This window comes from Sporosarcina sp. ACRSM (assembly GCF_022346545.1).
Lineage (GTDB): Bacteria > Bacillota > Bacilli > Bacillales_A > Planococcaceae > Sporosarcina.
Genome location: NZ_JAKRNU010000013.1, coordinates 1 through 57671 on the forward strand (window position 1 = coordinate 1; position 57671 = coordinate 57671).

Annotated in this window: 46 protein-coding genes, 1 pseudogene and 4 riboswitches (1 of these 51 running past the window's edge); of the genes and pseudogenes, 16 read left to right on the top strand and 31 right to left on the bottom strand. The window is 43.7% G+C overall.

Translation table 11 applies throughout. The features are described 5' to 3' along the window. The first annotated feature begins 251 nt into the window (after positions 1 to 251). The gene (locus tag MHZ95_RS17610) at positions 252 to 2261 is read left to right on the top strand and encodes a methyl-accepting chemotaxis protein (protein WP_370643100.1); all 2010 of its coding nucleotides are present in this window, start codon (positions 252 to 254) and stop codon (positions 2259 to 2261) included. A 191-nt stretch (positions 2262 to 2452) separates the two neighbouring features. Here MHZ95_RS17610 and MHZ95_RS17615 read toward each other — a convergent pair whose 3' ends face one another. Continuing rightward, the gene (locus MHZ95_RS17615) at positions 2453 to 3415 is read right to left on the bottom strand and encodes a sensor domain-containing diguanylate cyclase (protein ID WP_239392107.1); all 963 of its coding nucleotides are present in this window, start codon (positions 3413 to 3415) and stop codon (positions 2453 to 2455) included. 72 nt (positions 3416 to 3487) lie between these two features. Continuing rightward, a riboswitch (cyclic di-GMP riboswitch) is annotated at positions 3488 to 3572 on the bottom strand. Positions 3573 to 4118: 546 nt separating this feature from the next. On the opposite strand from MHZ95_RS17615, the gene MHZ95_RS17620 reads away from it, so the two are divergent. Continuing rightward, entirely contained in the window at positions 4119 to 4700 is a 582-nt protein-coding gene (locus MHZ95_RS17620) for a hypothetical protein (RefSeq protein ID WP_239392108.1), read from the top strand. A 531-nt stretch (positions 4701 to 5231) separates the two neighbouring features. Here the strand turns inward: MHZ95_RS17620 and MHZ95_RS17625 are convergent. The 3 genes and pseudogenes from MHZ95_RS17625 to MHZ95_RS17635 all read right to left on the bottom strand — a co-directional run. Further along, positions 5232 to 5480, bottom strand: a pseudogene (locus MHZ95_RS17625) (alpha-ketoglutarate transporter); the annotation flags it as partial. A 316-nt stretch (positions 5481 to 5796) separates the two neighbouring features. Further along, on the bottom strand, positions 5797 to 7431 hold the full coding sequence (locus MHZ95_RS17630; RefSeq protein ID WP_239392109.1) for a flavin-containing monooxygenase: 1635 nt from the start codon (positions 7429 to 7431) through the stop codon (positions 5797 to 5799). Between the two features lie 21 nt (positions 7432 to 7452). After that, the gene (locus tag MHZ95_RS17635) at positions 7453 to 8385 is read right to left on the bottom strand and encodes an alpha/beta hydrolase (RefSeq protein WP_239392110.1); all 933 of its coding nucleotides are present in this window, start codon (positions 8383 to 8385) and stop codon (positions 7453 to 7455) included. 185 nt (positions 8386 to 8570) lie between these two features. Here MHZ95_RS17635 and MHZ95_RS17640 point away from each other — a divergent pair, with 185 nt between their 5' ends. Then, positions 8571 to 9254, top strand: coding sequence for a response regulator transcription factor (locus MHZ95_RS17640; RefSeq protein ID WP_239392111.1), 684 nt, complete (start codon positions 8571 to 8573; stop codon positions 9252 to 9254). 220 nt (positions 9255 to 9474) lie between these two features. Here the strand turns inward: MHZ95_RS17640 and MHZ95_RS17645 are convergent, their stop codons facing one another. From MHZ95_RS17645 to MHZ95_RS17660, 4 genes are all read right to left on the bottom strand, one after another. Beyond that, positions 9475 to 10773 carry an amidohydrolase gene (locus MHZ95_RS17645; RefSeq protein WP_239392112.1) on the bottom strand — a complete coding sequence of 433 codons (1299 nt, stop codon included), beginning with the start codon at positions 10771 to 10773 and terminating at the stop codon, positions 9475 to 9477. A 74-nt stretch (positions 10774 to 10847) separates the two neighbouring features. Further along, complete coding sequence (locus tag MHZ95_RS17650) at positions 10848 to 12365, bottom strand: AbgT family transporter (RefSeq protein ID WP_239392113.1); 1518 nt, start codon at positions 12363 to 12365, stop codon at positions 10848 to 10850. 87 nt (positions 12366 to 12452) lie between these two features. Then, positions 12453 to 13886 (bottom strand): M20 family metallopeptidase, encoded by a 1434-nt coding sequence (locus tag MHZ95_RS17655; RefSeq protein ID WP_239392114.1) that lies wholly within the window; start codon positions 13884 to 13886, stop codon positions 12453 to 12455. A 25-nt stretch (positions 13887 to 13911) separates the two neighbouring features. Continuing rightward, positions 13912 to 15153, bottom strand: coding sequence for a M20 family metallo-hydrolase (locus MHZ95_RS17660; RefSeq protein WP_255726832.1), 1242 nt, complete (start codon positions 15151 to 15153; stop codon positions 13912 to 13914). A gap of 222 nt (positions 15154 to 15375) precedes the next feature. On the opposite strand from MHZ95_RS17660, the gene MHZ95_RS17665 reads away from it, so the two are divergent. The 4 genes from MHZ95_RS17665 (at position 15376) to MHZ95_RS17680 (ending at position 20653) form a co-directional block, all read left to right on the top strand. Beyond that, positions 15376 to 16680 (top strand): helix-turn-helix domain-containing protein, encoded by a 1305-nt coding sequence (locus MHZ95_RS17665; protein ID WP_239392115.1) that lies wholly within the window; start codon positions 15376 to 15378, stop codon positions 16678 to 16680. A 657-nt stretch (positions 16681 to 17337) separates the two neighbouring features. Continuing rightward, on the top strand, positions 17338 to 18747 hold the full coding sequence (gene nhaC / locus MHZ95_RS17670; protein WP_239392116.1) for a Na+/H+ antiporter NhaC: 1410 nt from the start codon (positions 17338 to 17340) through the stop codon (positions 18745 to 18747). Beyond that, positions 18744 to 19610 (top strand): MBL fold metallo-hydrolase, encoded by an 867-nt coding sequence (locus MHZ95_RS17675; RefSeq protein ID WP_239392117.1) that lies wholly within the window; start codon positions 18744 to 18746, stop codon positions 19608 to 19610. The genes nhaC and MHZ95_RS17675 overlap by 4 nt, the downstream gene beginning before the upstream one ends. A gap of 200 nt (positions 19611 to 19810) precedes the next feature. Further along, complete coding sequence (locus MHZ95_RS17680; protein ID WP_239392118.1) at positions 19811 to 20653, top strand: 5'-methylthioadenosine/adenosylhomocysteine nucleosidase; 843 nt, start codon at positions 19811 to 19813, stop codon at positions 20651 to 20653. A gap of 113 nt (positions 20654 to 20766) precedes the next feature. Here MHZ95_RS17680 and MHZ95_RS17685 read toward each other — a convergent pair whose 3' ends face one another. From MHZ95_RS17685 to MHZ95_RS17725, 9 genes are all read right to left on the bottom strand, one after another. Next, positions 20767 to 21309, bottom strand: coding sequence for a chromate transporter (locus tag MHZ95_RS17685; RefSeq protein ID WP_239392119.1), 543 nt, complete (start codon positions 21307 to 21309; stop codon positions 20767 to 20769). Positions 21310 to 21345: 36 nt separating this feature from the next. Then, positions 21346 to 21966, bottom strand: a complete 621-nt coding sequence (locus MHZ95_RS17690) for a chromate transporter (RefSeq protein WP_239392120.1) — start codon at positions 21964 to 21966, stop codon at positions 21346 to 21348. Between the two features lie 346 nt (positions 21967 to 22312). Then, positions 22313 to 22984 carry a deoxyribose-phosphate aldolase gene (deoC, locus tag MHZ95_RS17695; RefSeq protein ID WP_239392121.1) on the bottom strand — a complete coding sequence of 224 codons (672 nt, stop codon included), beginning with the start codon at positions 22982 to 22984 and terminating at the stop codon, positions 22313 to 22315. A 14-nt stretch (positions 22985 to 22998) separates the two neighbouring features. Continuing rightward, entirely contained in the window at positions 22999 to 23991 is a 993-nt protein-coding gene (locus tag MHZ95_RS17700; RefSeq protein ID WP_239392122.1) for a substrate-binding domain-containing protein, read from the bottom strand. 13 nt (positions 23992 to 24004) lie between these two features. After that, positions 24005 to 24982 carry an ABC transporter permease gene (locus MHZ95_RS17705; protein WP_239392123.1) on the bottom strand — a complete coding sequence of 326 codons (978 nt, stop codon included), beginning with the start codon at positions 24980 to 24982 and terminating at the stop codon, positions 24005 to 24007. Positions 24983 to 25001: 19 nt separating this feature from the next. Then, a complete protein-coding gene (locus MHZ95_RS17710) occupies positions 25002 to 26483 on the bottom strand; it encodes a sugar ABC transporter ATP-binding protein (protein ID WP_239392124.1) in 1482 nt (493 codons plus the stop codon). Beyond that, complete coding sequence (locus MHZ95_RS17715) at positions 26467 to 28005, bottom strand: FGGY-family carbohydrate kinase (protein ID WP_239392125.1); 1539 nt, start codon at positions 28003 to 28005, stop codon at positions 26467 to 26469. The genes MHZ95_RS17710 and MHZ95_RS17715 overlap by 17 nt, the downstream gene beginning before the upstream one ends. 2 nt (positions 28006 to 28007) lie before the next feature. Continuing rightward, positions 28008 to 29045, bottom strand: coding sequence for a galactitol-1-phosphate 5-dehydrogenase (locus tag MHZ95_RS17720; protein ID WP_239392126.1), 1038 nt, complete (start codon positions 29043 to 29045; stop codon positions 28008 to 28010). Further along, positions 29020 to 29991: a sugar-binding transcriptional regulator gene (locus MHZ95_RS17725; protein WP_239392127.1), complete on the bottom strand. Its 972-nt coding sequence runs from the start codon at positions 29989 to 29991 to the stop codon at positions 29020 to 29022. The genes MHZ95_RS17720 and MHZ95_RS17725 overlap by 26 nt, the downstream gene beginning before the upstream one ends. A gap of 340 nt (positions 29992 to 30331) precedes the next feature. Here MHZ95_RS17725 and MHZ95_RS17730 point away from each other — a divergent pair, with 340 nt between their 5' ends. Further along, the gene (locus MHZ95_RS17730) at positions 30332 to 31387 is read left to right on the top strand and encodes an acyltransferase family protein (protein WP_239392128.1); all 1056 of its coding nucleotides are present in this window, start codon (positions 30332 to 30334) and stop codon (positions 31385 to 31387) included. A gap of 258 nt (positions 31388 to 31645) precedes the next feature. On the opposite strand, the gene MHZ95_RS17735 is transcribed toward MHZ95_RS17730, so the two are convergent. After that, a complete protein-coding gene (locus MHZ95_RS17735) occupies positions 31646 to 32140 on the bottom strand; it encodes a cupin domain-containing protein (protein ID WP_239392129.1) in 495 nt (164 codons plus the stop codon). Positions 32141 to 32339: 199 nt separating this feature from the next. Here MHZ95_RS17735 and MHZ95_RS17740 point away from each other — a divergent pair, with 199 nt between their 5' ends. Beyond that, positions 32340 to 32609, top strand: a complete 270-nt coding sequence (locus tag MHZ95_RS17740) for an excalibur calcium-binding domain-containing protein (protein WP_239392130.1) — start codon at positions 32340 to 32342, stop codon at positions 32607 to 32609. 85 nt (positions 32610 to 32694) lie between these two features. Here MHZ95_RS17740 and MHZ95_RS17745 read toward each other — a convergent pair whose 3' ends face one another. From MHZ95_RS17745 to MHZ95_RS17765, 5 genes are all read right to left on the bottom strand, one after another. Continuing rightward, positions 32695 to 33402, bottom strand: a complete 708-nt coding sequence (locus tag MHZ95_RS17745; protein WP_239392131.1) for a GDSL-type esterase/lipase family protein — start codon at positions 33400 to 33402, stop codon at positions 32695 to 32697. 211 nt (positions 33403 to 33613) lie between these two features. Next, positions 33614 to 34144 carry a peptide-methionine (S)-S-oxide reductase MsrA gene (msrA, locus tag MHZ95_RS17750; RefSeq protein WP_370643101.1) on the bottom strand — a complete coding sequence of 177 codons (531 nt, stop codon included), beginning with the start codon at positions 34142 to 34144 and terminating at the stop codon, positions 33614 to 33616. Positions 34145 to 34290: 146 nt separating this feature from the next. After that, a complete protein-coding gene (locus MHZ95_RS17755) occupies positions 34291 to 34803 on the bottom strand; it encodes a 1,2-dihydroxy-3-keto-5-methylthiopentene dioxygenase (protein ID WP_239392132.1) in 513 nt (170 codons plus the stop codon). A gap of 121 nt (positions 34804 to 34924) precedes the next feature. Next, on the bottom strand, positions 34925 to 35599 hold the full coding sequence (locus tag MHZ95_RS17760; protein WP_239392133.1) for a 2-hydroxy-3-keto-5-methylthiopentenyl-1-phosphate phosphatase: 675 nt from the start codon (positions 35597 to 35599) through the stop codon (positions 34925 to 34927). 106 nt (positions 35600 to 35705) lie between these two features. Further along, a riboswitch (SAM riboswitch) is annotated at positions 35706 to 35809 on the bottom strand. 72 nt (positions 35810 to 35881) lie between these two features. Further along, positions 35882 to 37126, bottom strand: coding sequence for an MFS transporter (locus MHZ95_RS17765; RefSeq protein WP_239392134.1), 1245 nt, complete (start codon positions 37124 to 37126; stop codon positions 35882 to 35884). 133 nt (positions 37127 to 37259) lie between these two features. Further along, positions 37260 to 37350: riboswitch (SAM riboswitch) on the bottom strand. A 265-nt stretch (positions 37351 to 37615) separates the two neighbouring features. On the opposite strand from MHZ95_RS17765, the gene MHZ95_RS17770 reads away from it, so the two are divergent. Next, on the top strand, positions 37616 to 39655 hold the full coding sequence (locus tag MHZ95_RS17770) for a molybdopterin-containing oxidoreductase family protein (protein WP_239392135.1): 2040 nt from the start codon (positions 37616 to 37618) through the stop codon (positions 39653 to 39655). Positions 39656 to 39871: 216 nt separating this feature from the next. Here the strand turns inward: MHZ95_RS17770 and MHZ95_RS17775 are convergent, their stop codons facing one another. Together MHZ95_RS17775 and mtnK are read right to left on the bottom strand one after the other, a co-directional pair. Then, positions 39872 to 41065 carry a 2,3-diketo-5-methylthiopentyl-1-phosphate enolase gene (locus MHZ95_RS17775; RefSeq protein WP_239392136.1) on the bottom strand — a complete coding sequence of 398 codons (1194 nt, stop codon included), beginning with the start codon at positions 41063 to 41065 and terminating at the stop codon, positions 39872 to 39874. Positions 41066 to 41100: 35 nt separating this feature from the next. Further along, positions 41101 to 42285: an S-methyl-5-thioribose kinase gene (mtnK, locus tag MHZ95_RS17780; protein ID WP_239392137.1), complete on the bottom strand. Its 1185-nt coding sequence runs from the start codon at positions 42283 to 42285 to the stop codon at positions 41101 to 41103. 73 nt (positions 42286 to 42358) lie between these two features. After that, a riboswitch (SAM riboswitch) is annotated at positions 42359 to 42461 on the bottom strand. 284 nt (positions 42462 to 42745) lie between these two features. On the opposite strand from mtnK, the gene MHZ95_RS17785 reads away from it, so the two are divergent. After that, entirely contained in the window at positions 42746 to 44365 is a 1620-nt protein-coding gene (locus MHZ95_RS17785; protein ID WP_239392138.1) for a glycerol-3-phosphate dehydrogenase/oxidase, read from the top strand. 261 nt (positions 44366 to 44626) lie between these two features. Here MHZ95_RS17785 and MHZ95_RS17790 read toward each other — a convergent pair whose 3' ends face one another. After that, a complete protein-coding gene (locus MHZ95_RS17790; RefSeq protein ID WP_370643102.1) occupies positions 44627 to 46156 on the bottom strand; it encodes a CoA-acylating methylmalonate-semialdehyde dehydrogenase in 1530 nt (509 codons plus the stop codon). Positions 46157 to 46799: 643 nt separating this feature from the next. Continuing rightward, the gene (locus tag MHZ95_RS17795; protein WP_239392140.1) at positions 46800 to 47582 is read right to left on the bottom strand and encodes an undecaprenyl pyrophosphate synthase; all 783 of its coding nucleotides are present in this window, start codon (positions 47580 to 47582) and stop codon (positions 46800 to 46802) included. A 153-nt stretch (positions 47583 to 47735) separates the two neighbouring features. Here MHZ95_RS17795 and MHZ95_RS17800 point away from each other — a divergent pair, with 153 nt between their 5' ends. The 5 genes from MHZ95_RS17800 (at position 47736) to MHZ95_RS17820 (ending at position 53778) form a co-directional block, all read left to right on the top strand. Further along, the gene (locus MHZ95_RS17800; protein WP_239392141.1) at positions 47736 to 49160 is read left to right on the top strand and encodes a sigma-54 interaction domain-containing protein; all 1425 of its coding nucleotides are present in this window, start codon (positions 47736 to 47738) and stop codon (positions 49158 to 49160) included. 276 nt (positions 49161 to 49436) lie between these two features. Beyond that, positions 49437 to 50735 (top strand): CitMHS family transporter, encoded by a 1299-nt coding sequence (locus tag MHZ95_RS17805; RefSeq protein ID WP_239392142.1) that lies wholly within the window; start codon positions 49437 to 49439, stop codon positions 50733 to 50735. Positions 50736 to 50745: 10 nt separating this feature from the next. After that, a complete protein-coding gene (locus MHZ95_RS17810; RefSeq protein ID WP_239392143.1) occupies positions 50746 to 52083 on the top strand; it encodes an acyclic terpene utilization AtuA family protein in 1338 nt (445 codons plus the stop codon). Then, positions 52064 to 52375 (top strand): AtuA-related protein, encoded by a 312-nt coding sequence (locus MHZ95_RS17815; RefSeq protein ID WP_239392144.1) that lies wholly within the window; start codon positions 52064 to 52066, stop codon positions 52373 to 52375. The genes MHZ95_RS17810 and MHZ95_RS17815 overlap by 20 nt, the downstream gene beginning before the upstream one ends. Before the next feature lie 194 nt (positions 52376 to 52569). Continuing rightward, positions 52570 to 53778: a hypothetical protein gene (locus MHZ95_RS17820; RefSeq protein ID WP_239392145.1), complete on the top strand. Its 1209-nt coding sequence runs from the start codon at positions 52570 to 52572 to the stop codon at positions 53776 to 53778. Between the two features lie 712 nt (positions 53779 to 54490). Here the strand turns inward: MHZ95_RS17820 and MHZ95_RS17825 are convergent. The 4 genes from MHZ95_RS17825 to MHZ95_RS17840 all read right to left on the bottom strand — a co-directional run. Next, positions 54491 to 55282: an ABC transporter permease gene (locus tag MHZ95_RS17825; RefSeq protein WP_239392146.1), complete on the bottom strand. Its 792-nt coding sequence runs from the start codon at positions 55280 to 55282 to the stop codon at positions 54491 to 54493. A gap of 6 nt (positions 55283 to 55288) precedes the next feature. Next, the gene (locus MHZ95_RS17830; RefSeq protein ID WP_239392147.1) at positions 55289 to 56059 is read right to left on the bottom strand and encodes an ABC transporter ATP-binding protein; all 771 of its coding nucleotides are present in this window, start codon (positions 56057 to 56059) and stop codon (positions 55289 to 55291) included. A gap of 14 nt (positions 56060 to 56073) precedes the next feature. Continuing rightward, entirely contained in the window at positions 56074 to 57123 is a 1050-nt protein-coding gene (locus MHZ95_RS17835; protein WP_239392148.1) for an ABC transporter substrate-binding protein, read from the bottom strand. Positions 57124 to 57483: 360 nt separating this feature from the next. Continuing rightward, positions 57484 to 57671 carry the 3' portion of a conserved phage C-terminal domain-containing protein gene (locus MHZ95_RS17840; protein WP_239392149.1) on the bottom strand. 601 nt of this gene lie beyond the right edge of the window, so the window shows 188 of its 789 coding nt (coding positions 602–789); the start codon falls outside the window, past its right edge — the gene reads right to left on this strand; its stop codon occupies positions 57484 to 57486.

Below are 57671 nucleotides of genomic sequence, written 5' to 3' on the forward strand. Positions count from 1 at the left end.
TGAGCTCGCGAAACAAAGTTTGAGCGCTGGCGGCGACGCTTTGAGCTCGCGAAACAAAGTTTGAGCGCTGGCGGCGACGCTTTGAGCTCGCGAAACAAAGTTTGAGCGCTGGCGGCGACGCCTTGAGCGCGAGAGCTTGCTTTATAGTGACGTAGCGACCTGTTATTCCCGAATGTTCCGTGATTAATTTAGATCATCTTTGTTATTGAAATCAAAAGATTTTTACCGAAGTATTAAAAGAGTACCGATGAATGAAAGGCATCTTAAACCCAATCGGAAAGGAAGAAACAACGATGAGGCATCGCTTCAATACGATTCGAGCAAAACTAATTTTGGCCTTTTCTCTTATTTTGATCATCCCGGCAGTCATTATTGGATTCACGTCCTATATGTCCGCAAAAGATGCGGTAAAAAAACAAATTACTGCTGCTGCCGATGAAAACACCCATATTTTGAATACGATTATTGATAACACAATCTCCACGAAAATCCATGATGTCGAACTTTTTAGCAATCAAGCATCGAAAAGTTTATATGATGGACATGAGAGTCCAGAAATACGGAGCAAGCTAGCCCAATATGCCGCTTTGCACCCGGAAATCTTGAGCATCTATGTCGGTACGGAGGAGGGCTTCTACATACAGGAGCCGGTCATCAACGACACTTCTATCTATGATCCGCGAACCCGCGATTGGTACAAACAAGCGATGGAACAGAAAGGCGAAATCCTCATATCGAAGCCGTATAAGGATGCGGCCGTAGATGATATAGTTGTCACCATTTCCAAGACAACGAAGGACCATTCAGGTGTGGTTAGCGTCGATATTACGTTGGATTATATTACTAAACTGGCGAAACAAGTATCAATTGGAAAAGAGGGGTATGCCTTTTTGCTAGATGGAGATATGAATTTCATTTCCCATCCGACTGGCGAAGGAGGAACTTCGGCACAAGAGGATTTCTATAAAAAGATGTATGAGCAAAAGCAAGGCACTTTTGAATATACAATTGAAGGTGATGAGCAGTTCATGACTTTCCTGACGAACGAACTGACCGGATGGAAGATCGGAGGCACGCTCATTACATCCGAAATAGAGGAAGCGGCCGCCCCGATCTTAAACAGGACAAGCGTCGTCATCGGGATTGCCTTATTGGTCGGCGCCCTGATCGTATTCTTCATTATCCAATCCTTCCTTAGACCGATAAGGGTTTTGAAGGAACAAGCCCATACCATCAGTAAAGGCGACCTGACTGAAGAAATCGAAATCAAGACGAACGACGAGATTGGCCAATTGGGCGGAGCATTCCGTGACATGCAGGAAAGCTTGAGAAACCTGGTCGGTAAAATCGAGCACAATACGGAACTTGTCGCAGCTTCCTCTGAAGAGTTGACGGCAAGCGCCGAACAGACGATGTATGCGACCGAACATGTAGCAGGAGCGGTTCAAGAAGTGGCGGGCAATGCCGAAAATCAGTTAAACAGCGTCGAGAATAACGTACGTCTGATCGACCAAGTCACGGAGGGGATTTCTGACATTGCCAATCGTTCCGTAAACGTAACAGAACTCGCCATTCATACGAGAGAACAAGCCGAAATCGGTGGACAGGCGGTTACCAATACCGTGAATCAGATGACTTCCATCCAATCTTCAGTGTCTGAATCAAACCGTATGATCAGCTCCCTCTCCGAACGTTCCAAAGAAGTCGGGTCCATTTTGAATGTCATTACCGGGATTGCGGAGCAAACAAACTTGCTCGCCTTGAACGCCGCCATCGAAGCAGCGCGAGCGGGCGAACATGGAAAAGGCTTTGCGGTCGTCGCCGACGAAGTGAGAAAGCTGGCCGAACAATCCCAGCAATCCGCCACAGAGATTTTCAACATCATTCAAGGTATTCAAAAAGATACCGAAAACTCCGTCGGCATGATGGCCAAAGTGACAGAAGACGTCAAAGAAGGAATGAACATCTCGAATGAAGCGATTGAAAAATTCGAGCAAATTCTGAAAAGCACCCAAGAGATCACACCGCAAATGGGTGACATTTCAAGAACTGCGCAAAACGTTCAAATCGCTATTAAAGAATTAAGCGCAACCGCCATTGAACTCGAAAACATGGCGAAAAGCAATGCATCTTCCTCCGAAGAAGTAGCCGCCTCAACTGAACAGCAGCTAGCTTCCATGGAAGAAATCACCGCCTCCGCCAAAACACTCTCCTCTATGGCAGAGGAACTGCAAGAATTAATTTCCAGCTTTAAGCATTAAGCGACAGCATCTATCCTGATGGAACGGGATAGATGCTGTTTTTTCTTTTATGAACGATGGTTGTTCCTTTTGATCACTAGTGCACCGCTTTGAGCGCGAGGCGGAGCCTTTGATCAATAACACAAACGCTTTGAGCGCGCCAAGTATTTTATGATCACTAGTGCACACCCTTCAACCAAGTTGCCCTTTCCTCAACTAAGCACAAGTTGCTTTTGCTTTTTATCATTTTTGTTCTGATACATTCTTTTGTCGGCTTGGGTTAGGAGGTTGTCCATGTTTCCGATTGAGCGCTCGGTAGATGCATGGCCAAGTGAAAGGCTTAATTTTCGCTCTTTTGTCTTTTCATTAAAGTCGGCTATTTGAGCTTCGAATTCTTGACATAGCATTTCGGCTTGTAAAGATGTGTGGTTGGGAAGGATGATGACGAATTCGTCTCCGCCTATTCTAGCTACAGTCGCATTTTTCGAGAAAAATTCACGGATCATTTTGGCAGATTGTTGTAAGATTTTATCACCTTCTACATGTCCAAATGTATCATTGATCCCTTTTAATTCATCCAAATCACAAAGGATAAGTGCTATGGGACAATTGATTTCGTTGTTATAACGCTCTATGATTTTCTCAAAGTAATTCCGGTTGTAAAGACCTGTCAAAATATCATGTGTGCTCAAGTATCGTAGCTCTTGCTGCATCTCCACTTTCTCCGTAATATCCCGGATATAGCCGACCATTGCAACCAACTCCCCCTTTTCATAAATAGGGGTGGCATATTCCTCACACCATTTATAGTTCCCGGTCTGGTCCTTCCAACGTTGCAAAATGGGCTTACTGAAATCGACCTTGCCCTCCATTTTCTTCACTAAAAGCTCACGATCCTCTGGATGAATATAGTTAAATGAGATTTGAGGATTTTGATAGCTCGCCTTCAAAAGCCCGGGGCCCAACAAATTCTCAATGGACGGGCTGACGTAAAAATATTTTGGGCGCGGCTTGAGTTGATAATGATAAATCACATCTTTAGAACTATCGACCAACTCCAGCATCCGGCTCATCCTATTTAACCGGTAACCAGATCCATTCTTCAAATATCGTTTGAAGAACTGTGGAATAAGCATTCCTGTCAGCATGCCTAGTGTAAAAAGTACCACCTTCACTGCCATCCCCCCAAGCCAATATAAATAGCAGACCAATCGAATGTCGTTTAGTCTGCTGTTCCATAAACACTATTCGATAGCTGGCTGACTTAGTCCATCGACTTTAGTCCCTCTAGCTTTGCGTCTCCACCTTTCGATGAATTTGCCATTATTGTTTTTATTTTGAAAGTAATTACTACCTACTCTACCGTTCTATGACAACTAGGTCAATAGGCTTTGTTGGAAAATTTTTCATCGAAATTTTAAAGTTACCTATTTCTTTGGACATCCCTTATCGAAACACTTTCAATGCCGTACAAATTGTATCACTTTCCAAAGTCATCACCGCAACAGTCCACGAAGCCTCTTATACAGATGTTAGTGCTTGGTATTTTTTATGTTATTTTGAGCGTGAGACAGTAGGTTTTGAGCGCGGGAGGGAGTTTTTGAGCATATGGAAGCGACTTTGAGCGCGGGAAGATATTTGTGAGCGCATGGTAAATGACTTTGAGCGCGAGGAGTGCCTAGTGCTGACTTAATTCAAGTCAGTTTCAATACAAATTCCTACCATTAATTTTATTGCAAAACGGGTTGTATCGTTTCATTTGATATTTATCCTATCCAATTGAAATTATAGAAAGCCAAAAGAGCTAGGTTCACTTCCTGCTTTCCCGGGTATTTATAATTTGTAATAGAGTCGGCAGTTATAAAGAAGGGGATTTACATGTTTGGACTCATGGATTTACTCTCGCTTATCATATCGGCATTTATTATCTTGCCCGTCGTCATCCTCTTGCGGGAAACGGGTTATTTGCTTGTGAGTGCGATTTTCGGCGTGAAAAACCCTCGACTGACCGTCGGATCCGGTCCTCGGATTATTAAAATAGGGATTTTCGATATTCGGAAATATTATCACCTGTATAGTTGGTTTTCTTATGATTCATTGAAACGGACAAGCAAATTCGCCTATATTAGCATTTATGCGGGGCCAATCCTCCTCAACGTTTCGCTAGCCCTCACCATTAACGCTCTTCTCGCGAATGGCATGCTGGAGGAATACCGGAGTTTTTGGGATCGATTTGTTTTCTATGCGATGTATTATGTGCTTCTTGATATCATCCCGATGATGACCTTAAACGGGAAGCCAAATAATGGAATGATCATCTACGAAATGATCCGCTACGGCAAACGGATCGATTATAATAATGAACCATTCATCCCTGCAACGAGTGACGTGGAAGAACAGTATCAGGAAGAAATGAAAGAATTGGCGAAGAAAGTGAAGGAGAAATGGGAGGAAGATTGAAGCAAATGTCCCTCTCCACTTGTTTTTCAGGCGGGCGTTGATTACTTTGTGCGTTTGTAAAAATGTAATTCTAGAACTTTTCATGAGACTACGATAATAGGGCTCTTTTCCTCTAACTTATCGTTAAGGGGAAGTAGATTGTCTTACTTCAGAAAAAATTTATCGAGATTGGGACATGTTCTACTTCGAGCTGCATATAGTTTTGTAGAGAATGTTTTAATAGTAGCATTTGACGAATAATCATTTTTAGCAATAAATAAAAAAGGGGTCATGAAAATGTTGAAAACAGTAAAAGGTAAAGTAATCGTAGGAACTGTTGCAGTTGGATTATTATCAGGTGCAGGCGTTGCTCTAGGTACGTCGGGTGCAGGATCCAATTTAAAAAATTGACTTGAAAAACGAACTGAACAAAAGTTAAAGTTCAAGAACCGGAAGCTGCAACCATTCGGCAAAGGCAAGATTTGATAGGTATCGGATCAAAATCAAAACAGAGCAAGGATGCCCTTTTCAAGGCACCCCTGCTCTGTTCTTTCATTTATCGGCTTTTCCTGATACTGGAGCAGCTAAGTCAAGTTCGGCTTTGATGTGCGAGGCTTTCGAAGACTCGTCCATACGCCAGTAGACCATAAAGCTTACAGCAATACAGGCAGCTACATAGAAATAGAACATGGATTCAAATCCAATTCCTTTTAACCATAGCGCAACGAACTCCGCCGTTCCACCGAAAACTGCGACGGTGACAGCATAAGGAAATCCAACGCCAAGGGCACGGATTGCAGTCTAGATTCGGCTGACTTTACGGTCTTCCCCGAGACGGAAACAGGCACGTAGAAAACAAAGAAAGTCATACATGGAAGAACAGAGATGAGACGAGATTGTCCATGCATATATTGCTGTCTCTTTTTTACGAAACATCCAAACGATGTAAAAAAGGGAATAAGGTTACCGTACTGTCTCATTCCCTGTTCGCTTGCCTCTTTAAATCATTATTCCAACTATACTAAACGGTTCTTTCAGTGCCAAGTCGTGAACGAAACAAATAGAAGAAACCAATCGAGACATCCTCCCGACTGATTTCTTCTATTTCGCTATACAACTATTGCATGCTTGACTTCACGATCCCTTGAAAAGCTTTTTCGAATGTAAATCCTTCATATTGACGTTCAGCGACTTGGTCACATATTTTACGATAACTATCTAGACCGCCAACGTAAATGACGAAGCCACGTTGGGTTCCATCGATGTTGGCGCCGGTGTACCAGGAGTTTGTCTGCGGGAATAATGTGCTATTGGCCAAGTCATCACATTGTTTTCCCCATGCGATTTCCGCGTTTTGTTGCGCTTCGATCGTTTGCAAGCCGTTGGATTCCACATAGCCGATGCATTGGTCGATCCAGTCTACATGCTGCTCAATGGCAGATGGCATATTCGTTAAAACGGATGGACTTTGCGGGCCTGTGATCATGAAAAAGTTCGGGAAGTTTTCCATCGTCAATCCAAGATAGGTGGAGACATTCCTCCCCTTTTCCCACTTTTCCTGAATCGTTTGTCCATTCCGCCCTTGTAAATTGATTTTCAACAGCGAACCCGTCATGGCTTCATAGCCCGTTGCATAGACGATGACATCGCATTCGATCGTTTCGTTACGTAGTTTTACACCGTTTTCAACAATTCGTTCAATCGGATTATCTTTTAAAGATACGATATGGACATGGTCCTCATTAAACATTTCGTAGAAGTTCGTTCCGATGATTAAACGTTTCGTCGTAATATAATAATCCGGATGCAATTGTTCAGCCGTTTCCGGTTGTTCCACGATTTCGTCAATCTTATCCCGCACATATTGGGCAACGACGTTGTTTGTTTCTTTATTGACACCGATATCCGGGAAAGCGGAGCCTAACGCTAATGCACCTGTTTTCCATACATAGTCCAGCGTTTCTTTTTGTTGTTCAGCGGAAAATTCTGTGGCAGACTTTCCAGTTGTAAACATCCGAATTCCACCGGGGGTCGTAAAAAATGCGTCACGAATTTCTTTATAATTCGCGATGGCTTCATCCTGTTGCTCCTTACTTAACAGATGATTGCGCGCTTCGCCTACGTAGTGGGGCGTTCGCATAAGCAACGTCAGTTCTTTCGCTTCCTTCGCAATTTCCGGCATCGCCTGGACACCACTTGAACCATTGCCAATCACAACTACCCGTTTTCCGGTGAAATCCACTTGTTCATGTGGCCATCGTCCGGTATGGTACTGCTCACCTTGAAAAAGACTGACCCCTTCAAACGGTGGAATATTAGTTGTTGATAAACAGCCCATTCCACTAATCAAATATTTCGCTTCAATGATTTCATTTGTATCGGTCGTAATTTTCCATGTTTTTTCTTCCTCTTGAAAACTTGCTTCCGTCACTCTTGTTTTGAATTGAATATCGGATCGCAACTCCAACTCATCCGCAACAAAATTAAGGTATTCCAAAATTTCCGGTTGAGAGGCGTATCGATCTTTCCAACGCCATTTTTTATAAAGTTCTTCTGAGAAGGTGAAATTATAAAAGATGGAATCCGAGTCACATTTCGCCCCCGGGTAACGGCTCCAATACCAAACACCGCCTACCCCATCCGCCGCCTCGATAACACGTACGGACAGGCCGCGCTCCCTTAACTTATGCAACATGTAGAGCCCCGAAAACCCAGCTCCGATGACAACCGCATCATATTGTTTTGCTCTCATTTTTACCCCCCATTTCATTTTTCATTTTGAAGGTACTAAGCTCAAAAATTTTGCGATTGCGTCTACGGTTGCTTTTGTTTCATCTGCGAAAACGGCCATATTGCTAAAATAACCGTGGACACTCCCATCTATTTGCACATAATCCACCGGTACGCCAGCTTCTTTTAATTTGTCACGGTACTGCATACCTTCATCCAACAGCACATCATTTTCGGCTGCCACTATAATGGCAGGAGGTAAAGCGCTTACATTTTTATGAAGCAAAGGGGACACGAGTGGATCTTTAAATTCTTTTTCATTATTGATATAATATTTGCCAAACCAGATCATCAACTCTTTGTCTAATCCGTATCCTTCAGCGAATTTTTCATAGGAGGAAGTGGTGAAATCCAAGTTGGTCACAGGATAGATCAGGGCTTGCGCAGTAATGGAAGGTCCTTTGTTCTCTTGACTGAGAATCGCCATGACGGTTGCCAAATTGCCACCAGCCGAATCACCGCCGACCACAATATCCTCACCGACCGCGTTCAACTCAGACGCATGCTCACGAGCCCAACAAAGCGCTGCATAACTATCTTCAACAGGCACTGGGAAACGATGCTCCGGTGCTAATCGATAGTCCACAGACATAACGATGCGACTCGTCTTCTCTGCCAATAAACGACAACCGGCATCGGAAGTTTCCAAATCACCAATTACCCAACCGCCCCCATGGTAATAGACAAAAAGCGGGAAAGGGCCTTGTCCCGATGGCGTATAAATGCGAATCGTTATTTCACCGTTATCCACAGCGATTTGGCGATCTTCTACCTTGGCGACAGGAGGTATTTCAATGCCTTCTGGAACAGGGACCAAACTCATCATTTCACGAACCTCTTCAGCCGTAAGCGATTGAAACTTCGGTCCACTATAAAACGCCTCTAAATATAGCTTTGCACTGTTGGTTAATCCCATCTTGTCAACATCCTTCCCCATTTAATTTCTGCATCCTGTTTGTCTGCATGTCTATCTTAACAAATATTAAACTATTCAGAATATTCCTTCTTTAGTGTATACTACTTCATACGAAGAGGTACTATTTGACGTTGCATTACTACTTTTAGGGGAATCAGATTCGTCTATATTAAGGGGGCGATCCTTTGCAAACCTGGACATTTGAAGAGAAATTGCAAGAGGCTGTGCATTACCAAACGCAAGAGGAGCAAATTTGCCATATCCTCTCAACCTTTGCAGAAATGTTTAAGAGTGAACGACTTTCATTCTATCGGTTCAGCCCAATCGGATATGTCGGAGAAGGAATCGCGCAACTAGAAAATGGCCAATTCCAATCGCTTTCATATGTTCGTGACGATATCCGATCATTGCCCGTTATTAAAAAAGCGATAGAAAAACGCAAGACGCACTTTTATGCCGGACAGGAAATCATCACCCTCATCTCAAGTCGCTACCATCGCGCTGAACCGCTACAAGCATTAATCGTCGTTCCGATTCATGTGAATAACTTGTCCATCGCCTATATATGTAGTGAATACATGCACAGCATCCCTCCACACGATGGACAAACAATCGAGCTACTCACCCAATTCGGCAGCATAGCCGGAAGACTGCTCGTCCGACCTCAAAAGATCGCACATCCCAAACTAAGTCCACGAGAAAACGAAATTGTACGCGCACTCGCCAATGGTTTATCTACAAAAGAACTCACCGACCTTTTATGCTTAAGCGAAGCAACCATCAAGCAATACATCAAATCCGCCTTTGTCAAATTAGGGGCCAAAAACCGCGCTCACGCAGTTTCGATTTATCTGGCTCCGAAAATATAATGCGAGATGTATCTTACTTGTGCGGAAACGTTGTTGACTTCCATGGGTACGTTGTTTCATTCGTGCTGAGCTTTGCCTACTTCGTGTAAAAGGACCTCCACCTTAAATAGAATAACCTTCGCGCGGAGAATGCAGCATCCCGCGCAAAGATCACAACGTTTTCATTGCATTTCACAAGAAAAAGGGAATCCACATGGACTCCCTTTTTCTAACAACTATCTTATAGCTCGCTTATTTTCAATACTGATCGATATAACACATCAACGGCTGTAAGCAACGTTTCCTCATTGATATCAAATTTTTCATTATGGTGTCCTGCAGCAAGGTCCGTACCGACAATACAATACGTGACGAGGCCACCATTCTGTTTCACCCGCTCCATGAAGTAAGTTGCATCTTCAGAGCCTGCCGGGTCATTGGATTCCAATATCGTTTCTTTCACAAGGTCCGACGCTTGTGCACATTCCTTGAGGATCAATGCCAACTCTTCCGAACCTTGACTGCTCAGTGCTTCACCCACTGTATCGATCTGATAATCGAGCTGGTACATTTGGGCTGCACCGGCAACAATCGATTCTAGCTGGGCTTTTACGTATTGATTCACCTCGGAATTTTCACCACGTGTTTCCGCCTTTAGAAATGCCTGATCTGCGATAATATTTCTTCCTGCACCGGCATGTAATTCACCGACATTCACTCTTGAAATCCCTTTTGAATGTCTAGCGATCGCATGCATATTCAATGCAGCTGTTGCCGCAGCTAACAATGCATTATTCCCTTCCTCAGGTTCGGCTCCTGCATGGGCGGCCTTCCCTTTGAAAGTAATATCCAGTTTGGATGTGGCAAGGAAACCGTTATTCGAGGCCACGAAATGTTGATGTGGAACACCTGTCCCAACATGCGTTGCAATGAAATAATCTACATCATCGACAACCCCTGCGCTCGCCATCGACTTTGCACCGCGCGTCCCCTCTTCGGCAGGTTGAAAGATCAATTTAATCGTCCCTTTTAACGCTTCTTTATTACTCATAAGGACTGTAGCCAAGCCTAGCCCAATCGCTGTGTGTGCATCATGGCCACACGCATGCATTTTATGAGGAAGTTTAGATCTGAACCCTTCTTGTTTCGGGAAATGACTGTCCAACTCCGATTCGTGAATATCGAGCGCATCCATATCGAATCGATAAGCGATTGTCGGTCCTGCTACTCCGGTATCCAGTGTGGCAACAATCCCCGTATACCCCTCTGAAAAGTTTTCGATATAGTCTTTGTTAGCCCCATTTTCTATCGCCCAGTGATAATGCTTTTTCGTCGCTTCATCATCCGGTTTTCCCATACAATCTTCGCTCGCCATCACCGATTTCCCCATTGCCAAGTCGAAACCTAACTCATCCAGAATAGATGCTACAATGGAAGCTGTTCGCATTTCAAGGAACCCTGTTTCAGGGTGTTGGTGAAAATCCCTTCTCCAACCAATTACCTTTTTCGACAAATCAGAATCAAGTTGTGTAACCATCATGTACCGATCTCCCTTATTGTTTTTAGAATACTAGCCCATCTCTTCCTTCCAACTGAAAGACGCGCTCGTTTTTCTTATAGAAATGGCGTGACGCCCGGACCAATTGGTAGATTAAACATGTAAAAGATTGCGATCAAAATGATCCAAACAGTTAAAAATATAAGTGAGTAAGGGATCATCAGTGACATCAATGTCCCAATACCAGCCTTCTTATCATATTTTTGCATAAACGATAGAATAACGACAAGATATGGATTTAACGGCGTCATAATATTAAAAGAAGAGTCAGCCACACGATAACCTAATTGTGTGAACGCAGGATGATACCCTAACTGCATAAACATCGGGACAAATATCGGTGCCTCAAGTGCCCATTTTGCCGAACCTGAAGTGATAAAGAACTCCAATATGGCCGTTAAAATAATATAACCGATGATGAGCCAGATTCCTGTAAAGTTAATATCTGTGAGTAGCTCAGCTCCATTGACCGCGATCCAAATCCCAATATTGGACCAGTTGAAATAAGCGATAAATTGGGAGATTGCAAATATTAACACGATATAACCCGATAATTCTTTAATTGATTCAGCCATATATTTACTGACATCTTTTGTCGTTTTAATATTCCCTAACGTCATTCCGTACGTAACCCCTATCGTTAGGAACCAGAATAAGATGATCGGAATGATTCCAGACAGGAATGGCGATGGGATTAACCCACCTGTTTCATTTGTCAAAGCACTGTTTGGTACCATAATCGCAACTACGAGAATAGCGATGTATAGCAAACCAGCAATGACCGCATTTCTAAACGCTTTTCCGGCTTTCGGATGTTCTTCGAGCTCTACAACTACTGCTTCTCCTGTATATTTACCAAGTCTTGGCTCAATTATTTTTTCCGTAACTAAAGCACCAACAACCGTCAATACAAAAACGGAAACAATATTAAAGTACCAGTTATCTACAGGTGTAACGACAAGCGCTTCATCCATAATTTTAGCAGCTTCCGTAGAAATACCCGCTAACAGCGCGTCTGTTCCAACAATTAGTAGATTGGCTGTAAACCCTGCACCCGCTGAACCAAAACCTGCGACCAAACCGGCAATTGGATTACGTCCCACTTTATAGAAAACCATTGCCGCTAATGGCGGGATTAAAATCATCGCCGCATCTGATGCAAGGTTCCCCATGATTCCTACAAATACAACAGCATACGTGACTAATGAAGGAGGTGCTTTTAAAATCGTTTTTCGGATAGCATAATCTAGCAATCCTACTTTTTCAGCTAGTCCAACCCCAAGCATCATGGATAATACTAGCCCCAATGGAGCAAATCCCGTGAAGTTAGAGAGCATAGATGTTAAGATATATTGGATCCCTTCACCAGAAGCCAAGTTTTTAATCGAAACTTCTTCACCACTTCCCGGGTGGACAACAGAAGCACCAAACAAACTCATAATATAAGATAAAACAATAACAGCGACCGCTAAAACTGCAAATAGCATAAATGGATCGGGTAGTCGATTCCCCATCACTTCAATTCCATTTAATACTTTACCAAAAACACCTTTTTTCTTCGCTTCTGTATTCATATTGTACCTCCCTCACGACTCATTCCTTTTAGGAATCGACGAAATCGGCAATGAAGCCGATTTCATCTTCTGTTGTCTGCTTTCTAGTTAGTTTAATTTTGACGGTTTGACGTCTGTTGGAATCGGACATGTATAAGGATTTTTCGCTTGAAATGCTTGGAATTCCTTTTTCACGTTTTCCATATCCTCTGGATGGTTGAACAGCTGAATGGCGGTTAAGGCCATCGCTTCTGCCGCACGGAACATCCCTTTATGTGCAAAACTGCTAATCCCTTGTGTTGTCATTTGCCATGTGTGTAAAGGTGTTCCAAGAGTAGATGTCGCTGCAGTCAATTGTGCAGTCGGCACGACCCAGCTCACGTCCGACACATCTGTCGAGCCCGGAAGCACACCTTCTTTATCACTATACGGTGCAATTGTATCTGCTAAATATTTTCCTTCAAATTCACTTCCATCCCCGGAATAACCGAATCCTCTCATAAGATCCAAATAATTCTCTTGCTCCCCTTGCGTTAAGGACTCCCAAATTTTCTCAGCATAAGCCATTTCTTCATCTGTAGGTGCTTCGGTGCCTGCCTCAAGTAAACTTTTATGCAATATTTTTTCTAAACTACGATTTGGGATGTAGTTGGAACAGGCTTTATCGAATTTGATCGTCACTTCTGTTTCTGTCATCATTGCCGCGCCTTCCGCAATTTTACATACCCTTTTATAAATATCATCTACTTCTTTAACTTTTGGGGAACGGATTAGATAAAGCACCTCTGCATTCGCTTGGACTACATTCGGAGAAATGCCCCCTGTGTTTGTGACTGCATAGTGCATCCTTGCTTCCGGTATGACATGTTCGCGTAGGTAATTCACACCTACGTTCATCAGCTCAACCGCATCCAATGCGCTTCTGCCTAAATGTGGAGAGTTTGCAGCATGGGATGAGATCCCTTTAAACTGAAAATACACTTGATAGTTTGCCAAGCTGGACAAGCCCATAATACTGTTACTTGGAGACGGGTGCCACGTGAGCGCTGCATCGACTCCTTCAAAAACACCTTCCCGCACCATAAACGTTTTCCCGGATCCACCTTCTTCACCTGGACAACCGAAAAATTTCACCGTACCGGATAACCCATTCTCTTCCAAGTATTTCTTCGCCGCGCATGCAGCCGCAAATGCACCCGTTCCAAGCAAATTATGTCCACATCCATGGCCATTACTTGTATCCCACGGTTCATAAGCTGTTTTGTTCGGTTCTTGGCTTAATCCGGAAAGCGCATCAAATTCACCTAAGAAACCAATGACCGGTTTCCCGCTTCCATAAGTAGCCACAAACGCCGTTTCAATACCAGCAACACCACGCTCTACCGAAAAACCTTCTCTTTCACATGCTTTCGCTAAATATTCAGCTGACGCATATTCTTCAAATCTTGTTTCCGGATGGTTGAAAATATATTCACTCACTTCTTCGAATCGTGCTTTATTTTCCATTAAATAATTCTTCGTAAATTCACTTACAGTTGACATGGTGATTCCCTCCTACTGAAATTTCTCAAGCCTCTGTACGTAAAAATTCAACGAGGACATGCGTGCCTTTTTCTAAATTCTCGATTGACGTAAATTCTTTCGGATGATGGCTAAGCCCGTCCCTACAAGGGATAAACAGCAATCCGGATGGCCATCTCTTTGCCATATTCATGACATCATGCCCCGCACCACTATCCATCCGCATCGTCTTATAACCGAGCCTCTCACTCACTTGAAGCAATTTCGTTTGCATCGCTTCATCCAATAACACCGAGTCATTATTAACGAGCGTCTGAACTTCAACCGTGACAGGATGCTTTTGTTCAACCTGTTGACAGAAGTCTATGATCTTCTCTTTCATTATTCGTTTCAGATCGTCGTCTACACTACGGATGTCGATGCCGAGCTCTACTTCACTTGGAATCACATTCATCGCATTTGGTTTCAAAGTCGCTTTACTAACCGTTGCAACAATGGTACTTCCGTTGTTCTCATTCATCTTTAGTGCTTCTTCATAGACGAAAGTCACGAGTGGTGCAATCGCGACAAATGCGTCCTTCCGTTCATCCATTGGTGTGGTCCCCGTATGATTCGCAGTCCCCTGTGCACGAATAATCAGTCGAATCGGACAAGCAATTCCTTTTACGACACCAATGTCATAATGATTCTTCTCCAAGATGCTTCCTTGCTCAATATGCAACTCGAGAAAAAATTCCAAATTTTCACGCGGAACTTCTGCCTGTTCTATACGATCCCAGTCAATGCCATAATCCTCCATCGCCTGCGTCACCGTGATTCCATCACTATCTTGGATGGGAGCAAGTTCTGCTTTATGGAGTTCCCCTATGATTGCTTTACTGCCAATCGTTGAAATCCCGAAGCGAGCTGATTCTTCCGATATAAAACTGATTACTGCAATGTTCTTTTTTGGTCGGAATGCACAATCCTTCAATTGTTTGACTGCAGCTAACGCACATAATACACCAGCAAGCCCATCATACCCACCCCCAGAATGGACAGTATCTAGATGCGAGCCCATTGCGATTGTCGGTGCCTGTTGATCCACTTCCCAAACAGCCCATCTATTCCCTGCCTCATCTTGATACGTGATGAGTCCAAGTTCTTCGGCAATTTCAGCAAACTGTGAATGCGCTTTCTTCTCTTCCAATGAAAAACCTAAACGTGTAAACCCATCCGGTCGATTCATCGTTGTTGTGCCATTCAGTGCCAGTAATTTTTCTTCTAACCATAATGTTATTAGATCCAAACCCCCACCCCTTTTGTATATGTGCGCAATATGAACAAGGTATTGTATCCGATTTCAATTTCTTATATATTGAATAAAGGAATAAGTCCTAAAGTGTTCCCTTAACAAGGAATATAAATCATTTAAAACATTAAATCAATACTTTTTTTTGTGAGAATACTTAAACGTGTTGAAAAACACCTCCTGCTCGTTTAAGTTTAAGATACATGGAGAGTGAAGTGTATGAACATAAAAGTTGGCGTCCTCGGTCCAAAAGACACAGTGGAATTAATTTTGGATGTCGCAAAATCGGATACGAACGATTTATCGTTTTTTCCTTTTACGTATACAAAGCATACGGATATTACAGAGGTAATTACAAAAAACCGTTCGATGATCGATGTATGGATATTTTCTGGCATAGCGCCCTATACCATCGCAAAGGAGGCTGGTTTGATAAACAAAAATGGATTCTATCCCGAGCTCAATGGTTCCAGCCTCTTCAAAACATTTTTAGAAATAACCTATCTGGATCATCTAAAACTGGAACGAATCAGCTTTGACACATTAGGTGAAAAGGAAATGGTCGATACATTTGCCGAAATGAATGTACCACATGAACACATTTACAACATTGGCTACCAATTCTACAAATCACCTGAAGAGTTAATTGACTTTCATTTTTCTTTATACCAACAAGGGATGGTACAGGCTTGCGTCACTTGTTATCGTGCCGTCTATGAGGAATTAAAAAAAAGAAAGGTCCCTGCCTATCGGATCACGCCAACGCGGACGGCCATTCGCCAAACAATCAAACGATCTCGTCAACAAGGCGAAACGCTGCATTTCAAAAAATCACAAATCGCTGTTCAAATCATCCAAGTCGAAGATATGAACACGATTATTAGTGAGGATACATTTTCCTATGAAGTTTATCGATTGGACTTAAAGCTTCAAGAAGCCATTCTAGACTATTCAGAAGCTATCTTCGGCTCTTTGCTTCCACTTGGAAGAGGGAATTTCATCATTTTCTCTACCCGCGGATTATTGGAAGATGCCACTGTTTATCACCCCAATACACTTTTAGACAATCTGCGTTTGATTACCGATCAGCCGGTAAACATTGGAATCGGATACGGGCAGAACGCCTTAGCGGCGGAGCAAAACGCTCGTCTCGGTCTGACGCATGCAAAAAATCAAGGCGGGAATCGAGTCGTTTTGGTAGATGAATCTGGTTATATAGAGGGGCCACTTCAACATCCTGAAAGCATAGGCTTCCGTTTTCGCACTGAAGATAAAGACATTAGTGAAAAGTTAACAAAAGCGGGCATTAACATTTCTACATTCAATAAGTTCTTAGCCATTCAGGACAAAGTCGGTCCGGTTAGTTCGGTTGATATTTCAGAATTATTAGGCATGACTCCGCGAAACGCAAGAAGAATCTTAAGCAGTCTTGAGCAGCACGGTATGGCAGAAATCGTGGGTGAAGAAGCCCCCACAGGGAAAGGCAGACCTCGAAAGATTTACAAAATCGGTATTTTCGCTTAAACCGAATATCGTAGCGGGAGTTGGAGCAACCCCTGTAATTGATTAAATGATCATGGAAAACTTTAAGTGATCAATATGAGGACTCCCGCGATCATAGTAGACTTCAAGTGATCAATGCAAAAGCTCTCGCGATCATAGTAAACTCCAAGGGATCAATGCAAGGACTCCCGCGATCATAGTGGAATCCAAGTGATCATAGCAAGGACTCCCGCGATCATAGTGGAATCCAAGTGATCATAGCAAGCGCCCCCGCGATCATAGTGGAATCCAAGTGATCATAGCAAGCGCCCCCGCGATCATAGTAAACTCCAAGGGATCATAGCAAGGGCTCTCGCGATCATAGTAAACTCCAAGTGATCATAATAAGAGAACCTACGATCAAAGAAGTTCAAAATTCAACGAGAGCCCAACTCCCCCTTTATTTCCACAAACACAAAATCGCCCCCACTTTCTATGGATGGGGGCGATTTTGGCGCTCACCTCTTTCATGACAAGAAATGATGCTAAAAAAGAGATAGCAAATCTTGCGAAAATGGCTTACTATAAAACTTAATTCTTTTTTTCGAATTAATCGAAAGGGATAAGAGTTTTAACCGAATTCTTAGTATTTACACTACTAACAATACGCAATTTGCATGACTAAAGGAGAAGTTTTACGTGAAAAAAGAACTTTCATTAGGTATGGCCATTATTCCAATTTTCGTCTTAATTGCCGCGGCGGCTTCGTCGATTTTCATTTGGAAAGCCGGCATGCATATTCCGTTAATGATCGGGGTACTTGCGGCCGCAGTGATCGCTATTCTTTGCGGTTGGAAATGGCAAGAAGTCGAAAATATGATGGTCAAAGGGGTAGCCCGAGCATTGCCCGCTGTTTTTATCCTCCTCATCATCGGCATCATTGTTGGTACATGGATTGCGAGTGGCGTTATTCCAACGATGATTTACTATGGATTGTCCATCATTGAACCTTCCTTGTTTGTACCGCTCGTTGCATTGATTACTGGAATTGTATCAATTACATTGGGGAGCTCATTCACTTCCATTGCGACAATCGGAATCGCTTTTATGGCGATTGGTGAAGGATTGGGTTTTGCTCCTGGACTAGTTGCGGGGGCAGTCATTTCGGGAGCTTATTTGGGCGATAAACTATCGCCGCTGTCCGATACGACGAATATCGCTCCAGCTATGGTCGACACAGATTTATTTAGTCATATTAAGCATATGCTTTGGGACACGATTCCCGCATTTGTCATTGCCATTATTTTGTATTGGTTTGTAGGGAATGCAGGCAGAGCCGGCAATGCGGTGGATACGGATGGAATCAATCTCATCAAAACAGGGTTGAAGAGCGTCTTTGTCATTCATCCGTTACTATTGCTGATGCCCATTTTCACAATTATTTTGATGATGAAGCGTGTACCTGCGATTCCAGCGTTAACAATTGTTGGCCTTTTAGGGGCCGTCCTTGCAGTACTCGTTCAAGGGGCTTCTGTTTCCTCAATTGTCCAAGTGATGACAAGTGGATTTACAGTCGAATCTGATGTAGCTGCGGTGGATAAGTTATTAAATAGTGGCGGTCTCATGTCCATGTTAGGGACAATTGGTCTGTTAATCCTCGCGACAGCACTTGGTGGGATTCTGGAGGAAACCGGATCTTTCGAGGCGCTCACTCGAAAAATGATGACCCGTGTTCGTTCAACAGGCACATTGATCAGCACGACCATTTTTTCCACTTTTGTTGTGGCATTTGCGAGTGGGGCTCAATTTTTAGCGATCATTTTACCAGCCAGAACCTTTGCCAAAACATATAAAGAGATGGGTATCGATACGAAAAATCTTTCGAGATGTGTCGAGGCAGCAGGCACTGTAGGCATTAACCTCGTACCGTGGAGTGTTCCTATCGTCTTTGCAGGGAGTGTGCTTGGCGTCAGCCCAGGTGAACTCATCCCTTATATTTTCTTTGCGTTTCTCGTTCCACTGATAAATCTCATTTTCGGGTTCACGGGTTGGACCATTACCAAAAAGAATTATCCTGAAACTACCATTAAAGGAGAAAGTCAATCATGAGTGAAGTGATTTTACATGTATTGGGAACGGCACAAGACGCCGGACTTCCCCACCCAAATTGCTATTGTGAAAACTGTACAGCGGCTATCAGTGATCCTCAATTGAAGCGTTTCGCGTCATCATTGGCGATTGTTCATCCGAAAGAAAAGAGTTGGCAGTTAATCGACGCAACGCCTGACTTAAAAGACCAACTGATCCGTGTTCAAATGAAATTCGATCTGCAAGGCCAGTTAATGGACCGCATCTTTTTAACACATGCGCATTTGGGCCATTACCCTGGATTATTATATTTGGGACGGGAAGCGATCGGGGCAACGGGTATACCTGTCATGGCAGGTACGAAAATGAAAGCCATGTTGGAAAACCAGGCGCCATGGAGCCAATTAACGAAGCTTCATAATATCGAATTGCAGGAAATAAATGATGGACAAACCATTGCGGTTTCACCTCAAGTGAAGATTACACCTGTGGATGTCCCACATCGAAATGAGTTTTCGGAGACGTTCGGTTTTTGGATCGAAGGGCCGAAGAAGAAGGTTTTATATATTCCCGATATCGATCGATGGGAACAGTGGGACACAGATATTTACCAAGCGTGCGAAGAAGCGGATATCTGTTTACTGGACGGCACTTTCCATTCCGCGGAAGATCTCGAAAAAATCGGTCGCGACTACCGTGAAATCCCTCATCCACTCATGACGGAAACAATGGATCGACTACAAGATTTAGTTAAAAAAACCGACATTTACTTTACCCATCTAAATCACTCGAATCCTGCTATCCGTTCTGATAAAAGCATTCGCAACCTAATTGAAGCAAAAGGGTTCCATATTGCTGAAGATGGCATGGACTTCCTACTATAAGGAAAGCACAAAAGCGCAAGGTGCCTAGTATTGACACATTTCTAATTGTTGTCAGTACTAGGCACCTTTTATTATTTTATCGCCAAAATGGGTTGCATCTTTTTATTCACCGTTATATACTAACGAAGTAAAAACGAACATTGACTAAAAAATTTAACTTATCGTTCGTATATTAAAACAATTAGAAGGAGTTTACATCTATGAAAATGCGAATAAGCCTTAAATTCTTTACAATCCTAATGATTGCAGCTTTCATGCTAATGGGCTGTTCTACGAAAAAAGAAGGCGCAACGGAACAACCGGAACAAAAAACAAATGCCGAACAATCGGAAAAACGGGTGATCGGCATTATTGGAGCAATGATCGAAGAAGTGGAAATCCTTCGCGAAAAAATGGAAATCGAAAGTACGGAAACAATTGCAGGTATGGAGTTTTATAAAGGGACATTGGATGGTGAAAACATCGTCTTGGTCCAATCAGGCGTTGGAAAAGTGAATGCGGCTGCTTGTACACAAGTTCTAGTGGATCATTTCGGCGTTGACTACCTCATCAACTCAGGCGTTGCAGGTGGCCTAAACCCTGACGTAAACATTGGCGATATTGTCATTTCGACAGACGCTGTCCAGCATGATGTGGATGTCACTGCATTTGGAGAAAAGCCGGGCGTGATCTCCCGTATGGACACCAGTTATTTTGAGGCGGATGAAAAATTGATTCAACTCGCACAATCGGCTACTGAAGGATTAACCGGAGATATCCAAGTGTTCCAAGGTAGAATCGCAAGCGGCGACCAATTCATCGCAGATGCGGAAAAACAGGCATGGATTACGGAAAACTTTTCCGCCTATGCTGTCGAAATGGAAGGCGCAGCGATAGCACATGTTGCACACTTGAATGAAGTGCCATTTGTGATTATTCGCGCCATCTCCGACGATGCCAGCGGCGAGGCGGATATAAAATATGAAGACTTCCTCAAAACGGCAGCTGTAAATGCCAGCAAAATGATTGAAGAAATGATCAAAGCGGCGGACGAAAACTTGTAAGCTTTTAGCATGAGCCCCAGTTCAGGATTTTTGAAGCAACAAATGCCTAGTATCGACACATGAGAGGTGTCGATACTAGGCATTTTTCATTTATTTTACGTAGAAGGACAATTTTATGAATAAAGGGTAACCCCAACCAATCCGGAAAGTAAAATGACATAGAGCGGATTCCAGCGCAATTTGAGAAGAGCAAATAATGATAATCCAAAAGTTAAGAGTAAGCTGATGGTTTTCCATGAAATTTCCAAGCTCATCAAGTGACTGGATATGGCAAAACTGATCGCCGCATAAATCACTAAACTTGTGACAATTGGTCTTAATCCATAAAACATCGATTCAACTACTGGATTATGATGCAATTTGATAAAGAAAGTCCCTACAACGATGACAAGTATAATGGCCGGTAGCAAGATTCCCAGCGCCGCGGTCACTGCTCCGGTGACACCAGCTGTTGAATAACCAACAAGGATCGCACTATTTGCGGCGATTGGACCTGGCGACATGCCTGCAATGGCAATGGTATCCGTAAATTGTTGCGCCGTCATCCACCCATGTTGGGAAACTTCATTTTCGATGACAGGAATCATCGCATAGCCTCCACCAAAAGAGACGAAGCCAATGACAAAGAAAGTGCTAAACAACTCCCACAGTACCACCCTGTTCACCTCTCCTTCCTTTGATAATATAAGCGGCTATATTCCTGCACCCATGAAGTATTCAAGCTTATCTTTATCGCCCTTCTCCGCTTTCCTTTCCCGCTCTATTTTGTACCCAAACTTCATTTTAATTGAAACGGTGATGACTCCTGTTAATGCACCCACTACAATGGCAATAATCGGATGAATGAAGAATAAGGCAGGAATCCCGATCACCATGATGCCAAATGTAGATTTGTCGACAATAGAATTTTTGGCAATTTTAATGGCCGCATAAACAATGATGGCCACGATGGTAACTCGGATCGATATGAAAGCTGCTTCCACCTTGGGATTATCCTGTAAGAAAAAGTACAACATCCCCAAAATGAGCACGATAAAAAAAGTAGGTAGTGACACACCGAGCATTGCTGCAATGGCGCCCCTTACCCCACCTATTCGTTGACCGATAAAAGTGGCGGAGTTAATCGCAACGGCTCCCGGTACAGATTGAGATAATGCGAACACATCCGTAATATCCTCACTTTTCAACCATCCCCTCTTCTCCACCACTTCTTTTTCTATAAGCGGTACCATCGCAAACCCACCACCGAACGTGACAGGACTGATCTTAAAAAAAGTCCAAAAAAGTTGGAATAGAATTTTCCATCCCTTCATGCTTTCTCCTTCTTTCATTTTATCTAAAGTTGGTTTGTTAATATAATAACTTCTCTTTAACGTTATCAAATAAATGAAGAAAGGTAAATTGCAACTAATGTATCGGGTATAACGAAAATGCATACCTGGTGGGTGGACTGGTTTCATAGATGTTTCTGGAAAATTAGTCGGCGTGTCTTCAGACGTAGAGTTGTTTACTTTCTCGAAAATGGTGATTACTTTCGGGCATAGGTTTGACAACTTCTGTTAGAACATTACCTTCTTCCATAATAACTCCTCCAATTATCAAAATGCCCCTTAAGTTTTAATCAACTTAAGGGGCATTTTATCAAATCCACTATTTTCATTAATACTCGTTTAAGGCTGCTTTGCCTTTGACAATCGTAACGCCATTACTTGTCCCAATTCTAGATGTGCCAAGGGCGATAAACTTTTCCGCATCCTCGATGGTACGGATGCCTCCCGATGCTTTTACTTTGACTGTTTCACCCGATACATCTTTCATGATTTGGACAGCTTCTTCCGTTGCACCGCCACTTCCAAATCCGGTGGATGTTTTTACAAAGTCGATATTGCATTCCCTTGCAATCATCGATACTTTCGATATTTCGGAATCCGTTAAATAACAGACTTCCAAAATCACTTTAATAATAAGCTCCGGGTTCTTGCTCTTCATTTTCAAGAAGTGATTCATTTCATCTTTTATCGCTTGAAAGTCGCCATTTTTCACATCGCTCACATTAATGACATAATCGATTTCTGTTGCGCCATCCTGTAGAGCCTGCTCCATTTCAAATATCTTAACCGCTGTTTTATTGGCACCTAACGGAAATCCGACAACTGTACAGACTTTTACTTGTGTATCATTCAACAATTCCTTGCAATACGCGACGTAATGCGGATTCACACAAACTGTTGCAAATCTATTCTCTGCTGCTTCTTTACATAGCTTTTCAATTTGTTCCGTTGTGGCATCAGCCTTTAACAATGTATGATCAATATAAGATGCAATTGACATCTTCAAGTCCTCCTTCATTTTACCTCAGCAAAGTTTTTCGAGTCATCTACATAATCCGCAACATTTGATTCGTCGATCAATCCAGTAGCTGCATTCATGACTTTTTCTACGTCTTCACCATTTCCTACTTTAATCGCTGTTTGGATAGCGAGTTGGCCAAGGGAAATTGGATCATTGATAACTGTCGCTTGAAAAGAACCATCCTCTATTTTCTTCACCGCTTCCATCAGTCCGTCGATCCCCACAACTTGTACATGATCGAGTTTCCCTTGTTGGCCGAGTACTTGAATTGCACCTAATGCCATATCGTCATTATGCGCGTAAACGAGGTTTACATCTGGATGGGCTTGCAGTAAATCCTGCATGGAGGAAACCGCTTTTGCCCGGATATAGTCGTTGTAAGGACCTTCGATAATTTTAATGCCAGCCGCTTTCCCTACGATTTCATGGAAACCATCGTGACGGGCTTTCATGACAGTGCCTCCTGCATCACCTTGCAACTCAATAATTTTCCCAGTCGCTGATGGACCACCTAGAAGCTCAAGTGCTTTTTCGCCGGCGATACGACCCATTTCTTCATTATCACGTCCGATATACGAAACAACTTCTTCTTTCGTTGCCCGGTCTACTGTGATGACAGGAATTCCGGCAGCTTCTGCTGCTTTTAAAGCGGGCGCTACCGCTGATGGATTCACAGGGTTAATTAGAAGAATATCGATCTTTTTAGTAATGAGTGATTGGACATCCGTGTTTTGTTTTTCAATGTTGTTTTGCGCGTCCACAACTATCAGTTCAATGCCTTGTGCTTCGGCTTCAGCCTTTGCCCCTTCAACTAATGATGTGTAAAATGGAGATTCAAGCGTGACTTGTGAAAAACCGATCACTAATGGCTTCTTCTCCCCATCAGCAGCAGTATCATCATTCCCCGTAGATTCTTCTCCCCCACAAGCCGTTAGCAAGATTGCTATAACGATTGTTAACAAGCCGATTAGCCATTTATTCTTCATGTCCTAAATCCCCCTATTTTTTGTGTGTAATATATTGGTTCATAATTAAAGCCAATACGATAATGAATCCCATAAAGATGGACTGATAGTAGGACGATAACCCGAGTAAGTTAAAGATGTTGATAATCATACTCATAATCAGCACCCCGATAAACGTTCCCCCAACGCCGCCTTTACCACCAGCGAGGCTTGTCCCACCTAAGACGACCGCTGCAATGACATCCAATTCGAGCCCACTCCCGGCTGTCGGTTGCCCAACAGTCAGCCAAGCACTCATCAAGATTCCTGCAACCCCGGCCAATGTTCCACAAATGACAAAACACCAAGTGACATATTTCTTTACTGGGATACCTGACAGTCTTGATGATTCTTCATTACCACCGACTGCGTAAATTTTTCTTCCGAAAGTCGTATATTTCAAAACGACGATGGCGATGATCGTCAAAACAATCCAAATGACCGCCGTGAGCGGAACCTTGCCGAAGATATTTCCGCCAAGAGCCGTAAAGCTATCGGGTAGATCATAGACCGGCTCACCGTTTGTCGTTAGCAATGCAAAGCCCCTTGCACTAACCATCATCGCTAATGTCGCGATGAAAGCCGGCACTTTAAATTTCGTGGAGATGAATCCGTTTACAAAACCTAGAAACGCTCCGACTAACAATGTCAGGACTACCGCTAAAATGGGATTCATCCCTGTGCTGAGTAAGATCGATACAAGCATGCCCGTTAATGCCAAAATCGCTCCGACAGATAGGTCAATCCCCGCTACCAGAATAACGAAAGTCATCCCGATACTCACAATGCCAACGAAAGAAGATTGTTGAAGAAGGTTAAGTATATTTTGTACAGATAGAAATTGATCTGATAGTAGGCTACCGATTAAAATAAACCCTAGAAAGATGAAAAATAGGTTATATTTCTTTAAAATAGATTTTACAGATGGAAAACTTTTTTCCGAGTCTTGATAGGTTTCTATTTTTGCGGTCATGATTTGCCCTCCTTACTGTTTATCCTGACACAGCGATGTTCATAATATCGTTTTTACTTTCCGCTGGTTGTGTGAACTCTTTGATAAGCTTCCCTTCGAACATGATCAAAACCCGGTCACAAACGGTCAGTAACTCTTCAATCTCGGATGTTGCCATAATAATACTGGTCCCTTGATGTGCGATTTCCTTCATGATGCTGTAAATCTCATCTTTTGCACCAATATCGATCCCTTGCGTCGGTTCATCGAATAGCAGAAGTTTCGAGTTATGGATCAGCCATTTTGCAATGATTACTTTTTGCTGATTTCCTCCGCTCAACGTGCCCATTTTTACATGCATGCTACTCGCTTTAATATTTAGTTTTCGAATGGCTTCCTGCATAGCTGCTTTCAGTTTTTTCGGCTTTACGAAACTCCGCTTAGAGTAAGAATGAAGAGAGGGTAACATGGCATTATCTAAAATGGATAATTCTAGATTCGCCCCTTCAGTCTTTCTATTTTCCGGCACGAGCCCCATTCCTAATTCCACCGCTTGACTCGGGGATGTGATATTTTTCTTCGTCCCGTCCAAGAATAGCTCTCCTGCTTTTCTAGCATCCGCGCCGTAAATGGCTCTTAACAATTCAGTTCGCCCAGATCCGACTAAGCCGTACAAGCCTACAATCTCACCTTTACCAACTGCAAAAGATACATTATGAATCTTGTCATTCGTGAAGCCCTCTACACGTAAAAACTCTTCTCTTGATGATACCTTGTAAACCTTTTCTTCCTTCTCAATTGAGCGACCTGTTATATGATGGATCAATTCAGGTTGTTTCAGATTTGCCAAGCTATCTGTAATAATCCATTGTCCGTTCCTTAAGACAGTCACCCGATCTCCGACAGCATAGAGTTCATCAAGCTTATGAGAAATGTAAACAATTGTATAACCTTGTTTTTTCAGTAAGTCGATCACTTTATACAATTTCGTGACTTCCTCACTTGATAGCGCCGTGGATGGCTCGTCCATCACAATGATCTTGCATTCGGATCGGATCGCCTTTGCAATTTCAACCATTTGTTTTACTCCCATACTTGCTTCGGAAGTTCGCATAGAGGGCGAGACAGAGAGTCCGAGCAACTCGAATAATTTCTTCGTTTCCTCATGGATCCGTCTCCAGTTGACAAATCCGCCTTGCGGTTTCAAATAATTACCGAGAAAGATATTTTCCGCGAGACTCAATTCTTCGACGAGCGACAGCTCCTGATGAATCGTGGAAATCCCTAACGCCATACTATCGAAAGGATTCTTTATTGTTACGGGCTGGCCTTCTAACAAAATCTCTCCTTCATCTTTTGCATAAACGCCTGCCAGAACTTTCATTAAAGTCGATTTACCAGCTCCATTTGCACCAATGAGACAATGCACTTCTCCTTTTTCAAGCGAAAAATCCACATTTTCAAGGGCCTTTACGCCTGGGAATGATTTAGAAATCCTTTTCATTTCAAGAATATGATTCACTGTAGGCTACCCCTTTCTTCAGCGTTTCCATAATTGGGAATAACGTTTGATTCAACTCCAAATAGATATCAAAAAGTGCGTCGTATTTCGCTTGCACTTCCTTATTCGGTGTATACGTTTTCTGCATTTCGACCATTGAGGAGGACGCTTCGATTAAACATGGATAGTTACCAAGGCCAAATGAAGCGACAATAGCGGCTCCCTTTGAACCTGTTTCCACATCTTTTGGTATTGAAATCGGGACACCGGTGACATCACTAATAATTTGCATCCAAGAATCATTGTTGGTCCCGCCTCCCCCTGCAATGATCCGCTTTACGGGTATAGAGGACTGTTTGAATGTACGTATGACATTTCGTGTACCGAATGCAATGGCTTCTAGTATCGCCCGATAGATATGGTATTTGTTATGAGATAGCGTCATTCCGACGAACGCACCTGTTGCATACGGCGTTTTAAAAGGAGTCCGATGCCCTTTCCAACTATCCAATACAAGTAACCCTTCACTTCCCGGCCCTATTTTCTGAATTTCGTTTTCCAGTTCCCGATAGACAGCTGCTTTGTCTTCACACTGTCCATAAAATTCATTGAGAAACCAAGAGATAATGGATCCGCACGATAGTTGACCGCCCTCAAGAAGCCAATGCTCTTCGACAAGTGGTGAATCATAAGGTCCCCATAACGCGTCATTAAAAATTGGCCGCTTATGATGCATTAAATGGACAAAACTCGTGCCCGTCATCATATTGAGATTTCCCGGCTCAAGTGCCCCCGCGCCAATCATCCCAATATGCGCATCGATCCCACCTTGGAAAACGGGTATGCCCGTTTTTAATCCTAAAGAACGAGCAGCATCCTGTGAGACGTATCCGACCAAATCGCCGACACGTAGCACTTTCAAAGGCCAATGTGTTGTAATGCCCTCAAGACCAATTTCTTTAAAAAACGGGTCGGAAAAACCGCCAAGCTGTTCTACATAGCCCCATTTACATGTAGCATTACACTTAGATGCCACCAGTTCGCCAGTCAATCGATAGTTCATCCAATCGATTTGCTCCACAATTCTCTTCCCTGTCAAGTCATGGTTCTTTTTCAGCCATAACGACTTTGTCAGCATCCATTCAATCGATGTTTTCTCGCCCGAGTAACGTAATCGTTCCTTGACAGCGCTATGCTCATTTCGATTGATTTCATCTTCCTCGTTAATGGAGCGTTGATCCATCCAACATTGCGCCAAACCAATTGGTTGCATCCATTCGTCTGTTAACAATACCGTCGAAGAAGTCGCACAAAAAGTGATGCCTTTAATCCGTCCCATATCGATCGAATCGGAAACGGATTGCATAGCGGTCTGTAATGCACTCCACCAGTCATTCGGATCTTGCTCAGAGTAACCGTCATTTCGGTTATAGGTAGGATAGGAAGCGCTCGCACGATCAAGACACTTACCATCCGTAGTGTAAACCCCTACCTTCAACGATTGAGTTCCCAAATCAATTCCGAGTACATAATCTGTCAGCATAGTTAATCACCTGGGTAGATCATAATTTTGTTGAAGAGCAATTCTTTATTTTTTATCTTTTCAAATGCCTGTGGCGTCTCTTCCAATGAAAATCGATGAGAGATAATTTCTTCGGTTTTGATTTTCCCTTGTGCCATGCATTCAATTGCATACGTCCATTCTTTCCCCGGAAATGGATCGGAAAATGAATTCCACGAACCGTGTATCCCAATCTCATATCTTAGTAGACGGTCCACTGTTTTGGCAGAAAGCGTGAGTGGCTGATTGGAAATACCAAGGAATACAACTCGTCCCATTTTCCCCGCAATTGAAACGGCTTGTTCTTGGGCAATGGCGGAACCTGAAGTATCCAGTACAATCGAGACATCCGTACCCGCCAATACTTCGCCAAGGTTTTCATTCATCGAATTGATCACACGGTTGGCGCCCAGTTTTTTAGCAACTTGAAGTTTTTCGTCAAAAATATCAACTGCGATCACTTCTTTCGCTCCCATCTCTCGGGCAAATTGAATTGCGAATAATCCAATCGCACCGAGTCCAATGACAACTGCCACGTCCCCTTTTTTCAAATCCCCCCGCCAAAGACCATGAATGGCATTTGCAGCCGGATCAATCATCGCTCCGGCATCGTATGAGATTGTATCATCTATTTTCAAAACATTTTCTTTTCCTACTTTTATATAGTTTGCCATCGCTCCGTCGGTTCTTGAGCCATAATAGTTGTAGGATTCGCACAGACCATATTTCCCTTGTTCGCAATATTGGCATTTCTTACAAGGAACTAATGGTGCTATGGTGACCCGATCACCTACAGTCCATTCCGTAGCATCGGTTCCACACTCCACAATTTGGCCTGCAAACTCATGTCCAAGTGTCAAGCCTTTATAGTAAGCTCCTTTGACCAATGCCCGTGGAATATCCGATCCACAAACCCCCACCGCTTTCACTTCGATAAGTACTTCATCAGGCGAAATCATGGGTATCCCTATATCTTCTACCTGTAAGTTCCCCGGCTCATATAATTTGACTGCTTTCATCATATATCCACATCTCCTTCTTACAAATTTCCTTTGCCAATTCCTCATCGATGAAAAGTGTATCTACATAACCTCCGTTGAGGGCCCCTATCACACTATCGGCCTTCTCTTTTCCAGCAGCTAGTGCAATCGAATAGTCTTTGTTTCGTAATTTCTCCAATTCCAGTCCAATCGTCCGTTGATTTAAATGCTGATCGACAACCTCTCCCGTCACAGAAAAGTATCTTGAGCAAATATCTCCCACAGCCTTTTTTTGTATCAATTCTTCATAAGCGTCCCCTTTGAAATAACCGCCTTTGTAAAGAACCGATTCATACGAAACATTACCGATCCCAAATAAAGCGATATTACATTGACTCCCCAATTCCAGCGCCTGCTCAATACTTGAATCCGTCATAATAGCCTCGGCGATTATCCGAGAATCCACGATGGATGGGACTGGCAAATGATAATGTTCGGCCATGAAAGCTTGTGAAAATTTTTCAAGCAAAGCTACGGAGCCCGTGGAATACATGCTTTTTGCAACTCCCCCATTTAGTTGGACAATTTTCATGTTCGGTAACATCTTTTTCTTTAGATAGGGAACGACATGACCCAGCGATGTCCCCCAGGAAACACCTAGTATGGAATCGTTTTCACAAATCTCATCCAAATACGCTGCAACCGCTTTCCCTACGTCATTTAAAACAAGTTTTGATTCATTTAAATAGACAGGCGCCACAAAGACCTTTTTCAACTTGTATTTTTCTTTAATTTGATTTTCTAATTTTTGAACAGAACTCAGTGTATATTGAATGTCCACTTTTATAATGCCTGCTTTAAATGCCGCATCTATAATCCGGCTAATTGTTGCCCTAGAGTAATTCAATTTTTCAGCAATTTCTTTTTGTGTAAGATTCATTTCATAATAAAGTTTCGCAACTTTAATCATTTCTATTTGAGAGTACATTTCGTCCTCCTCGCATGAAATTTTGTTCACATTAGTAAATTATGTTCTATCGCTAGTATAATCTAAATTTTTTAACTGGAAAGCGTTTTCTCAATGATTGAACAAAATTTCAATTGTTCTTGAATCTCATACAATTTCAAAATGCCTTCTTAATAAATGAAAAGGTAAACAAACAGATTGATAGTGTTCGTTTCATATAACACGTTGCCTTCTTCTATGGAAACTCCTACAAAATTCCCCATTAATCTTACATTTTGTTTTCAATTGTGTTACATTGCACTCAAATACGGCAATTAGGGTATACAATAGCAGCAAATTCTTTTTCACGAGGTGCTTATGCATGACGAAGAAACGGTTAACATGGGTGGATGTAACAAAAGGGTTTTTAATGATTCTTGTCGTGATCGGGCATTATCCGGGGGAGTTGGATTTTCCGCTTGCGAAGTATATTTATTGGTTTCATATGCCTGCTTTTTTCATATTGAGTGGTTTGTTTTTTAAGCCGGTTGTGGAGAAAGGGTTGATGAAAGCTGCGATCCATAAGCGCTTTATGCAGCTGATTGTCCCTTATCTGTTTTTCCTTGTCAGTATTACACTGATCCGTTATGGGATGGAAATCGGCTCCGGGAATTTGGATATATCATGGTATTTGAATGATTTATGGGCACTTGCAGTGGGTGGACGTTTTATCCGCGGGGCATATGGAGTGTTCTGGTTTGTAACGACGTTGTTCTTTACTTATCTGTTTTTCTTATGGTTGACCAAAACATTCAACCGCAGGAAACAGTTTGTTCTGTTAGCGATTTTCTATCTGATTGCCCATTTCGAAAGCATTGTGGCGATGCATGTCATTGGTGGAAAGCCCTCTGAGGCCGCGCAATCGATCCCGATGGTTTGGAATCTTGACGTTGCACTGATGGCGGTCGTCTATTTTGCGGTCGGTTATTATTTGAAAGATATGTGGATGAACGTGACGAAACGATGGATGGTTGCGGGATTGGTTGTCAGCGTAACCGCCATTTTACTGGATGGCATAGGCGTCATCGACTACCGGTTAAGCATGAAATTTTTGCGCTATGACCATTTCGTACTGGATCTGGCCATTCCGCTGTCATTCACAATTGTATTGGTCGGCATCTTTCAGCGCTTCACTACCCGCATGTCATTTAGCTGGCTACAGAAAGTCGAAAAGCACTCGCTGTCCATCATGTACTTGCACATTCTCATGGATAAATTGTTGAACGACTACTTTACGTACGGCCTTATCGGATATACAGCAATTGGCGTATTCATTCCAATCATCGCCTCCATTCTAATTAAACATTTGCTGCCGAATGGAAAACTATTGCTCGGCGGATTTTCACCGAAGAAAGAAACAACCCCGATGCCAACTTAAGAGACAATGAATGTATAACATCATTCATTTTTGCATAGACTACTTATTACAGAGACGCGGCACCTCTCTGTCCCGCGCTGGGGCACTTTCGGCGGAAAGTGAAAAACAATACTACGCCCCCATCCGACTGGGGATGGCAAGACCCAGTAGTGCCGCATTCTACATAACAACATGAAAACGCCAGCCAAATTGAAATGGCTGGTGTTTTCATGTCAATGTGAATCGGCCTAGGACTTCGATCCACAATTTATATTCTTTTTAAAGTGTCTTATATGCTAATTGGCCAATCACTTTTTCGTGTTGTGGATAGCTTTCCATTAATTGCTCCTGTGTAAACAGCTCAAAGTCTTCAAAATCAAAGCCGGGAGAAACCATACAACCAACGAGCGAAAATGTTCCGCCTTCAATCGTGGTAGATCCGAAAATCGAATTTCGTGGAACGATCACCTGTGGCATTTCCCCATTCGCAATATCTAGACCAAGCTTCAGTTTCGTATAATTTCCTGCCTCATCGATCACGTGAACAATGAGCGGACTACCTCCATGGAAATACCACACTTCATCCGATTTCAACCGATGAAAATGGGACACATCCCCTGACTCTAAAAGGAAATAAATGCTTGTGAACAGATGGCGCTTCTTTCCGTCCATGTCCATACCATGCTTTGAAGCGAAACTGCTTTTATAATACCCACCTTCCGGATGCGGCTCTAGACCGAGGTGCTGAATATAGTAGTGTGCGTCTTTTTTCATGTGTCAACCAACCCTTTACTTTATGGATTCTAGTTTCTTCTTTTTCTGATATATCAACTTCTACTTATACAATGATGCCCTTATGCTAATGATAGCAAACCGTTTCCCATGAAAATACACACTGGACAAAATTTCTTTTAAAAGATACATTAAAAGAAAATGAAATTTATGGAAATTTATTCGAAAGGAGCGTCTATGCATGAAGCGATTATTCACGGTAGTCCTGTCCTTCACACTAGTATTCAGTCTGTCATTCTATACCACGCAAGTTGAAGCGGCTAGTCCAAAAACTAAAACTTATGCCAACTGTAAAGAGCTGAATAAAGTATATCCTGGCGGCGTGGCGAGATCTGCCTCCATTAAAAACAAAGGCGGCAAAACGAAGTACAAGCCGTTTGTTTCTCAAGCACTTTATGATACAAATAAGAAAAGCGATCGGGATAAAGATTTGATTGCTTGCGAGCGATAAAATAGTCTTTATTCCTTTAAGATTTCAAGTGATTTTGTTTGTGTAGACGCAAAACGCCAGCCAAGTTTGTAGATGGCTGGCGTTTTTATGTTGCATTGAGTGTTTCGATCCACAATTTATACCCTTCGCCATTCAAATGGAGTCCATCAATCGTGTATCGCTTATCCAACTGTCCACTTTCATCCTCAAAATGGGCATGCAAGTCGATGTATTTAATCCCATTTTCATAAGCAATTTTTTTTAAAACATCATTGAATTCCTTTACTTTTTCATTCGACACATCATTCCCGAATAATCCATTGTTCACCGGCAAGATCGATTGGAGAAAAAGTTTCGTGCTCGTTCCCTGAAACGCATCCACAATAGCGGTGACGTTCTTCTTGAAATTCTGCATATCCGTGTCATGACGGATATCATTCACGCCAATCATCAAATACGCCTCTTCAGCATTCCGCTCCACCACTTCATCTACCCGATTCAAAACACCTTCTGCAGTATCATTCCGGATCCCGCGATTCAATACAACTTCGCCGGAGAAATATTCCTGGAACTCTCCATAATCGGTTATGCTGTCTCCGATAAACACTTTATCCGGCTGCTGGATAGTCGATTGCTCAAAAATACTTTTCTTTGTGAAATAATATTTAGCATCCTTTTTCGGAGATGACGTCGCTTGCACCTTTGTTTTCCCAAAATCGATGCCGCCAATCTTGTTCACCACATAACTGCCCGATCCGATTAGCAGGATATTTAAAATTAATGATATCGCCAATGAAATTTTAATCGTTTTCAATCTGTACACTCCCTACTCTGAGGCGAACGCCTTTCAAAATTGGTATACCCGAATTTGTGGGAAATGTAACTGGATTGTTTTAACTTTCGAGAACGTAAAATCTTAGTGCCTGTCACTATTTTTTCTACAAGACTCATTGTAGCTATTCCAAAGCTACATCAAAAAAGGATAGCAAATCGGCGGAATGCCGTGTTGCTATCCTTTGCTCAGTCTATGCCCAATGTTTGGTTATGAATACGTCACGGCCTGAGCGGGCGCGGTTGTCTTTGTAGTGTTCTTCTGATTTGATGTAATAATCTTGGTGATACTCTTCCGCCGGGTAGAATGTTTCTGCGGGGCGGATGGTTGTAACGATGGGTTTTGAGAAAATGCCACTCGCTGCTAGGTTCGCTTTGGAGGTTTCGGCAATTTTTCGTTGTTCGTCTGTATAATGAAAGATCGCGGTTGCGTAGGACGAGCCGCGGTCGTGAAACTGGCCTTCTGCGTCTGTTGGGTCGATTTGTCGCCAGTAGACGTCGAGCAATTTGTCGTACGGGAACTCAGTGGGATCATATTTAATCTCAACGACTTCAAGGTGGCCCGAGTCGCCTTTTTTCACGTCTTCATACGTCGGATTGTCGAGATGTCCACCCATATAGCCCGATACCACGTCGTGAATGCCCGGCCATTCTTTGAATGGTTTAACCATGCACCAGAAACAACCACCTGCAAATGCTGCTTTTTCCAACTTGTTTTCAGTCACTGTCAACATCTCTTTTCCTTAAGTTCTCTATAAATAGAAACGTTCGTCTTCGCCTTACAATTACGGATGCTATCTTAATCGTAGATCGCATCGATTGAATCCGGATCGACGCGCTGTTTCTTGCGCAAATTCATAACTTAGATTGATCAGTAAACCGGTACCCATCCTTCTTGTGTCACGAAAATACGGACAGCGACTACTTTACGATCAGCTGCGAGTGTAAAGTAGTGACGGATATTTTCCGGAACGGAAATGAGATCGCCTGGGTTTAGATGGACTTCAAAGAAGCGTTCGTCTTTGCCTTGGATGACGAACACGCCATGCCCACTTACGATGTAGCGCACTTCGTCGTCTGTATGATGGTGTTCTCGTTGGAAGTTTTTGAGCATTTCATCGAGGTTCGGCGTTGTGTCGGATAATGAGATGATGTCCGCTGTTTTATAGCCACGGCGTTCTGAAATGTCGTCGATTTCTGTTTTGAAAGCCTTTAGAATTTCTTCTTTTTCTTCATCGCTCAAATTAAATTTTTCGCGAAGGTGTTCAGGTAGCTTACCGATATCCCAATGCTCATAAATGACTTCTTGCTGCTCTAAAAACGCCGCAACCTCCGTTTGTGCTTCGATGACTTCGTTTGTTCCTTGAATCGTAATTGTAGCCATATATTTCATCCTCTTTTCTGTTATTTATTCCGAATCAATTACGCCTTGACGTAATTGCGTCTAGCTTTAAAATCTAGCTTACTCGATTCAAAATCTGTGACATCCTCAGTGATAAATTCCCTTATATTTGTACATTTAGGCGATTTTCAATGATTCGAATACAATCATGGAAATTCGTGAACGGAGAATAGGGAATGTTCAATTCCTCACATTTTTCGATTAAGAAATCGCGTGCAATGACGATATCTGCCAGTTTGGCCGCTTCCAGATCTGTGATCGAATCACCGATAATAATGCTTGTTTGCTGTTCGTCCGTGTATTGTCGAATGATGGACGGTTTGCAACATCCACAGCCTTGGTTCGTACAGTGTTCGTCGCAATCATAGGGATAACGTATCTGTATCTGTTCTCCCGAAAAATCCCCTTCGTTGCAATAGATCCGATCGAAGGGTCCGAAAGGCTCGAGCATTGGATGGACGAAAAAGTCGATGCCGCCACTGACGATATAGAGCGGTATGTTTTGTTCCCTTGTAAATTGAACGAACTCACCGAAGCCTTCCCTAATTTTCGCGTCTTCCAAAACGAAGGACATAATCTCTTCTTTTTGGGTAGTGGGTAATAAGGAAAAGAGTTCGCTGACGCCTTTTTGAATGGACACCCTTTGCGCTAAAATATCGTCCTTAATCGCCTCCCATCCTTCGGGAGCGAATTTTGCCATAATGTTAATAATATTATCTTTCATCGTGATTGTGCCATCAAAATCACAGAAAATAACCGGATTGAATGTTGTATTCATCCCAATACCTCCTCCTTGCAAAATCAAGCAAACTTCAAGCAGCAGGGGGCGAAAACTATAGATAAGACCTCTTCCATGTGTAAGAAGAGGTCTATCTTTCGCCATCTTCTTATCCCCCAACAGTACGTTGCAAGAAGTGGCACCGTGCCCCTCCACGGGATCGGTTGCCGGGTATCATCGGGCTCGTCCCTCCACCACTCTTGATAAGAAATATCGTATTTTTCAATTGGTTCCAATTATCACATTGTTCTATAAAACTGTCAATTATACTTATCTATCCTTTTAGGAGGTAACCGGAATAACTTTTTGCTGCGCCAAGTCCTCTTCCGGCACACGAATACATTTCACAATGATTGCACTCACTACGTAGAGAGCACTAAAAATCCAGACAACGCCTTCCGCTCCGACAAGGCCGATAAATGCCAAAGCGATTGCAGGTGCAACGAAGGTAGAAAGACCCGCAGCAAAGTTCAGAACGGACATCGCTGCCCCTTTATCCGCGCCTGCAACGGATGGAACCAATGCACCGATTGGTACATACCCCGCTACCAAAGCACCCCAGATGAATCCGACAATACTCGTCATGACGATACTTCCATTTGTTAGAACCGGTACGTAGAACAGGAGTGGCGTGAAAATGGCACAGCCAATTCCACCAAACCAGATAATCGTGTTTTTCCAACCGAATTTATCACCTACAAATCCAAAGACCAGATTGAAAATGATATTTCCTAAGAAGAACGTCCCCCATAATTGTAACCAAGCCGTTGTTTCAATGCCATTCTCTGCCATATGCATCGGTAAAAATACTGGAAAACCATAAACACTTAAACTATTGATAACCCTTACGACCCCGCCAGCCGCAACCCGAGGGTTCGATTTCAAAATAGTAATACCTTTCAATAACTCCTTAACCGCTTCTCGTTTATTCGCAATGTTTTTCTTTTCAAACTTATCTCGATTGATCACTAAAGCGAAGATCGTCCCAAGAGCTACCCAGAAAATAGATGTCCACATCGTATTGATGTAACCGAGATGCTGAATGACGAAACTTGAATACCACGCACCCAGCACCATCATGCCCGCACAAAACGCAAACCAGAACCAACCGACGGCAGAACTCAATTTATTTTGTGGTGTCTTATAAATCACCCAAGTCAAGAAGGAATAGGCAAACAAAGGATAACCAAAACCTTTAATGAAATAAGTAAGAAGCATTACCGGGTAATTCATCGTCGAAAAACCGAACGTGATAAATCCAGCGGTACCGATCACATAAACAGCTAAACCAATTGCCATCGTCCTTTTCGGACCAAAGACATCTACACAAACGCCTGAAAACCAGGAAGCAAGCGCAATGGAGATACCATATACAGTGAATATGGCGGCTGACTGCTGAATCGTCAAGCCGCTTTCCACTAGAAAAGGACTCAGCCAACCGGCTTCAATTCCGTCCCCCATCATAAACAACATGACCCCGAAAAAACCCCATCCTAAGTTTTTCGTTATCCCAATTCTTTCTAACATACCCTTCTCTCCACTTCTATGATTATTCAAATTTTTGTAGCTTTTATTGCTAAATAAACAAAAAAACCCTTTCCGAGTAGACGGAAAGAGCGTATAAATATCATGCATCACTGCACTACAACTTGTTAAACTCTTTCTATCTCTCAAGCATTGCTTGCTGGAATTGGCACAATGATGTTGCCGAGGCTTCATGGGGCCAGTCCCTCCACCTCTCTTGATAGAAAAAAACATTATTTAATTAGGTAAAGCACAATCACTATTCAAAGTAATGTGTTAACTGTATAGAATAAACTGTCGAAAGTCAAGCGCTTATTTAAATTTTCTAAAAAACGGCCCCTTTTTTGTGCTATAATGGCGTTAAATGTAGAAATGATGAATTTGCAGGCAAACGAGCGGAGGCTTCTGCCGAGCGATTGCCGTAGCAATTTCAATGGAATTCTTGATCTCAACGAAACTGGCAAAAATCGAATTGATGAAAGGATATTAGCTATGCAATCTTATCTTGATATAGAAAATGGTGTAGTTCCCTCGGTTTGCTCGCTGGATTGTCCAGACCAATGTGGTTTACTGATCCATAAAAAAGACGGAAAAATCGTTAAAATCGAAGGTGATCCCGACCATCCAGTGACACAAGGGAGTATTTGCAATAAAGTTCGACATATGACCGAACGAATTTACGATCCTAAACGGATTCAGACACCTTTAAAACGTGTTGGGAAAAAAGGGGACGGACTGTTCGTTCCAATCAGTTGGTCAGAAGCCATCACCACCATCACAGACCATTGGAAAAAACTGATAGCGGAAGAAGGTCCGGAATCAATTCTTCCTTACAGTTTCTATGCGAATATGGGCAAATTAAGTTCCAAAGGAATGGACCGCCGCTTCTTTAACCGCCTTGGATCGAGCCAACTCGACCGAACGATCTGTTCGGTTGCCGGCGAAGTCGGATACAATTACACAATGGGCGGACGTTTCGGGACCGATCCGGAAGAGATGACGGAAACGAAGTTATTTGTCTTTTGGGGCATCAATGCCGTCAGTACGAATATGCACCAAATCATGATTGCACAAAAAGCACGAAAAAAGGGCGCGAAGATCGTCGTGATCGATGTCCATAAAAATCAGACGGGACGCCTGGCCGATTGGTTCATCCCGATTCTCCCTGGAACGGACGGGGCGCTTGCTTTGGGAATTATGCATATTCTATATAAGGAGAATTTGGTCAATCGATCGTTTTTGGAACAGTATACAGTCGGCTATGAAGAGCTGGAAGAACATGTTGTGCAATACAATCCGGAAATGGTTTCCGCCATTACAGGGGTTCCCGTGGAAGATCTGTATGAGTTAGCCTGTATGTATGGGACCATTTCCCCTTCTATGATCCGCATCGGAAATGGCTTGCAGCATCATGATAACGGCGGCATGATTGTCCGAACCATCACTTGCTTGCCTGCCTTGACAGGACAATGGGCAGTCAAAGGCGGAGGGGCCCTAAAATCGAATTCCGATTATTTGACGCATAATCTCGCTGCGTTGGAACGCCCCGAACTGCAAGAAAAACCGACACGACGCTTCAATATGAACTTATTGGGGCAAGCCCTGCAGGAAGACTTGGAGCCAATCCGCTCCTTGTATATCTATAATAGCAACCCGGCCGTTGTCGCACCCGATGCCAATAAAGTGCGGGTAGGCTTGGCACGTGAGGATTTATTCACAGTCGTCCATGATCTATTTTTGACAGATACTGCCTTATACGCAGATATTGTGTTGCCCGCCACTTCCGCTTTTGAAAATACGGACTTCTATACGTCTTTCTGGCATCACTATATACATTTACAAGAGCCGGTCATTGAACCATTGGACGAAAGTAAATCCAACCCGGATGTCTTCAGATTGTTAGCAGAAGCCATGGGATTTGACGAGCAAGCTTTCAAGGATCAGGATGAGGAAATGATCGAGCAAGCTTTGAGCGAGCTGTCCAATCCCCATTTAGCCGACGTCAGCTATGACAAATTAAAAACGAACCGCTTTTTGAAAGCCAGCCACACCGACAATCTATTAAATCGCTTGAAGACACCGAGTGGAAAAATCGAATTATATTCCAAACAGATGGAATTGGATGGACATCCGGCCCTTCCGACCTATATCCCGATTCTGCAGGATTCCGATTACCCTTTCTTGTATGTTCCGGCCATTAATCATAATTTTATGAACACGATTTTTTCAAATAACGATAAACATCGAAAACTCGAAAAGGCACCGAAATTATTTATAAATCGACAAGATGCGGAACTTCGCGGAATTGAAGATGGAGCAGCCGTTCGTATATGGAACGAGCGTGGGGAATGTGAAATGACGGTTTCGATCGGTGAGCAAGTCCTCCCCGGTGTCGTCGTCAGTCAAGGTTTCTGGCCGAGTAAGCCAGGCGAAAAAAACCTCGTTAACGCCTTAACGCCTGATCGGATTGCCGACATGGGCGGCGGCGCAACCTTTTTCTCGGGGCGTGTCGATGTGGAAGTTTTATCATAAAGTTCAAATCAATAAACAAGAAAACGAGTCTCCCGAGGAAATTCCCGAGAAGCTCGTTTTCTTGTTTCTACGACTACGCAGGCGCCCTGCGCTTTTATTACTATCTAGCTCCGGGCGCCAGACGCTCGGGTCATAAGCGAATCCAGCTATGTGGCAAGACCGCCACGTCGCTGAATCGACTTATGCCTGTCGCGTCTAAGCAGGCGCCCTGCGCTTTTATTTAGAGTCAACAAGGCCCCATTGTTCAACTGCACGTTGCAGTGATTTTGATGTTTTTGCTGCTTCTTCAAGGGAAATGTTCTTGATACTCGCGTCGATGGCTGCCCGGAAAGCTTGAGCACCTTGGATTGGTCCATCCGGGTGTCCGAAAATCCCCCCACCAGCATTGACCACAAGATTGTCCCCGAAATCTTCCAGTAATTGTGGAACCATCCCGGGATGAATTCCAGCGGACGGAACGGCAAACGTTTTCTCGAAACCATTCTCCTCTACGAGCGCCGCGTTGATCGCCAATGCATCCGCCCGAGATATCGCGACATTACCGTATGGGCTTGGGAATAAAGACAAATCCCCTCCTACAAGTCGCGTCAACTTCCCAACGAGTAGCGAATACGCGAATCCGCCGCCCTCTTGACCGGCCAGAACACCTGATAACGCAGAATGCGCAACGATCGGCAAGCCGATATTATGATTTTCACGCAATGTTTGCAAGGCATCCAAGCCATACGCATGGACATTGAACAATAGCGCATTGGCGCCAAGTTCGGCAGCCCGCTCCGCTTTTTCATGCAGCTGATGCGTCCGCCCTGACAAATTGACCGCATACAACACCCGGCTTCCGGTTTTATCGTAATGCCGATCGATGATTTCTTTGGCAGTCGTAATTCTTTTGTAGAATGGGGTTAATTCATTTTCAAACAGAATTTCGTCGTCTTTGATAAGATCGATGCCGCCTGCGAGCAGCTCCTCCAATTGTGCGGAGAAAAAAGATAAATCCCTTCCCATGACACCTTTGAAAATCGCTTTCAACAAAGGTCGATCCATAACATTCAATTGTTCACGAATCCCTTTTGTACCGAATCGAGGACCTGGAAATTGTTTCAACAATTGTTCACTGAAGTCCAGGTCGATCAATTCATAGCCTTCGAAAAAAGAGAGTTTTCCGTAAACGGTTGTGAAAATGGCAGGCAGATCTGCCGAAAAGTTCGCGGAGGGGTAAAAGATTTTCACCTTATCCTTCCCTTCCCCTTTTTCCACCGAGATGACTTCTCCTTTGTGCTGCTTCAATTGTTGCTGTTCAAGATGCGGGATATCTGTCCACGAACCGATTGTGAGTCCCAGTGCGTGCTGCTCCGCTATTTTTTCCTGTTCCGGATGTGTCGGAAATAGGTATGTGGCTGTGATGCCCATGTAAATTCCTCCTTCATGCTGTTCAATGCTTCTACTTAGACGAACCAGTTCTCCAATTCTTCCAACGAACGGATGTTATGACGGTTCATGATCAAATACTTCCCGAGCTCCATTACTTTTTTCCGTCTTTCCATTCGTAATTGCTCGTCTTGCTCATAATTCAAATCATCAATTTGGGAGATACCGATCGAGCGACGAACCAATTCGCAACCTGCATAGCCAAGCGCATCGGTAAAATTTTCCTCCATGATATGTGTCAGGAGACCGTCGATTTGCGTGTATGGCTCATTGGATTCTTCTCGCCATAATCGGGCAAATGTATCTGCATAGGCATACCATGTTTCCCGTGCCTGTTCAAAGCGTTTTTTCCCAAATTCAGGATGACCGATCCCATTTAAATACAGTCCTGCGATAAAAATACCCACATCGAATCCAAAAGGTCCGAAACAAGCAAATTCCGTATCGAATACAACGGTTTTGGCTTTGCTCATAAAGATGGCTCCACTATGTAAATCGCTATGGATGAGCGCATCCGCTTTTGTCATGAATTTATGTTTTAATTTTGCCACTTCCAATTGTAACGGTCGGTTTTGGCTTAAATAATAGACATCTTTTTTCAATCCCTCTTCAAAATAATTGCTATGATGGAAATTGTACGGACAATCGAAATAGAGCTCTTCTGTCATTTCCCGCATATATGGATTGGTCAGCGAACCACCCAACTCTTTTTTAACTTTAGGATCTAAATGGAAATCAGATGTATAGAACGTTGTTTTTGCGCTGAACTCCCCTACATCCCTTGCAAACCCGTCCGTTTCCGTCCCATTATTCAAAGCTGTACGCCCCATTACCATCGGATGCATGTCTTCCATCACGACAATTGCCAACACTTCATCGAGATGGAACACTTTTGGCACAGAACCAGGCATGATTTTTTCGTATTCCTGCAACACTTTTGTTTCAGTTACTACACGATTCACCGGGATCGGCATGGACTCTCCGACGATTCTCGCATAAGGTACAGCCTGCTTGACAATGAGGCTTTTCTGTTCCCCATTCAATCGATAGACATGATTGATCTTCCCATCACTTACTTCAGTCAGCAAAACTTGTTCCTGCTCACCGAAGAAGCCTAGTTTTTTCACATATTTTACAATCTCAGCGTGTTCTAAAAAGGCATATGTAGTAGCCGGATTTTCACGTTCGGTCCAAGCGCTCATGTTGCTTCCTCCTATTTTCACATCGATAATATTCAAAAAACCTCTTCACTTAAGAAGAGGTTTTCAACACAACTTCTTATCTTTCAGCGCAATGGCTGCAAGAATTAGCACCGTGCTCAATCGAGTCGGTTGCCGGGTTTCATAGGGCTTTTCCCTCCACCTGCTCCTGATAAGAGTATATTTAACTTTCGAATTAACATTAGATTCAAATAATATCCATAAAAGTATAACATAATATTCATTTGTGTTCAATGTATTTTAAACCAAATGAATTGTTTAAACACTATTTCTTTTGCATTTTTCTGATGAGTTCCGTATAATCTATAACTTTAGTTATCGAAATTGTAGTATAATTCTTGGGAGAGGCGACCGAGAATACGGTCACAGAAACTTTTGGCCGGTGAAGGCTTATCAATAGAGTGAGTGAATAATTTTTTCAGAAAAGAAGGGTTGACAAAAAATGCAAGAGGAAGAATTTGATGTAGTCGTTATCGGCGGTGGAATCACGGGAGCTGGCATCGCCTTGGATGCGGCAAGCCGCGGCATGAAAACCGCACTTGTTGAAATGCAAGATTTCGCCGCAGGTACGTCCAGCCGCTCAACCAAAATGATCCATGGCGGCTTACGTTACTTGAAAAACTATGAAGTGAAGTTGGTGGCACAAGTTGGGAGAGAACGGGCAGTCGTCTATGAAAACGGCCCTCATGTGACAACACCTGAGTGGCTGCTTTTACCGATCTATAAAGATGGCCCCATGGGCATGTTCACCGCTTCATTCGGATTGCGCGTCTATGATTTTTTGGCAGGGGTTAAAAAAGACGAACGAAAAAGTATGTTGACCAAAGAACAAACGTTACAAGCGGAACCAAAGCTCAAACAGGAAGGCTTACTAGGTGCTGGGCGTTTCGTCGAATATCGATCGGATGATGCGCGATTGACAATCGAAGTAGTGAAAGAGGCTAGAAGTCAAGGTGCTACGGTTCTGAATTATACCAAAGTGACGGATTTTATTTACAATGATGGAAAAGTGGCTGGCGTTCGCGTCGAAGACCAGCTCAATGGACAAGTCCGTGAACTGCGTGCACGAAAAGTCGTCAACGCTGCCGGTCCATGGGTGGATAAGTTACGGGAGAATGATAACTCTATGGATGAAAGACATATGCTGTTGGCAAAAGGAGTCCATCTCGTTTTCGATCAAAGCGTAATCCCTTTGAAACAGACGGTCTATTTTGATACACCGGACGGCCGGATGGTGTTGCTGATTCCGCGGGACGGGAAAACGTATGTCGGAACGACGGATACGGCTTATACAGGTAACATGGTCCACCCACGCGTGACCGTCGCCGATCGGGATTATCTTATGGATGCCATTGCCCTCATCTTCCCGAAGCTGAACATTCAAACGAGTGACATCGAATCCAGCTGGGCCGGACTTCGACCACTGATCAATGAAACTGGAAAAGGAATCTCACAAGTTTCAAGAAAAGATGAAATTTGGGAATCTGCATCCGGACTTCTAACAATTGCCGGTGGAAAATTGACGGGCTACCGGAAAATGGCGGAAACGATTGTCGATTCCATCGCATCGAAACTCCAACAAGAACTTGGGCGTACATTCCCTCCTTCCAACACGAAAAACATGCCGATCTCGGGCGGTCACGTTGGAGGGGCCCGAAACTTTCCCTCTTTCCTGAATCGGAAAGTGAAGGAAGGAATGGAACTTGGATTACCGAAAGAAAGAGCCATTTTCCTCGTTAAAAAGTACGGATCCAACATCGATACCCTGTATGAAGTAATGCGCGAAAACAGGCAAGCGGCGCAGGAATCTGGACTCCCCGTCGATATCTATGCCCAAGTGCTATATGCCATCACCGACGAATTCGTCCGCACCCCTGTCGACTTCTTCTGGCGTCGGACCAGTGCATTGCTGTTCGACATCGAATGGGTCCATCAATGGAAAGTACCTGTCATTGAACTGATGAAGGACCAACTCGGCTGGAGCGACGAGCAACAAGATCAACATCGTGCAAGTCTTGAACAACAGTTACATCATGCAGTCGTGCCCATTGACCCGAAATAAAAAGTGCCAAGCTCTAAGATCATTCAAGTTGGACATAGAACACTGCGTTATTCATTGTGGAGAGCTGGTTACTTTGGATGAAGCATCGTTGATTTGTTAGCTTTGAGCCAGGGGGTCAGAGTAACCTACTTGAAGTGAGGATACAAATTATTGTGCGATAGGAGCCCATGCGGAGAGCATTGCTTCCTTCCCATTTAAAGCCAGGCGCTGAAACGATCTCCATTGTTTCAGCGCCTGGCTTATTTAAATATCTATTGATGATCAATCATTACTCGGGAAAGAAAACTCCGTTTGCTGTCCAATCGCATCTGCATCCGGCCATCTTTCCGATACGGTTTTGGATTTCGTAAAGAAGCGAACAGTATCTGGACCAAACATATGGCCTTCTCCGAATTTAGAGCGTTTCCAGCCGCCAAAGTTATGGTAGCCGACTGGAATTGGAATCGGGACGTTGACGCCGACCATGCCGACTTCAATTTCTTCTGTAAACTTGCGGGCAGCAGCGCCATTATTCGTGAAAATGGTGACGCCATTTCCCAGTTCGTGGTCGTTGATCATATCGATGGCTTCATCCAATGAAGACACTCGCACAACGATGCGCGCTGGGCCGAATACTTCCTCTTTGTAAATTTTCATGTCGGTTGTGACATGGTCCAAGACGGTTGGCCCTAAATAGAAGCCTTTCTCAGTTTGGCAAATTTCCGGATTGCGGCCGTCAAAGGCAAGCTTGGCTCCGTCTTCCAAACTTTCTTCAATGTATTTGAGAACAAGATCTTTTGATTGTTGGGTGATGACTGGGCCGAAGTCCATTTGCTCATCATGGTAGGGACCGACTTTTAATTCGGCAACGCGTTCTTTTAATTTTTCTGTAAAGCGTTCCGCTGTCTTTTCGCCAACCGGAATCGCGGCGGAAATCGCCATGCAACGTTGGGAGGCTGCACCGAATGCGGCACCAAGAAATGCCGTCACTGCCTGATCCACATCGGCATCCGGCATAATGATCATATGGTTTTTTCCGCCACCAAAAGCCGCAACCCGTTTATTGTTCCGGCAACCTTCGTGGTAAATATACTCCGCCACTTTCGTCGATCCAACAAAGGAAATAGCCGTTACAAGCGGATTGGACAACAACTCATCCACCGCTTCCTTATCGCCATTGATGACACTCCAAACACCTGCCGGAAGCCCTGCCTTTTGCCAAAGCTCTGAAATGAAAAGTGCAGAATGCGGCACACGTTCGGACGGCTTCAAAATCACGGAATTTCCGCAAGCGACCGCCATCGATGTCATCGCAAGCGGCACCATGACTGGGAAGTTGAACGGTGCAATCGCCGTCACAACGCCAAGCGGCTGCTTCACTGAGAACGAATTGATATTGCCGCCGACATTGACGGAGTACTCCCCTTTTAACATTTGCGGGGCATTGATTGCAAAATCCACCGATTCAATCCCTCGGCTGATTTCTCCTTTCGCATCGGCAATCGTCTTCCCGCTTTCACGGCCGATCAACTCCGCCAACCGATCCGTTTCTTCCACTAGCAAGGCTCTGAAACGATGGATGATTTCCACCCGTTTCGCAACAGAAGTCTTCCGCCATTCTGGAAAAGCGGCCTGTGCCTTTTCAATCGTTTCCACGACTTCTTCTTTTGTCGCCAATGGTACATGCCCAATGACTTCACCTGTCGATGGATTAAAGACATCCCCGAAACGCCCGCTTTTCCCTTCTACCATTGCCCCACCAATAAAATGTGTCAAAGTGCTCACTTTGTTTTCACTTTTGATTGACGTCATGTCCATTCCTCCCCATTTATTGTTTGATCAATTCGCCATACCCTTTTCCACCGTTTCTTCATCATATGCAATCAGCTTATCCCCGATCGGCGCTCCCAACTAATCCAATGCGTGCTCCTTGGCCATCGCATGGATTTTGTCATTCATTTGCGGGGAAATCTTACTGAAATCAACCATAAGTAATCCTTTCGTGAGCATGTCGGATAATTCCTTCTATTCCTCAATAGATTTTTCCATGCTAGAAGTTGGAACATTGTTCAGAACCGTGTTCGTATCCATTCCATAGACAATGTATCCCAAATTGATCGCCGAAAAGATTCCACTTCGATTATGTTGGATGGTTTCAGGGGGTAACGTTTTTTTGGTGAGCTTTGAGCGCGAGGTAACTTTGTTTGAGCGGTGCGGGACACGCTTTGATCACTCTTTGCTGTCTTTGAGCGCGTGCCGCGTTTTTTGAGCGTGAGAGGGGTGGCTTTGAGCGCCGTAGGATACTCTTTGATCACTCGACGCTTCCTTTGAGCGCGAACGGTTTTTTATGAGCATGTGAGAAGATAGTTTGAGCGCCAACCATGCACCTTGGGCACTCAACAAACATTTTGAGCGCCCAACAAAAGGGTTGCCCGCTACATCTGGGCAACCCTTTTCATCCTAAACTGCCAAACCGTCGATTGCGTGTTTGAAAATCTTCGATTGCTTCCAATAGGCATGCTTCGTTATAATCCGGCCAATAGACATTTGTAAATGCAAGTTCGGCGTAGGCAAGCTGCCATAGCATGAAGTTCGACAACCTTACTTCCCCACTCGTTCGAATGAGCAGATCGAGTTCTGGCAAATGGCTTGTCATGAGGCAAGATTCCACGAATGCTTCATTGATATCCTCGGGAGCGATTTGTTGTGCCACGGCTAATTCGCTAATGTGTTTTACGACATTCACCAACTCTAGCCGACTTCCGTAATTCAATGCAAAGTTCAACACAAGGCCGTCATTTTGTTCTGTTGCCTTCCTCGCATTTTCGATTGCTTGCTGTGTATGTTTTGGCAACGCTTCGAAATCGCCGATCATTTCCACTTTCACATTTTTTTCGATCAGCTCAGGCAAGTAAGTCGTTAAGTACTCGCCTGGCAGTTTCATGAGAAAATCCACTTCAAATTTTGGTCTTTTCCAATTTTCGGTTGAAAACGCATAGAGTGTCAACACTTTAACGCCGAGTTCATTGGCAAAGCGTGTAATTTTATGAACCGTTTTCATCCCTTCATGATGACCGGCAACCCGGGGCAGATTACGCTGCTTCGCCCATCGTCCGTTCCCATCCATAATGATCGCTACATGATTCGGCATCGGTTTTTTTCGGGCTTCCTTCAACCTGTTTAGCAAACTATTAGGTAGCGCAGGCTCCGACTTTTTCAAAAGAAACTTATCGAGCATATCGTATCCTCCCTTTCCGCTTGCCTTTAGTCCTGTAACGGGATACTCTACTTCATTTTATGAATCAATTTGGTCATTCATTCAATCAACAGTCCTCTTGCCTCTATGTTTATAATGAAAATAGGATGTTTTTAGAAAGGACGGTGCAGAGTCATGTTGGAGTTTTCAAATTTTGAGACGACGGATCTTTCCCTTGAAAAGCAGATCGAGTGGTGGAAGGCGATTGTTCATTCCATCAATGATGGGGTTCTCGTCATTGATCATCAAGGAATTGTTCGGCTCGTGAACCCGGAGTATTTAAAGATTACAGGATGTACGCCGGCAATGATCGGCAAGCCATTGAAAGAGTCCCGCCCTGGTGCCCTCTTACCCGAAACACTGGTCGATCAAAAAACGAGAGTGGGCGTTTATCGGAAAACAAGGGATCGGGAATATGTCGTCGATATGGCCCCCATTACAGTCAACAATCAAATCATTGGGGCTGTATCTGTTTGTAAAAGCTTGACGGAAGTGCACAAGCTCAACCAAGAGCTGAAACAAAAAGGGGATAAACTAGAGCAGCTTCAGAAAAAGATGAATTCGCTTTACCAAGCGAATTATACGTTCAAGCAAATTATCGGCAAAAACAAGGGTCTAAAAGAGGCAGTTCACGTAGCGGAAAGAGTTGCCGAGACCGACTTATCCATTCTGATAACGGGTGAAAGCGGGACCGGTAAAGAGCTGTTTGCCCAAGCTATCCATAATGAAAGCCGACGTAAGAATCAGCCATTTGTCCCCGTCAATTGCGCTGCCATTCCCCCTTCCCTTTTGGAAAGTGAATTATTCGGTTACGGGGATGGCGCTTTTACCAATGCGAAAAAGGGCGGGAAAATCGGCCTGTTTGAAATGGCAAATAACGGAACAATATTTCTAGATGAAATCGGAGATATGTCCTATGATCTGCAAGCTAAATTGTTAAGGGTGCTGCAAGAAAGCAAAATTCGCCGAGTAGGCGAAACGAATGAACGGCGCATCGACGTCCGAATTATCGCAGCAACCCACCGTGATCTGCAGCAACTCGTAAAAAAGAATCGCTTCCGTGAGGATTTATTGTACCGGCTGAATGTCATCAACCTACATATCCCACCCCTCCGAGAAAGAAAGGAAGATATCCCGGAGTTGGTCGATTCGATTCTCCAGTCCTCCGTTACCAATTTAGCGTTGGACCATGTGCCTGCCGATTATACAGTGGACGAGCAAACCTTGGCGTTTTTGCAATCCTACGAATGGCCAGGCAACGTCCGCGAATTAAAAAATATGATCGACTACGCCTCTTGTATGGTCGAAGGAACAGCTATCAAAATCGAACATCTCCCCGAAATCTTGACCAAAAACCGTGTAGCCCCTTCTAGTCTGCAGGTCAGTCCCGGCGACAAACCTTTGCAGCAAGCAATGGAGGAAGCCGAGAAAAACTTCATTCAAGAAACGATCAAACGATTCGGGACAGGCATTGAAGAAAAGAAAAAAGTTGCTAATGCGTTAGGGATTTCATTAGCTACGTTATATAACAAATTGAAGCGTCATCATATCGATTTCTAAACACTTAGAAAGCAGACTCTCAAATTTCTAAGTACTTAGAAATCATGCTAATCATTGTTGGCACAACATCTTGAGACATTATCCTGCCGTTGATTTCTAATCAGCTAGAAACCAGATCGAAAAATGTTAACATCGCCTTTCAAATAGTCGCCATTTTCCGCCGATTCAGCTCCCACATCATACTGGCATGCTTCTTGCATATCTAAACCGCATAGAGAAAAAGGCGGTGACAGGAAGAAAGAAGCGTAAGGAATAAAAGGGATCTGGGGGGATTCGATGTTAACATTATTAGGCTATTTGACGATCGGAACGTTCCTATTTTTAATCATGACAAAACGGCTGACCGTCATTGTGGCGCTTGTCCTTGTACCGATTGTTTTTGGGGTAATCGGTGGGTTTGGTTCGGAAATGGGACCGATGATGTTAGAAGGGATTCAAAAAGTTGCACCAACGGGGATTATGGTTGGCTTTGCGGTATTATATTTCGGACTGATGATGGATACGGGTTTATTTGATCCAATCATTTCACGGATCATCCGGATTGTGAAAGGCGATCCGCTGAAAATTGTCATCGGGACAGCGCTTGTCACGATGCTTGTGGCCTTGGATGGAGATGGCGCATCGACATTTATGATCACGATTTCAGCATTTCTGCCTATTTATAAAAGGCTTGGGATGAATCCGCTCGTCTTATCGGGTATCGTTGCGTTGGGGGCCGGCGTCATGAATATTGCGCCTTGGGGTGGCCCGACAGCGAGAGCGATGAGTGTACTCGAAGCGGATTCAACCCAATTATTCAATCCCGTCCTGCCTGCCATGTTTGCGGGAATCGCATGGGTGTTGTTTTCAGCCTATTGGCTTGGAAAAAAAGAGCGCCAGAGACTGGGGATTATCGATTTGAATCTCGAGAAGGAAGGGTTCATGATGGAGCACGCGGCGACTGCCGAAGTGAAGCGATATAACCTGTTTTGGTTCAATCTGGCTTTAACGGTATTACTTCTCGTCGCATTGGTGATGGCTTGGCTGCCGATGCCGGTTTTATTTCTCGTCGCATTCGTGATCGCTTTGCTTGTCAATTATCCAAGTTTCGAAGCGCAACAAGAAAGGCTGACGAATCATGCAGGCAATGTCGTCATGGTATCTTCCATGATTTTTGCTGCAGGGATTTTCACCGGCATTTTGACAGGCACGCAAATGATTGACGCCATGGCCATTTCTTTAGTGTCAGTCATTCCGGAGCAAATCGCGAACTTCCTGCCTTTACTCGTCGCCATCACGAGTATGCCGCTCAGCTTTGTGTTCACACCGGACTCTTATTATTTCGGCGTGCTGCCGATTCTCACGGAAACCGCTGTGAATTTCGGCATTGATCCGATTGAAATCGGACGGGCGGCGATTCTCGGCCAAATGACGACCGGCTTTCCATTAAGCCCGCTCACCGCCTCCACGTTCATTCTTGTCGGGATGACCGGGGTCAATTTAGGCGAGCACCAAAAATTCATTTTCAAATGGGCATTCGGCACAACGATTGTCATGACCATCATTGCACTACTAACAGGAGCGATATCTATTTGAGGTGATTGAAATGATCAGAATCGGATCAGGAGCAGGATTTTCAGGAGACCGATTGGAACCGGCCGTACTTCTTGCTGAACAAGGAAATTTGGATTACTTAGTATTGGAATGTCTTGCAGAACGCACCATTGCGTTGGCACAAAAAAGAAAGTTGAACAACCCGTTATTGGGTTACGATCCTTTATTGGAAAAAAGATTGGAATTGCTGTTACCTATTCTTTCTAAAAATAAAGTACGACTCATCACCAATATGGGTGCCGCCAATCCCGTGGGAGCGGCGGAAAAAGTGGCGGAAATGGCGAGCAAGCTTGGGATTCCTATAAAAGTGGCGGCTGTAACGGGCGATGATGTCCTGGCACTCATTCGACCAAACGAAAAGACGTTAGAGGATCAGACCCCCGTGTCTGCCTACGGACAATTGTTATCCGCCAATGCCTATCTCGGCGTCGAAGCCATCTTGCCTACATTGGAGACAGGCGCGGATATCATTATTACCGGCCGTGTGGCGGATCCGTCGTTATTCGTCGCGCCAATGGTCCATCATTTCGGCTGGTCATTGGACGATGTGGATCGGATTGCACAAGGGACAGTCGTTGGCCATTTATTGGAATGCGGCGGGCAAATTTGCGGGGGCTATTTTGCCGACCCGGGGAAAAAAGATGTGACGGACCTTGCGCATTTAGGATTCCCTTATGCGGACGTTGCATCGGATGGAACAGCCGTCATCAGTAAGCTGGAAGGAACGGGTGGCAAGATTTCATTGGCAACGGCGAAAGAGCAGCTGTTGTATGAAGTGACTAATCCGAATGCATACCTCACCCCTGATGTCAGCGCGGATTTTACAACGGTTCGGTTGAAGGAGCTGGCCGCAAACCGCATCGAAGTTTCCGGCTGTAAAGGGCAGGCGAAGCCAAACACCTTGAAAGCAAGTGTCGGTTACCATGCAGGATTCCAAGGAGAGGGCGAAATCTCCTATGCCGGACCCAATGCGTTAGGAAGGGCACAACTCGCCGGTGACATTCTGCATGAACGGCTGAAGGATGAGTTTCCGGAACTTCGGATCGATTATATCGGTAGCTCATCCGTCCATCGCACAAATTTCGGTACGCCGGAAGAACCTTATGAAACCCGGCTACGCGTTGCGGGCAAAGCAAAAACGAAAGAAGCCGCGGAAAAAATAGGCGAAGAAGTCGAAGCCTTGTACACAAACGGCCCAGCTGGCGGCGGGGGCGCCCGTAAATATACAAATGAAGTCGTCGGGATCGTGTCGACCTTAATCCCGCGAAGCAACATCAAGACATCTGTCAACATAAGGGAGAGTGTGAAACATGAAGAAAAAATTATATGAACTCGCCCATAGCCGCGCCGGCGACAAAGGGAATACGCTCATCCTCTCCCTCATCCCATATGATGAAAAGGATTACGAGCTATTACGTGAAAAAGCGACCGCGGAAAAAGTAAAGGAACATTTAACAGAAATCGTTGACGGAAACATTATTCGTTATGAAGTCCCAAACATTTCTGCATTCCAATTCGTTTGTCACCACGCCTTGCTTGGCGGCGTTACCACCTCACTCAGCATGGACACCCATGGGAAAAGCTTGAGCTACGCATTGCTGGGGATGGAAATTGAGATATAAGCTTTGGATCATGTCCACCTGACAAACGGGTGGATATTTTTTTCGAGATGACGAATGTAGCCTAATCCACTTAGTTTCAAATCTTTTTATTCTGCGAATCAATCACATCATCGCTTCTTCCCCGTTTTTCAATTCTTTAACGATCGGCAAAGGAATACATATGGTAAGAATCTTTTTTTAGGGAGGGAACACTTGTGTCAGATCTCATTTGGCCCGTTATCAATCTTACAGGAATTTCTCCAACCTTAAATTCCATGTTTGATCGTTTACAAACCGCTGAAGCAACGCCTCTATTCAACTATACATCCAATTACGGCATTTCAGCAGTAAGGGATGTCATTTCCACTACAGGGAGTGGTACAGTGACGAATACACAAGGCTTCTATCAAGTCGCAACGCCCACTTCCCCAAATGCTACAGCCATTTTAGATACCGCTGAACGCGGCAAGCTATTCCCAGGTAATTCATTCGAAGCCGGGGTTTCCGTCCGAATTCCTACGGCTCCGACGGGTACCCAAAAAGCCACTTGGGGTTATTTTGATGGGAGCAATGGCGCCTACTTCGGTCAAGACGCCACGGGCATATTTGTTGCAGTCCTCAACAACAGCGTCGAAATATTCAAGGTTTATCAATCCTCTTGGAATGTAGATCGGCTGGATGGATCGGGACCAAGTAAACTCACACTGAATACGACGGTGGGGAAAATGTTCCAAATACGATTCGGCTATGAATACGGTATCATCGAGTTCCGGATCGTATTTGTGAACACGTTTAATTTCCAGCAAATCGTCGTCTGTCATCGCCAATCCCAAAATACGAACGGCGTTTTACTTTCTGATCCGAACCAAGTCATTCGTGTGCAGGTCCAAAATGGAGGGGGGGGCGGAGCATTTTCCGCAAATGTGCGAGGTAGATATTATGCGATTCTCGGGCCAACTGTCCCAACGAATCGAATTACTTCGGAAAGCCGTTTAAATATGACAGTAGGAGCCGGTGCCTTTATTCCGACCATCAGCTTCCGGCGAAAAGGCATTTTTCCTGATGGTTCAAACCGAAATAACTCGGTGAATGTACAAATCAGTAGCTTTGATATACTCGCCAGCAACGATCTAAGATGGCAATTGCGCTATGGCTCTACACTGACCGGGGCTTCCTTTGGCAATATAAGCGATACCCCATCCTCCGAAACATGCTGCCAAGCGGATGTTTCCGCCACTGCCATCAATACCTCAACCGGCATCAAACTGATGAGCGGGTTTGCTAAAGGCGGACAACATTCAGCGCAGCAACGCTTTCCGGTCGATACCGTTCTGAATGGGACAACTCCGGTGACATTAGCAATCACGAGTCTTTCAGGCAACGCAACTTGTCATATCGTTTTCCGGGTGCATGAGGATTGGTGAATTGGAAATAAGGTGTCAGGTACTCATTCGCAACATAGTGGGTACCTGGCACCTTTATTCAACTCCAAGTTGGTGATTTTTTTCGGACTGACACTATATTCCTTTCGTTTTTTCCTAGAATACTTCTTGATATTTTATCCAAAGCATATGCGTCGCGCTAAGTAACGTATTAAAAAAGTTCCTGAAACTTAATATTGTTCTTATTGATTTCACTATTAATTAGTATCCTTCTCTCAGATTTTTTCAGAAAGAAATTTTAAGTAACAAATACCAAACGGAGCATTAGTTTTTCTTCTTACCATGTTGTTAGAGGCATATGTTTGGCTACCTAGGTTGCAATTGCATCAGCAAAAATAATAAGGTCATTTACTCCGCAGAGTGAATTTCAACATGATCTAATAAATAGTAATCATCTTGACGGACACCTCCAGTGTATCCAAGGTATTATAATAGCTGAAAAAATACCATTCTATATATATCAAACAAAACATGGGATCTTGAACAAATTAAGACAGATAGTTATTATGTAAAAAACCACTCCCCTAATGAAACCTGCACACCAATTTCTCCATAAGTAAAGGGCTGTCCAAAAAGTCAGTGAAAATTGACTTTCTGGACAGCCCCCATGCAGCTAACACACCGTATGAAAAGCGGTTAACGGGTTGTAAAAATGTTACTTTTTCTATTAATGTATAATGTCGTACACAAGCCCCTATTTCCACGGTATGAGCTTATATTCCACCCATTGAAGCACTCGATTAAAAGTCAAACCGAGAAGAGATAACACGAGTACCCCTACCATCAGCTTCGTTGTAATCATTAAATTACCATAATGTAAAACCATGGCACCGATTCCATTTTGAGCAGCAATCATTTCTGCGGAGACAAGCAGCAAGAGGGACGTCCCCGCAGCCAATTTGAGTCCCGCAAAGATCATCGGAAGGGAACCAGGTAAAATAACTTTACGAACGACGTTAAAAGGACTCGATCCAAATGTAACTGCCGCTTTTATCAAAATTGGGTCCACATTCTTCACACCGGAGAACGTATTGATGACGACCGGGAAAAAGACACCCAATGCAATAATGGTCACTTTTGACAATTCACCAATGCCCAACCATAAGATGAACAACGGCAAGAGGGCGATTTTAGGAATCGGATAAATCGAGTAAACAACTGGCGTACCAATTGCATCCGCCCATTTTGAAAAGCCAAGAACCAGCCCGATTAAAACACCAAAAGCCGATCCAATGGCATACCCCACAACAATCCGGTAGAGACTTGGAACGAGGTTCTCATAAATTTCACCACTCACAACCATTTCCCAGCCCGTCGTTACAATCGCTGAAGGTGCGGGCAAAAATAAAGGAGAGACAAGGTTCAAGCTACATATGATTTCCCATAGCACGATCAGGCCGACTAAACCTAAAAAAGAAGCATAAATGGGAACTTTTTTATCAAGAAAAGCAACGCGGTTTGTAATCATTTGTCTCTGTTTAGTCATCCTGTATCACTCCTTTAACGCATCCTCGGCATCTTGACGGATCAGCTGCCAAATATCATCTGCATATTGCTCATATTTGGCCCGATGCTGTTCTGTATCTCGTCCCATTTTCGGCAAATCAATCTTGATGATTTCCTTGATCTGTCCCGGATGTCTAGACAAAACAATCACTCGATCCGCTAAATAGACGGCCTCTTGAATGTTATGCGTTACATATAGCGTACTTAATTGCGTTCGGTTCCAAATGGTCAAGAGCTCCTCTTGCATAAGTGTCCTCGTTTGCGCATCCAAAGCGGAAAACGGCTCGTCCATCAGCAACAAATCCGGTTCAACCGCAAGCGCCCTCGCAATGCCGACCCGCTGTTTCATACCGCCGGACAATTGTTTCGGATACGCATCTTTAAATCCTGTCAGGCCGACCATATCGATATAAAAATCGGCTTTTTCCTTTTGCTCTTGTTTACTCACTTTTTGTTCCTCTAGCCCATAAATGACATTTTCATAAACGGTACGCCACGGAAACAAAGCAATCTCCTGAAATACAATCGCTAAATTTGGCTTCTTATTTAGAAGACCTTCAAAATAAACCGAACCTTCCGTCGGCGACAGTAAGCCACCGACAATATTCAGAAGCGTCGACTTCCCACATCCACTTGGTCCTACTAGAACAACAAACTCCTTCTCCTCAATCGAGAAGTTTATATTGTCCAGCGCTAATACTTCACCTTTTTTCTTATTACCGAACGTCTTTCGGACATCCTCAATGACGACCTTCATCTACTTCACTTCCCTTATTCCGCCAACGCTTCTTCCAGCAATTTCGTATTCACGATGCTTGATGCATCAATCGATTGATCGACTAACTTCTCTTTTGCATACCAGTCGATTTGTGTCTGGATATCAGACTCCAGCAACTTGCCATACCGATCCATATAAGGGAGGCCTTTTTCAATGAGTGCTGGCTCCTGGTCTGTATATTCAGCGATGATCGCAATCACTTCGTCATAATTTTCGCCCGGCACAAGCTCACCGTTTTCTTTCGTCAATACAGCGTCATAGTAATATTGTGTAGCTTTCGCATAAGCTTTAAGGAATCGCGTAGCGGCATCCGTATTATCTGCAAAAGCTTGTGAGAAGAAAATTCCAGAAGTTTGATACTCAATTTCATCTCCTACTTGTGCGATCACTTTTCCATAGCCTTCTTCAATGACTCTCGAAACATTTGGTTCATTCAACAGAACTGCGTCCACTTGTTTACTCTCTAACGTATCCATAAGACCCGGAATACTGTTTAGCGGAACTAGTTCGACATCTTTTGACGTAAGTCCATGTTCTTCCAATAATCTTCCAGCCATATAATGATAAGTAGAACCGGTTTGTGTAATCCCGATCTTCTTCCCTTTCAACTCTTCAATACTAGTCACAGTCGAGTCACTTGGCACGAGTACCGCAGTCGAAGAATAACCTTCCTGCTCTCGCCCTTTATCCGCAACAATCACTAACTTTTCTCCACTGGCAACCATATTGTACAAGCTCGCCGTAATGCCAGTGGCCCCAACAGCTACATCTCCACCAGCCGTTGCAACTGCAATCGGTTGTGCCGCCTCAAACCATTTTGCTTTAGCGTCGATCCCCACTTCTTCAAAGAATCCTTTTTCAAGCGCTATGAACAAAGGCGCTGAGCTTGTCAATTTCAACATTCCTATTTCAACGGATGCTTTTTCAGTATTTTTTTCGGCATCTGAAGTTGTTGCCTTTTCCGGCTCGTCCTGTCCACAACCGACTAGTCCAATTACTAAAAGCAGGACAGTCATCAATGCCATCATAATTCTTTTCTTCATGTCTTCTTCCCCCCGATTATAATCGTGCAATTAAGCTACTACTCGACTCGAAAAACAACAAAAAAGCCTTGAATGATTGATAAAATCAAAAAGGCCATTCGCTACTTTTCGACATCAACTTCCTACACTCTTTAGAATAGCACAAATTCACACACATTTATATGTCAATATAGGTTGAATTCAAGAATTATGTTTTCTGCTGGCATGGTATCAACATAACTAGTAACAGTGTCTGTGCTCCGTGCAATTGTAGCGAATTGGCCGAGTAGTCTAACGACTAGCTCCCTGTTTTTCTATCTCATGACATGCTTTACGAATAGATTCAGTGGAAAACTGACGGACTCAAGGTCTCTAGATTGCCTAACTCCATATCCCCTCCTCCCCTTTATCAAGATTCAATACAAACTCTTTTGGCCCACTGCTTGCCCGCGTTACCAGCCCCTTCGACTCCTCCAAATAGTTTTCAAAATTTGTCGCATTGAATAACGTGGATGGACGTAAATACTTCCGCCAATATGGATCATCTCGCCACTCTTTCACTTTCGTGT

Excerpts from the sequence above, each read along its gene's own strand:
- MHZ95_RS17650 (WP_239392113.1), bottom strand. The coding sequence starts at position 12,365 with ATGAATACAGAAGCGAAGAAAAAAGGTGTTTTTGGTAAAGTATTAAAT.
- MHZ95_RS17795 (WP_239392140.1), bottom strand. The coding sequence starts at position 47,582 with ATGCTCGATAAGTTTCTTTTGAAAAAGTCGGAGCCTGCGCTACCTAAT.
- MHZ95_RS17790 (WP_370643102.1), bottom strand. The coding sequence starts at position 46,156 with ATGACGTCAATCAAAAGTGAAAACAAAGTGAGCACTTTGACACATTTT.
- MHZ95_RS17690 (WP_239392120.1), bottom strand. The coding sequence starts at position 21,966 with ATGAAGGGATGGAAAATTCTATTCCAACTTTTTTGGACTTTTTTTAAG.
- MHZ95_RS17705 (WP_239392123.1), bottom strand. The coding sequence starts at position 24,982 with ATGACCGCAAAAATAGAAACCTATCAAGACTCGGAAAAAAGTTTTCCA.
- MHZ95_RS17760 (WP_239392133.1), bottom strand. The coding sequence starts at position 35,599 with ATGAATACAACATTCAATCCGGTTATTTTCTGTGATTTTGATGGCACA.
- MHZ95_RS17645 (WP_239392112.1), bottom strand. The coding sequence starts at position 10,773 with ATGATGGTTACACAACTTGATTCTGATTTGTCGAAAAAGGTAATTGGT.
- MHZ95_RS17785 (WP_239392138.1), top strand. The coding sequence starts at position 42,746 with ATGCAAGAGGAAGAATTTGATGTAGTCGTTATCGGCGGTGGAATCACG.
- deoC (WP_239392121.1), bottom strand. The coding sequence starts at position 22,984 with ATGTCAATTGCATCTTATATTGATCATACATTGTTAAAGGCTGATGCC.
- MHZ95_RS17630 (WP_239392109.1), bottom strand. The coding sequence starts at position 7,431 with ATGAGAGCAAAACAATATGATGCGGTTGTCATCGGAGCTGGGTTTTCG.
- MHZ95_RS17740 (WP_239392130.1), top strand. The coding sequence starts at position 32,340 with ATGAAGCGATTATTCACGGTAGTCCTGTCCTTCACACTAGTATTCAGT.
- MHZ95_RS17815 (WP_239392144.1), top strand. The coding sequence starts at position 52,064 with ATGAAGAAAAAATTATATGAACTCGCCCATAGCCGCGCCGGCGACAAA.
- MHZ95_RS17635 (WP_239392110.1), bottom strand. The coding sequence starts at position 8,385 with ATGGGATTAACCAACAGTGCAAAGCTATATTTAGAGGCGTTTTATAGT.
- MHZ95_RS17680 (WP_239392118.1), top strand. The coding sequence starts at position 19,811 with ATGAAAATGCGAATAAGCCTTAAATTCTTTACAATCCTAATGATTGCA.
- MHZ95_RS17715 (WP_239392125.1), bottom strand. The coding sequence starts at position 28,005 with ATGCTGACAGATTATGTACTCGGAATTGATTTGGGAACTCAATCGTTG.
- MHZ95_RS17805 (WP_239392142.1), top strand. The coding sequence starts at position 49,437 with ATGTTAACATTATTAGGCTATTTGACGATCGGAACGTTCCTATTTTTA.
- MHZ95_RS17755 (WP_239392132.1), bottom strand. The coding sequence starts at position 34,803 with ATGGCTACAATTACGATTCAAGGAACAAACGAAGTCATCGAAGCACAA.
- MHZ95_RS17825 (WP_239392146.1), bottom strand. The coding sequence starts at position 55,282 with ATGACTAAACAGAGACAAATGATTACAAACCGCGTTGCTTTTCTTGAT.
- MHZ95_RS17665 (WP_239392115.1), top strand. The coding sequence starts at position 15,376 with ATGAACATAAAAGTTGGCGTCCTCGGTCCAAAAGACACAGTGGAATTA.
- MHZ95_RS17610 (WP_370643100.1), top strand. The coding sequence starts at position 252 with ATGAAAGGCATCTTAAACCCAATCGGAAAGGAAGAAACAACGATGAGG.
- MHZ95_RS17770 (WP_239392135.1), top strand. The coding sequence starts at position 37,616 with ATGCAATCTTATCTTGATATAGAAAATGGTGTAGTTCCCTCGGTTTGC.
- MHZ95_RS17735 (WP_239392129.1), bottom strand. The coding sequence starts at position 32,140 with ATGAAAAAAGACGCACACTACTATATTCAGCACCTCGGTCTAGAGCCG.
- MHZ95_RS17720 (WP_239392126.1), bottom strand. The coding sequence starts at position 29,045 with ATGATGAAAGCAGTCAAATTATATGAGCCGGGGAACTTACAGGTAGAA.
- MHZ95_RS17730 (WP_239392128.1), top strand. The coding sequence starts at position 30,332 with ATGACGAAGAAACGGTTAACATGGGTGGATGTAACAAAAGGGTTTTTA.
- mtnK (WP_239392137.1), bottom strand. The coding sequence starts at position 42,285 with ATGAGCGCTTGGACCGAACGTGAAAATCCGGCTACTACATATGCCTTT.
- MHZ95_RS17700 (WP_239392122.1), bottom strand. The coding sequence starts at position 23,991 with ATGAAGAATAAATGGCTAATCGGCTTGTTAACAATCGTTATAGCAATC.
- MHZ95_RS17620 (WP_239392108.1), top strand. The coding sequence starts at position 4,119 with ATGTTTGGACTCATGGATTTACTCTCGCTTATCATATCGGCATTTATT.
- MHZ95_RS17800 (WP_239392141.1), top strand. The coding sequence starts at position 47,736 with ATGTTGGAGTTTTCAAATTTTGAGACGACGGATCTTTCCCTTGAAAAG.
- MHZ95_RS17725 (WP_239392127.1), bottom strand. The coding sequence starts at position 29,991 with ATGTACTCTCAAATAGAAATGATTAAAGTTGCGAAACTTTATTATGAA.
- MHZ95_RS17830 (WP_239392147.1), bottom strand. The coding sequence starts at position 56,059 with ATGAAGGTCGTCATTGAGGATGTCCGAAAGACGTTCGGTAATAAGAAA.
- MHZ95_RS17810 (WP_239392143.1), top strand. The coding sequence starts at position 50,746 with ATGATCAGAATCGGATCAGGAGCAGGATTTTCAGGAGACCGATTGGAA.
- MHZ95_RS17775 (WP_239392136.1), bottom strand. The coding sequence starts at position 41,065 with ATGGGCATCACAGCCACATACCTATTTCCGACACATCCGGAACAGGAA.
- MHZ95_RS17675 (WP_239392117.1), top strand. The coding sequence starts at position 18,744 with ATGAGTGAAGTGATTTTACATGTATTGGGAACGGCACAAGACGCCGGA.
- MHZ95_RS17835 (WP_239392148.1), bottom strand. The coding sequence starts at position 57,123 with ATGAAGAAAAGAATTATGATGGCATTGATGACTGTCCTGCTTTTAGTA.
- MHZ95_RS17655 (WP_239392114.1), bottom strand. The coding sequence starts at position 13,886 with ATGTCAACTGTAAGTGAATTTACGAAGAATTATTTAATGGAAAATAAA.
- MHZ95_RS17765 (WP_239392134.1), bottom strand. The coding sequence starts at position 37,126 with ATGTTAGAAAGAATTGGGATAACGAAAAACTTAGGATGGGGTTTTTTC.